We start from the raw sequence: 56,775 nt of genomic DNA on the forward strand, positions 1-56,775 counted from the left end.
CTGCAGACCCGCAAACCAGCGATCTGCTTCACGTCCGGTTGTTTTCCACGACCACGACATCGTTAACCGAGATCTTTCTTCGCGAATTACGAGACAAACACGATGTCGAAACTGCTGTCTTTCTCGTTGATGGCGCTCAACACCTCCAAACTGCGCTTTCCCGAGCCGGACTCCGATTTCAGATGTGTCGCCACGGAAATCGGAACGCTGTCGAACGGATCTTTCGAGAGCTGAAGCGCCGAACGTCGTCGTTCTCAAATTGTTTCAGCCACGTTGAACCGGAAACAGCAGAATCCTGGATCTTAGCCTTCGCTCGCTGGCACAATGCCACTAACTAAACACCACCGGTGAAACGTACCTCGACCCGACCGACGCCGATCGACGCTCGGTCGTCGACCAATGGCTGAATATAACACTATCGTTAGCAGCAAAACAATTATATATTCGAACGTGATATGGTGGCTTATGCCAGATACTGGCACACATACGTCGAACGACGAGACGGACGACCCGAGCGATGGCGGATCGAGAACGCCGTCGAAGCGGCGGACGTTTTTGAAGGCGACCGGGATCGGTGCCACGGCGGCGCTCGCGGGATGCCTCGGCGGCAACGGCGGGGGTAACGGCAACGGCGGCGGCAACGGCAACGGCGGTGGAAACGGGAACGGCGGCGGCAACGGCAACGGTGGCGGCAACGGCGGCGGCAACGGCAACGGCGGCAGCCAGGAGACGTTCACCGTGGGCGCGATCTACCCGCTGTCCGGGGGACTGGCCGAGCTCGGCCAGTCGATGCAGCTGCTCTGTGAGAACGCCGTCGACATCGTGAACAACTCCTATAGCGACCTCGGACCGCTCACGATGGCCGAGGGCGAGGGGCTGACCAACCACGGGAACATGGAGGTCGAACTCCTCGTCGCCGACCACCGCGCCGACCCCGGGCAGGGACGAGCGGAGGCCGAGCGGCTCATCCAGGAGGAGGGCGCCGACATGCTGTACGGCTCCTACAACAGCTCGGTGACCTCCACGGTCAGCCAGGTCGCCGAACGGGAGGGGGTCCCGCACGTGAACGGGGAGTCCTCCAGTCCGGACCTCACCGAGCGAGGACTCAACTGGTTCTGGCGGACGGGACCGCACGACAGAACGTACACGCAGAACATGTTCGAGATGATCAACGGGTTGAACGAGCGGGTCGATCAACCCATCGAGACGGCGGCGATCATCCACGAGGACACCGAATACGGCAGCGTCAGTGCGGAAGTCCAACAGAACCTCTGTGAGGAGAACAACATCGAGATCGTCGCGGGGCCGATCTCCTACACCGCCGAGAGCGTGAGCTCGCTCACGAGCGAGATCCAGCGGATCCAGGACGCCGACCCGGACGTGCTGTTCCCGACGTCGTACGTCCAGGACGCGCTGTTGATGGCCGAGGACATGCAGACGCAGAACTTCATGCCGCCGCTGGTCCTCGCGCAGAACTCCGGGCACACCTCGAGTTCGTTCATCAACGAAACCGAACTGTCGAACTACTTCTGTAGCCGGACCGACTTCACGACGGACACGCCCCAGGCGGTCCCGGAGATGGGTACCTATCGGGAGTTCGTCACCTCGAACACGGACGTGCCGCCGAACGACTTCGCGGCGCTGGTGCGAACCTGGGGCGGCCTCCTGTGCGGCCTCACCGCGGTCAACCGCGCCGAGAGCCTCGAACCCGAGGCGATCCAGACGTCGCTCAACGAGCTCCAGGTCGACCGGCTCGAGTCCGGCCTCCTGTTCGGCGTGGAGTTCGCCGAGAACGGACAGAACGAACTGGCGTCGGGCGTCATCGGCCAGTTCGAGGGCGGGGAATCGAACCTCGTGTGGCCGTTCGATCTGGCCGGCGAGGACGCGCTGACCTACCCCGCACCCGGCTGGGACGAACGGTAGACACGGATCGCTCGATGAACACCGTCCACTACGAGGATTTATGGTAGGATCACTGCCGTTACAGTTCGGATGGATAGAATACCTCAATCTGGTCCCGCAGGCGTTCTTCAGCGGGCTGCTGATGGGGCTCGTCTACGCGCTCGTGGCGGTCGGGCTGGCGCTCATCTGGGGCGTCGCCGACATCGTCAACTTCGCGTACGGGGAATACATGCTGATCGCGATGTACGTGACCCTGATCGGCGCGAACAACTACGGGATCGACCCGCTGTTCATGATCCCGGTGAACGTCGTCCTGCTGTTCGTCGCGGGCTACGTGACGTACAAGCTCGTCATCAAGCGGGTGATGGACGCGCCGATGCTGTCGCAGATCTTCGTCACGTTCGGGATCCTGCTCATCCTCCGGTTCGGGATGTTGTTCGTGATGGGACCGGACACGCAGTCGGTCGAGACGTTCATGTTCGACGGCGCGGTGGTCATCGCCGGGCTGAACTTCAGCCTCCCGAAGATCGTCACCGGCGTGGTGAGCCTCGTGACGCTCGTCGTGTTCTTCCTGTTCCTCAACCGGACGAAGACCGGAAAGGGGATCCGCGCGACCGCACAGGACCCGGAGGCCGCCCAGGTGATGGGCATCGATCCGGACTACATGAACGGCCTCGCGTGGGGGATCGGGTCGGCGACCGTCGGGGTCGCCGGCACGATGGTCGCCACGTTCTTCTCGATGCAGCCGGAGCTGACGCCGACGACGTGGACGCTGTTCGCGTTCGCGTCGGTCGCGCTGGGCGGTTTCGGGAACATCCTCGGAGCCGTCGCCGGCGGGATGGTCATCAGCATGGTCGAGCATCTCGGCGGCGTGCTGTTGAATCCATCCTACAAGGAGCTGTACATCTTCCTGGTGTTCATCCTCGTGTTGATCTACAAGCCGGAAGGCATCCTCAACTGGGGTGAAGGGGAATGATCGGGACGATCCGCGACCGCCTCAACGACCTTCCGACGCGGCAGCGCTGGGCGCTCGCCGGCGTCGTGCTGCTCGGCCTGCTGGCCGTCCCGCAGGTCTCGACCAACTTCTTCGTGATGAACGTCTTCATCTACGCGTTCATCTTCATCGGGCTCGGCCAGAGCTGGAACGTCATCGGCGGCTACGCCGGACAGTTCTCGCTCGGCCACGCCGTGATGTTCGCCGTCGGAGGCTACACCACGGCCATCCTGTTCATCCGGCACGGGGTGACGCCGTACGTCGGGATCTTCGCCGGCGGCTTCGTCGCGGCCGCAGTCGGACTCTTCCTCGGAGCCGCGACGTTCCGGCTGCGATACCACTACTTCGCGATGGCGACGCTGGCGGCCGCGCTCATCGGGAAGACAGTCGGGTTCCGCTGGGAGTACATCAACGGCGCCAGCGGGATCGAGTACCCGTTCGCGCAGCTGGGCACCCCGTGGTCGATGATGTTCCGGGACAAGCTCCCGTACTTCTACCTCATCGGCGTGATGGCGCTGGCGACGACGCTCGTGATCTACCGGATGGACCGGTCGAAGCTCGGGATGTACCTGCGGTCGATCGACATGGACCAGGGGCTCGCCCGGAACTCCGGCCTGAACGTGTTCAACTACAAGATGTACGCGATGGGGGTCAGTTCCTACATCGCCGGCGTCTTCGGCGGCCTCTACGCCCAGTACGTGCTGTACATCGACCCGATGTCCACGCTCCGGGTGCTCCGGAACATCGACATCATCATCGTCCCGATCATCGGGGGCGTCGGGACCGTTCTCGGCCCCGTCGTCGGCGCGTTCATCTTCATCCCGATCCGGGAGTACACGCGTACCGGGCTCAGCGGCGGCTACACCGGGCTCGGCTGGGTGGTCGTCGGGGTCGTCATCGTGCTGATCTCGATCTACCGGCCGGGCGGCGTGTTGAACCAGTACTTCGGGAGGTGGGACTGAATGGTGCCGCCGACGACCGACGGAGGCGAGTACGTCAGGCCGGACGCGGAGACGGTCCTCCGGGTCGAGGGGGTCGAGAAGACCTTCGGCGGCGTGACCGCGCTCGACGGCGTCGACCTCGAGGTTCGCGACGGGGAGATCGTCGGACTCGTGGGACCGAACGGCGCCGGGAAGACGACGCTGTTCAACTGCATCATGGGCGAACACGACGTCGACGCGGGCAGCGTTCACCTCGGCGACACGGAGCTGACGGGCATGAACACCCCCGACATCGTCCAGGCGGGACTCTCCCGGATGTTCCAGCTGGCGCGGGTGTTCCCCGAGCTGACCGTCCGCGAGAACGTCCTTATCAACCAGGACCACAGCGGGGAGACCATGTTGACGACGCTGTTCCGCGAGACCGACGAGGAGGTCGTCCGCCGCGCCGAGGAGCTGATCGAGTTCGTCGACCTCACGCACCTGATCGACGAGCAGGCCGGCAACCTCTCGGGCGGGCAGAAGAAGCTGCTCAACCTGGCGTGCACGCTGTTGAGCGAGCCGGACGTCGTGCTGCTCGACGAGCCGACCGCGGGGGTGAACCCGAACCTCGTCGACGACATCACCGAGTCGATCACCGAGTTGAACCGCGACCGCGGGACGACGTTCCTCGTCATCGAACACGACATGGACGTCGTCCACGAGATCAGCGACCACGTGTACGTGTTCGCGACGGCGACGAACCTCACCGACGGCGAACCGAACGCCGCGTTGAACGATCCGCGTGTGCTCGAAGCGTACTTCGGGGAGTAAATAGTATGGCTATCCTTGACATAGAGAACCTGCACGCGGGGTACGGACAACACCTCGTTCTCAAGGGCGTCGACGCACAGGCGGAGGAGGGCGACATCACGCTCGTGATGGGGCCGAACGGCGCGGGCAAGTCCACGCTGTTCAAGACGATCTTCGGGCTGTTGGACCCCTCGGAGGGATCGGTCACGTTCCACGGGGAGGACATCACCGGCTGCACCCAGGAGGAGCTTCTGGATCGCGGCATGGCGTACGTCCTCCAGCGGAGCGCGCTGTTCGAGGACATGACGATCCGGGAGAACCTCGAGATGGGGGCGTACGTCGCGGACCGCGACTACGACGTCGACGGGAAGATCGAGGAGATCTACGACCTGTTCCCGATCCTCGAGGAGCGGTCGAACGCGAAGGCCGGCACGCTCTCGGGCGGCCAGCGACAGATGGTCGAGTTCGGCCGCGGGCTGATGCTCGACCCCGAGTTCATGCTCATCGACGAGCCGACCGCCGGGCTCGCGCCGAAGATCATCGACCAGGTCTTCGAACGGGTCCAACAGATCAACGAGACCGGGGTGACGATCTTCATGATCGAGCAGAACATCAAGACCGGCCTGGAGTACTCCGATTACGCCTACGTGCTCGACAACGGGGCGACCCGGTTCCACGGGCCGGCTGACACGATCCTCGACAACCCCGAGATCCGGGACGCGTACCTGAGCGAGAACGTGTCCTACGAGGGGTCGGAGTAACCGGACGCGATCCCTCGATTCATCGCCGGACCCGAATTTCGACCGACCTCGGTTCATCACCGGCCCCGATTCCTGACTGGCCGATCCGTCGCCGATCGCCGGAAGAAACAGAGTTAACCCGGTCGGTGGTCTGACGGGAGGTACGAACCCCCGATGAACGGCAACGACCGGGCGATCGTCGGCTTCGCGACGATCGGCCACTCGATGTTCCACCTGTACGAGCTGGCGATCCCGCTGTTCATCGTCTACTGGCTCGACGACTTCGCCGTCTCCGCGGCCGTCATCGGCACGCTCGTCGGCGGCGGCCTGGCGCTGATCGGCCTCGGCGCGATCGTCAGCGGCGTGCTCGCCGACGAGTACGGGTCGAAGCGGCTGATGCTGGCCGCGATCGTCGGAATGGGCGGGTCCTTCCTCCTGATCGGGATCTCGCCGCGCCTGGAGGTGCTCGCGATCGCGCTGCTGGTGTGGGGAGCCGCCTCCAGCCTCTATCACCCCGCGGCGCTGTCGCTGCTGACGCGCGGAACCGCCGAGCGGGGCACCGCGCTCGCGTACCACGGCGCGGCCGGGAACGTCGGGACCGCGCTCGGTCCCTTCGCGGCGGCGGTGCTGCTGACCGTCGCTCCCTGGGAGTGGGTTGCGGTCGCGTTCGCGGCGCCCGCGGTCCTGGCGGTGGCGATCGCCGTCCGGTTCGAGTTCGACGAGACCGCCGGCGTCGAGGCCGAACCGGACGGAACCGAATCGGGATCGAACGCGGGCGGGACGGTCCCGTCAACCGATGACGCGGACGAGGCGCCCCCGACCACCGACGACGCGGACGAAACGGCCCCATCCACCGATGGCGTGACCGACCTCCGGGGCTTCCTGGCGCAGTCGCGGCACCTCTTCACCGGCGGGTTCCTCGTGGCGTTCGCGATCATGATGGTCCACGGGGTGTACTCCCGAGGCGTCCTCTCGTTTCTCCCGGAGATCCTCGCCGGCCTCCCGCTGTTCGCGCCGGTTCGGATCGGCGGGGCGGCGGTGGAGCCGAGCCAGTACGTCTTCGCGGGGCTGCTGTTGCTCGGCGCGGGCGGGCAGTACGTCGGCGGCAAGCTGACCGACCGGACCCGGACCGAGTACGCGCTCATCGCGACGTACGCCGTCATCGTCGGCGTCTCCGTGGCGTTCCTCCCGGCAGCCGCCGCGGGGATCGCGCCGATGCTCGTCGTCTGCGGGGCGCTCGGGACGTTCATTTATATGTCCGCGCCGATCCGACAGGCGCTGCTGGCGGAGTACTCCGCGGCCGACGTGCGCGGCCTCTCGTTCGGCTACTTCTATCTCGGCGTCTACGGCGTCGGCGCCGTCGGCACCTCGCTGGCCGGCGTCGTCCTGACCTACGGGACGACCGGCACGTTCTTCCTCGTCTTCGCCGCGATCGCGGCGCTGGCGGCCGGACTGGGCGGGCTGCTCCTCGTCCGGTTCGGCGAGGAGTAAGGGTGCTGCGGCCGTCGCCCCGGTCCCCTCACATGAAGTCCGCGATGCCCGACTGCTTGTTGGTGTCGTCCTCGAAGACCGACTCCAGCGAGCGCTCCAGCACCTCGAGGCGCTGTTTGGTGTAGGGCCGGCAGTCGAAGCGGTCGGCGACCGCGATCGCGGTGTCCATGTACTTGTTCACCGACCCCTCGTGGACGGTGAGGTTGACCCGGCCGCCGCACTCGCGACACTCGCCGGACAGCGGCATCCGGCGATACTTCTCGCCGCAGTCGAGACACCGCGTCTCCTGTCTGGAGAACGCCCGGAGGTTGCCGATCAGGTCCGGCAGGAAGTGGTACTCGATGACGCGCTCGGCGACGTCGGTCTCGTCGACCGCCCGGAGCGTCCGGGCCAGCTCCAGCTGGGCGTCCATCTTGTCCATCATCGAGCCGAGCGTCTTGTACGCCGACAGGTCCGGGCCGAGCGCGATGTCGGAGGTGTCGTGGGTGTGGTCGAACCCGCGGTACTGGTCGGGCGTCCCGAGGGTGTCCTCGCCGATCGTGATCGCGTCCTCGAGCGCCTCGGGGTCCGCCATCTCCAGGGTCGCCTCGTAGAACGCCCGGGGATACTGCCGGACGATGTCCATGTTGTGCGCCTCGTCGTCGATCTCCGCTGGATCGATCCGCGAGGACATCACGAGGGGCGCGTCCATACTGCCGCCTCGTTTATCAGGAAGGAATGACTTCGAGAAGTTCAACAGCCCATCCATCAACAGCATTACACAATCCTCGTCGCCATCACATTGCCCGCTATAGAGCCCATTTGCGACGACTGAATGGTTTTCGGAGACTGTGAGGCAGTAGACGTATTTACTTTCAAATACTTCATAAGAAATTGATGAAACACTTATATATTCATCCGACACGCGTCGATCCGACCCGTCGATCCTCGTGCTGTCGATCCCCGAGCCGTCGATCTCCGAGCCGTCGACCCCCGAACCGTTGATCCCCGAGCCGTCGACCCTCGAGTCGGCGGCGACGCCGCCGTCGGGAGCGAGCGAGCCACCGGTCGTGGCGGCGTCCGGGCGGCCTCGATCCGTCGACCCCCGAGTCGACGGCGACGCCGCCGGGATCTCGTCGCCGGGAGCCAGGTCGGCAGCGGGAACCCGCTCGATCGCGTCGGTGCGTTCACCGCCAGCGCCGTCCCCGGCTTCATCGTCCCCGGCTTCGTCGTCCGCCCGGCGGAGCATCGTGTGGTCGGGCGTGATGCGAAGCGACCGGCCGTCCTCGGTTTCCACCCGGATCAGGTGGTCGGGAGCGGGGTGTTTCGAGACCGATTCCACCGGCCGCATCGTTCGCGTCCCGTCGGCGGCGATCGAGGGGACCGAGACGGGCTCGTCGAGATCCTGGCTGAGCGTTCCGACGTCGTCCGTCTCGGCGGTCTCGGGGTCGAGACGGTCCTCGACGAACGACGCGATCGACGCGTCGTTGAGCTCGTCGTCGAGAGCGTCGCCCCCGACGTACTCGCCGTCGGCAGCGTCACCCTCGACGTACCGGATCGTGGTCTTCGGATGGAAGCAGTTCCGGCGCTTCGCCGCGTGGAAGTACGGGTGCGCGTAGCCGACCGCCGCGGAGGTGAAGCCGATCACGCGGCCGACGGTCGCGGCGCTCGTGTGCGGGGCCATCCCGAAGACGAGCTCGCCGACGAGGTCGTCGCGCTCGTTGAGCTCGTAGAACCGCGGCAGGTCGTAGAACTCCTCGAGCAGGTCGTCGACGAAGTCGGCCGTCTTCATCATGTGCTCGGCGGCCCCGTCCGAGAGGACGACGTCCTGCACCTTCAGCTCGACCAACTGGTCGTCGTGTCGGAGCGGCTCGCCGTCGACGTCCTCCTCGTAGCCCAGCTCCCGGAAGTGACCGACGGTCACGTCGAGCTCCGCGGGCCTGACCGCGGTCACCGGCAGGTCGGTCATGTCGTACCGGACCGTCCCGTCCTTGAACGCCGTCACGCCGTTTTTCGCCCGGAGCACGCCCTTCTCGATCGGTTCGGGCGTCTTGTTCGTGGAGGTGAGCCCCTTGACCCCCTTCAAGATCTCGAAGGCGGCCTCCCGCTCGCCGACCGACTCGAGGGCCGACCGATAGGCGTCGTTGAGGTCGATCTCCCGCCGGGAGACGGCCGTCACCGTGCGGTCACACCGCGGACACTCGACGCGGCCGGCCTCGTCGGGTGCACACTCGGTTCCGCACTCGCGACACTCGTAGTACGGCTCGGTGTGGGTTCCACAGTCCGGACACTCGTTGTGGAAGGTGTGCGTGCCGCAGTCGGGACACTCGCGGTCGGCGACGTCCAGCTCGACGACGCCCCGCCGGCCGGAGTCGTCCATCCCGCCGGCGGCGTCGGCGACGTTCCGCTGTGAGCCGCCGGCCTCGCCGATCGGGAACAGCGTGTGGACGGCCGGCGAGAGATCGCGGCTCTCCGACTTCTCCGGGCGTCCCATCCGGTTGCCGATCCGGGTCGGCGCGCGCTCGCGGATCGCGAACGGCGCGACCTCGTTGACGGCCCGAACCGCGTTCTCCCCGTCGGCCCAGTTTCGGGCCGCGGGCGACAGCGCCTCCCAAGTGCGCCGGAGCCCGTCGTCGACCCCGAGCGAGCGCGCCAGCGGCCGCCACTCGGGGATCCGCAGCGAGTCGGGGGTCCGGGAGTGCTCCACGAGCAGCGACTCGAGGGCGTCCGTCGTCGCCTCGGTGCGCTCGATCGTCAGGACGCCCTCGACGACCTCGCCGTCGGCGACCGCGCGAGCGAGGGTCTCGAACCGCTCGACCGAGACGTCGTGCCAGAGGTACGTGTAGGCGGGATGCAGGGGACAGTCGTAGTCGGTGGCCCACGCGAACGCCTCCTCGACGGTCGGGTGCTCGAGGTCGACGTGCGGGTCGTCCGACAGCGCCTGCACGTCCGCGCCCGACGCCTCGAACTCCTGGATCCACCACTCGTAGACGTAGGAGGCCGGCGCCAGGGGGTGGTTGTTCTCGATGAACTCCCCGAAGTTGACGAGGTACTCCCCGAGGTCGAGGACCTTCTCGACGCCGTTGCGGACCGCAAGCGCCTCCTCGACGTCGTCGATCCGGCGGACGTCCCCGTTCGCGAGCCGGACCGTCGGTCCCTCGATCGAGTCGACCGGCACGACGCCCGCGGCCTTGCCCGGGCGCTCGGTCTTGATCTGGGTGCCGGTCGCGAGGAAGTCGTCGACGAGGTGCATCGTCGCCGGGTGGACGCCGGCGGTCGCGAACCCGTGGTTCCGCGAGCGACCGTACCGGAGCCGGAACCCGCCGGCCTCGGAGGGGTGCGAGAAGACCGGCCGCCCCGCGATCAGGTCGCGCAGGTACTTGGTGGCGGGGTCGACGCGTTCGGGTCCGGCGTCGGCGGGATCGCCAGCAGCGTCAGTCACCGCGTCGGCGTTACTCGCCTCACCGGCGGCTTCGTCGGCGACGTCCGAGCCGGCAGTCGCGGCGTCGGCGGACGAACCGTCCGCGTCGTCCACACTCCCATCCCGCCCACCGTCCGCGGCATCGGCGTCCGAATCGTCGGTCGCCGCCTCGTCCGCATCGCCGTCCTCCTCCGTCCCGATCGTCCCGTCGATCAGGTCCTGGAGCCAGGGCCAGTCGACCTCCTCGAGCTCGCGGGTGTACCGCTGGATCTTCGGGGCCTTCAGCGCGATCCCCTCGGCGAGCACCAGACACATCCCGCCCCGCGAGGAGTTGGTGTCGATGCGCTCGAGGTCCCGGAAGCCGGAGACCTCCTCGTCGCCGGTGGCCTCGCCGTCGAGCATGATCGGCATGTTCCGGGCGATGAACTTCGTCTCCGCGTCCTTCGGCGAGTACTGGAGACCGGTCTCGGAGTCGTAGAGGGCGACCTCCTCGGCGTAGCGTTCGACCTCGTCGTCGCGGGGCCGGAACTCCTCGATCCCCAGCAGGGACCGCGCGTAGTCGGCCACGAGCACCGACAGCGCCTGCGCGGTCCCGCCCGCGGACCGGATCGGGCCGGCGTAGTAGACGTTGACGAACTCGGTGCCGTCGTCGTTCGCGAGCAGCTCGACCCGGTCGATCCCCTCGATCGGGGCCGCGACCACGCCCTCGGTCAGCAGCGCGACGGCGGTCCGGACCGCCCCCTCGATCTTCCCCTCGCGGGAGTCGTAGTCGCCGACGGTCCCCTCCACGAAGTCGGTGACGAGCTCGAGGGCCGCCTCCTCGCGGGACATCTCCCCCTCGAGCTCGCGGACGCGCTCGGCGACGCCGTCGATCCCGAGGATGTTCTCCACGCGGTCGGCCATGTCGCGGGCGACCGGGATCTCGATCGCCGGTTTCGGGTCCTTCCCCCGTCCCTTGGCCGCCTCGGCCACCTCGAAGGCCTCGTCCAGCCGGTCCTCGATGCGCGCGAAGTACCGCTCGTCCTCGGGACGCATCTCCGTCTCCGTCATCGCGACCGTCCCCCCGTCCTCACAGCCACAGGTCCAGGTCGGTGGTCGCGTCGTGTTCGCGGACCAGGGGCTCCGCGAAGGTGCGGAGGTAGACCTCGCCGGCGAAGACGGTGGCCGAATCGAGGTGCCCCGCGAGCGCCTGCCCGCTCTCCCGCGAGAACACCGCGTGCGTGTGCGCGAAGACGTCGTCGTCGAGCCGCGCGACGTTGCCCACGCAGGCGGCGACCTCGAGCGGCTCGTCGAAGGTGACCGACCGATACTCGGTGTCGTCCTGGTCGTAGAACCAGATCTCGGCGTCCTGGACCGCGCCCATCGCGTTGAACCAGCCCGCCTCGGCGTCGACCTCGCGCGCCAGGTCCTCGATCTCCGTCCGCCAGTCGGCGCCCGTCTCCAGCCGGGCGAGGTACTCCCCCGTCGACTCGACCGCTCGGTAGTCCATACGCGTCGATGACGGGGGTGACGAGGAAAAACCTTCCCCGTCCCGGTTCCCGATGCCGGGGGAACACCCCGGCGACCGTCGGCGGGAACGGCGAACGTGTAGCGGGAAGTCCGGATTATATATCGCGAAATATAGTTTATTGTATGGCGGGAGGAACTCATCGCAGAAGAGGACCGATCGACGGAACGAGGCAAGAGCGGACAGGAGACCGCGATGGGATCGACGACGGACGGGCTACCGAGCCGTCACCGGCTCCCCGACGGGCTCACACGTGCGGTCAGGCCTCGATCGGAATCTCGGTCCCGCTGACGGCGGCGCCCGCACGCACCGGCAGCCGGACCTCGAGGATCCCGTTGGCGTACTCGGCGCTGATCGACTCGTCGTCGACGTCCTTCGGGAAGCGGAAGCGGCGATGGTAGGTCCGACGGTGCTCGCGGTGGGCGTCCTCGTGTTCGGCCGCGACGTTGAGCACGCCCTCGTTCCACGAGACGGTGATCTCCTCGGGGTCGAAGCCCGGCAACTCGACGCTGAGGACGAACTCGTCGTCCTCCTCGTACAGTTCGTAGTCGTTACTTCCGGTCTCGAACAGTCGGCTCGGAAGGTCGAAGGGCTGCATCCAGGATCCGGTTGGACCAGTCGGCAACGCCATAGCTGATCACCGTGATTCCACTAGAACATTGTCTGCGGTTCGTAATAAATATTTCGCCATTCGGGACGAAGTCGGCGTTCGACGGTCGCCGCCGAAAGGTGGTTAGAAAGCGTCCATAAATCATATACCGCAATACTAATTCATTCCGGACCACCCACCATTTCAAGAGGTTGCCGGACCGACCGGCACGCGTGAGCGAGGACACGGAGCGGTCGGCGGAGGGAACCGACTACGGGGAGGCGATCCTGACCGCCGACGGGATCGAGTTCGGCCAGCGCGACGTCGCCCTCCTGCGGGCGATCGACCGGACGGGGTCGGTCGCGACCGCGAGTGCCGAGCTCGAGCGGTCTCGGGCGCGCGCACTCACGCGGATCGAGACGCTCGAGGAGGCCTTCGGGACCCTCGTGGAACGGACGCGGGGCGGCAGCGGCGGCGGCGGCAGTCGACTGACCGCGGCGGCCGAGACGCTGTTGACGCGATACGACCGGCTCCAGGCCGCGTTGACCGCGGCGGCGCGGGTCCCCGAAACGGTCCTTGAGGGGACGGTGACCGACGTCGACGGGGAACTGGCGACGGCGGAAACGCCGGTCGGCGAGGTGTGGGCGCTCCGGGGACGGGCCGGCGTTGGGGACCCAGTCCAGCTCCGGATCGGCGCGGACGCGGTGACGCTGTCGGCAACCGGCGAGGCGTCGGACCCGAACTCGACGAGCGCCAGAAACCGGGTCCGGGGAACGGTGACCGGCGTCGATCCGGGAGAGACGGTCCGAACCGTGACGGTCGACGTCGAGGGAACGACGGTCACCGCGCTCGTGACCGCCGAGAGCGCGTCGCGGCTGTCGCTGGCGTCGGGCCGGGAGGTCGTCGTGACCTGGAAGGCGACCGCGACGCGGATGGTGCCGCTTCGATCGGCGACGGACGATTGAAAAGCAGCGGCAGCGAACCGCTAAAAAGCAGCGGCAGCGAGCGCTAGACCCAGAGTAGCTGTGCGTGGCGCGTCCCGTCGAACTCGAGGACGGCGTCCTCGTCGACGAGGCCGGCCTCGACGGCGACCCCGACGGCCGTCTCGCCGACGATGTTCGCGATCTGTGCGCGCCGGAGCCCGGCGAGAACCTCCTCGCGGGTCGCCTCGACCGCGTCGGGACCGCCGTAGAACTCCTCGGTGACCGCGAGCGTGGCCGCCTCGTTCTCGAAGGTCTCCCCGAGACAGTCGGGGTCGCAGACCGAGACGAGGACGCCCTTTTGGGTGTCCCGCTCGCGCAGGAGCATCTACCGGCCTCCGTCCTCCGACTCGGAGTCGTCCCCGAGACCGCCTCCGAGATCGCCGCCAAGTCCCGTTCCGCCGCCGAGGTCCGATCCGCCGCCGAGGTCCGATCCGCCGCCGCCGAGACCGCCTCCGATCCCCGCGCCACCGGTTCCGCCGCCGGCCTGCTCTCCCGGCGCGCGTTCGTTCACCGGCCCGCCGCCGCCGTGCTCCTCGACGAGCTCGCGTTCGCGCTCCTGCCGGAGCTGTTCGGCCTCCTCGGCGACCTCCTCGGCCTCCTCGTGCTCGCCGGTCTCCTCGAGGGCACGGGCCTTCTCCTCGAGGACGTCGGCGTTCCGATGACCGAGGCGGATCGCGTTGTTGAACGCGGTGACGGCGTCCTCGGCGAGGCCGCGCTCGAGCAGGAAGAACCCGCGATTGTACCACGCCTGCGCGAACCGCGGGTCGATCTCGACGGCTCGTTCGGCGTGTTCGAGCGCCTCCTCGTGGCGCCCGAACTCCCAGAGTGCGTACGCGAGGTTCGTCTCGGCGGTCGCGGCGTGCTCGGAGTCGTCGTCGATCCGGAGCGCCTCCTCGTAGGCGCCGATCGCCTCGTCGTACTCCTCGAGCTCGGCGTGGGCGACGCCCTTGTTCACCCACGCCTCCTGGGCCTCGAGGGAGTCCTCATCGGCGTACATCGCCGCGCGCTCGAAGGTGCCCGTGGCCTCCTCGAAGCGGTTGATCCCCATGTACGAGAGGCCGACGTCGAGCAGCTGTTCGACGTCCACCTGGTCGTCCGCGATGTTCCGGCGGTCGAGCGCGTCCGTGATGACGCGCGTGTCGACCGGGTCGACGGCGCTCGGGTCGGCGTTCAGCTCGGGCGGATCGAGGGTGAACTCCTCGTAGTCCTCGTCGAGCCCCTGCCCGGCCGAGAACTCGTGGTCGTCCGGCTCGTCGGTCATATGACTCGAATTGGCGGTCGCGGCGGGTAAGGGTTACGTCACGGGGGTTCAGGATCGGCAACGGGTCGCGGGCGGCGCGCTTTTGTCCCTCCGGCGCCGATCGACCGGCGAGATGCGCGCGTTCTTCGCCGTCGACCTGCCGACCGACCTGGCCGACCGGATCGCCGAGGTCCAGGAGACGCTTCGGGGGGCCGAGGGACTGCGGTTCACCGACCCCGAGCAGGCGCACGTCACGCTCGAGTTCCTCGGCGACGTCCCCGAGCAGCCGGAAGACGGGAGCGAAACCGACGTCGACGCGGTGAACGAAGCTAACGTCGACGCGGTGATCGAGGCCGGTCGCGAGGCGGTTCAGGAGGCGGACGTCGAGCCGTTCACGGCGTCCGTCCGGGGACTCGGCGCGTTTCCGTCGACCGAGTACATCCGCGTGGTCTGGGCGGGGATCGGCGACGGAACGGCCGAACTGACCCGGCTCCAGGCCGCGATCGAGTCCCGGACGACCGCCCTCGGCTACGAGCCCGACGACCACGAGTTCACGCCGCACGTGACGCTGGCTCGGATGGACGACGCACGCGGGAAGGGGATCGTTCAGGAGGCGATCCGGGACGCCGCGGCCGACGTCGGCTCGTTCACGGTCGAGGCGGTGCGGCTGAAGCGGTCGACGCCGACCGACTCGGGGCCGGTCTACGAGACCGTCGAGTCGTTCCCGCTATCATCGTGAACGGTGACCCGCACGCGGTCGATCCGGGTCGCGGTCGCGGAGAGCACCTCGAGCGTGACGCCCCCGAGCTCGACGCGGTCGCCCTCCGCGGCCACCCGGCCGAGGTGGTGGTGGACGAGGCCGGCCACGGTCTCGAAGGTCTCGGTCGTCGGGAGGGCGGTGTCGAGCGTCTCGTTGAGGTACGCGACCGTCGTCCGGCCGTGGACGACCGCGACGCCCTCCTCGAGGACCCGGACCGGATCGACCTCGCCGCGCCCGACGATCTCGCCGACCACCTCCTCGATCACGTCCTCCATCGTCGCCAGTCCCGTGACCGCGCCGTACTCGTCGACGACCAGGACCATCCGGGCTCCCTCGAGCTGCATCTCGCCGAGGAGTTCATCGAGGGGCTTGGTCTCGGGGACGAACGTCGGCTCGGCGAGGAGGTCCTCCAGATCACCGATCCGGGCGTCGGACGGTTCCGACCGCGTCAGCGCGTCGCGAACGTCGAGGACGCCAACGACGTCGTCGCGGTTCTCGCGGTACATCGGCAGGCGGGTGATCCCCTCGCGGGCGCCGGTCTCGATCGCCTCGGCGAGCGTCGCCGTGACCGGCAGCGAGACGACGTCGGTTCGCGGGACCATCACGGCGCGAACGGCGGTGCCCTCGAGGTCGAGGACGCGGCGGATCATCGCGCTCTCGTCGGACTCGAGGACGCCGGCCTCCTCCCCGGAGAGGACGATCGTCTCGATCTCCTCCCGGGAGAGGTACGTCTCGAAGCCGGCATCGCCGCCGGTGACGCGGTTGACGACGTTGACGGCCGCCTCGAAGAGCACGATGACCGGCCAGAGGACGCGCTGAACGACGACCACGATCCGGGAGACGCGCAACGCGTGGCGTTCCGCGTTGGTGACGGCATAGGACTTCGGCGCGATCTCGCCGAAGATGATGACGAACACCGAGGTGAAGACGGTCGCGCCGGTGGCCGCCTGGCTCGGCGGAACTATCTGGACGAGGACCGCGGTCGCGACCGCGGCGGCGGCGATGTTGGCGACGTTGTTGCTCACGAGCACGGTGACCAGAAAGCGATGCGGGTCGTCCCGGAGCCTGGCGAGCGCGGCCGACCCGGGAACGCCGGTCGCGACGAGGGAATCGACGCGGTGGCGGCCGACCGAGAAGACGGCGAGTTCGCTGCTCGAGAAGAAGGCGCTGATGGCGGTCAACGCCAGGATGGCCAGGGCTCCCGCCCCGATCGCGGACACGTTCATACGGGCCGTACGTGCGAGGCCCCCATAAGCCTCGGCCGCGACGGTCGATCCCACAAGCCTCGGCCGCGACGGTCGATCCCGGCCGATGCTAGACAGTGTGACATACACCCAAAACCCGTGATACCACCCGACACAGTCGCCGTGGCCGATGAAAAAGGATTAACCACCCGCCCCGAATCCTTTCGAGTATGAACGTACTCGTGACGGATCCGATCGCGGATGCGGGCCTCGATCGGCTCCGGGACGCGGGCCATACCGTGGAGACGGCCTACGACATCGAGGGCGGCGACGCGCTCGTCGAGGCGATCGAGGGAGTCAACGCCCTGATCGTCCGGTCGGGGACCGAGGTCTCCCGGGAGGTCTTCGAGGCGGCCGACGATCTGGTCATCGTCGGCCGGGCGGGGATCGGCGTCGACAACATCGACATCGACGCCGCGACCGACCACGGCGTCATCGTGGCGAACGCGCCGGAGGGCAACGTCCGCGCCGCCGCCGAGCACACGGTCGCGATGACCTTCGCGGTCGCGCGCTCGATCCCGCAGGCGCACGGCCGCCTGAAGGACGGCGAGTGGGCGAAAGGCGAGTTCCTCGGGTCCGAGGTGAACAACAAGACGCTCACGATCGTCGGCCTCGGCCGCGTCGGCCAGGAGGTCGCCAAGCGGCTCGACTCGCTCGGGATGGATCTGGTCGTCTACGACCCCTACATCTCCGAGGAGCGCGCCGAGCGAATGGGCGCCGAGCTCGTGGAGGACCTCCACGACGCGCTGGCGGCCGGCGACTTCGCGACGATCCACACCCCGCTGTTGCCCGAGACCGAGGGAATGATCGGCGAGGAGGAGCTCGCCCAGCTCGAGGGGGGCTACCTCATCAACTGCGCCCGCGGCGGGATCGTCGACGAGGACGCCCTCGCGGCGGCCGTCGACGACGGCACGCTCGCCGGGGCGGCGCTCGACTCGTTCGCGACCGAGCCGCTCCCGGCCGACTCGCCGCTGCTCGACGTCGAGGACGTCGTCGTGACCCCGCATCTCGGCGCCGCGACCGAGGCTGCCCAGGAGAACGTCGCGACCGACACCGCCGACGCGGTGATCGCGGCGTTCAACGACGAGCCGGTCATCAACGCGCTCAACGCGCCCTCGGTCGACGAGAGCGCGTTCCCGCGCATCGAGCCGTACATCGACCTCGCCGAGACGGCCGGGAAGGTCGCCGCCCAGCTGCTCGAGGGGCGCATCACTGAGATCGAGGTGACCTACGAGGGCGACATCGCCGCCGAGGAGGTGGACCTGGTCACCGCCTCCGCGCTCAAGGGCGTCTTCGAGCCGCTGGAGTGGCAGGTCAACGCGGTGAACGCCCCGCAGCTGGCCGAGGACCGCGGGATCGACGTCGTCGAATCGAAGAGCCGCCAGAGCGAGGACTTCCAGAGCATCGTCCGGGTCACCGTCCACAACGGCGACGAGGCGCTCGCGGTCGAGGGGACGCTGTTCGCCGGCGACGACCCGCGGATCGTCCGGATCGACGGGTTCCGCGTCGACGCGGTCCCCTACGGCCACATGCTCGTCGCCCGGAACGCGGACACGCCGGGCGTCATCGGCCTCATCGGGACCGTCCTGGGCGACCACGACGTGAACATCGCCGGGATGTTCAACGCCCGCGAGGTCCACGGCGGCGAGGCGATCACGGTGTACAACCTCGACCAGGAGGTCCCGGACGCGGCGGTCGAGGAGCTGCTTGCCGACGACCGGATCATCTCGGTGACGGAGATCACCCTCGACGCGGCGAACGGGCGCGAGGAGTAGGCGACGAGCCCGGGAAATGGGCGGCGACGAACCCGTCGTGAATCGCCGGGACCCGTCGCGAGAAAGAGGCTGCGACGGTGCAGTCGGGTCCTTTTAACCGTCAGTCCGCGAGCAGCTCGAGCACGGCGTCGACGTCGTTGGCGACCGGCTCGGGGTCGTTGCCGGCCTCGTAGGCGGCGTCGGGGTCCTTCAAGAGGTGGCCGGTCGTCAGGCAGACGACGCGCTCGTCGGCGTCGACGACGCCCTCGCGGCGGAGCTTTCGCAGGCCGGCGACGCTGGCCGCGGATGCGGGTTCGACGCCGATGCCCTCGTTGGCGAGCGCGCGCTGTGCGTCGGTGATCGCCTCGTCGGAGACGGCGACGGCGGTGCCGCCGGTGTTCCGAATGCCGGGCAACGCCTTCGGCGCGTTGACCGGGTTGCCGATCCGGATCGCGGTCGCGCGCGTCTCGACGTCCTCCCACCGGCGGATCTCGTCGGCATCCTCCTCGACCGCCTCGACCATCGGGGCGGCGCCGGCGGCCTGGACGCCGGTGAGCTTCGGGACGTCGTCGACGTCGAGCGCGCCCGACCGGACGAGCTCCCGAAACGCCTTATAAAGCGCCGCGGTGTTGCCGGCGTTGCCGACCGGCAGGACGATCCGGTCCGGGTACGTGCCGTGGTCGGCGTGGAAGGCCTCGAGGATCTCGAAGCCGATCGTCTTCTGACCCTCGAGCCGGAACGGGTTCAGCGAGTTGAGCAGGTAGGCCTCGCCGCGGGCGGCAAGCTCCTGGACGATGTCGAGGCAGGCGTCGAAGTTGCCGTCGACCTCGAGGATCCGCGCGCCGTGGAGGCTGGCCTGCGCGACCTTCCCGGCCGCGACCTTGCCTGCCGGCAGGAGGACCAGCGTCTCGAGGTCCGCCCGGCCGCCGTAGGCGGCGAGCGCGGCGGAGGTGTTGCCCGTGGAGGCGCACGCGAGCGCGCCGACGCCGAGCTCCTCGGCGACGCGGACGCCGACGGTCATCCCGCGGTCCTTGAACGAGCCCGTGGGGTTCATCCCCTCGTGTTTGATCCGGAGCGTCTCGACGCCGACGTCGGCCTCGAGCCGCGGCGCCTCGTGGAGCGGGGTATCCCCCTCCGGCAGGGTGACGCCGAGGTCGAACGGGAGCGCCTCCCGGTAGCGCCAGACGCCGCGGTCGGGCCCGTCCGTGGACGCGCCGTCGCCGAAGTCCTCGAAGGTCGGCGGGGTCTCGTACCGAGCCTCCAGCAGGCTCTCGCAGTCGTCGCAGGTGTAGCGGACGTCCTCGAAGGGGGCGAACGTGGAGCCGCACGCGATGCAGGCGAGCCACACCCCGTCGTCGGCGCACTCCGGGGCGTCCGGCGCGGACGTGTCGAGATCGAGCGTCATCGTTTCAGGGTTACCCCGCCGAGGTAAAAGGTGGACGGTCCGGGCGGCCGGCGGTGACCCCGGACCGCGGCGCAGGGGTCCTCGAGGGCAGCGACGCTGCGGGGATCCTCGAGGGCAGCGATGCCGCGGGGGTCCTCGAGGACAGCGACGCCGCGGGCGGCTCAGGTCGTGGTCGACTTCGACTCGTCCTCGGTCTCGGGGAGATCGACGCCCTCGGCCGCCTCCAGGTTGGCGGTCTCCTTCTCGGCGGCGACGTGCCACCGGTCGACCGTGGACTCGTACTCGGCGAGGATCTCCGAGACCTCCGCCTTCAGGTCGTCGTCGTTGACGTTCACCTCGAAGACGAACTCCTCGTCGGCCTCGCCGCGCCCGACGCGCTGGATGTTGGCGCTGATCAGCTCGTTGTCGAAGTAGTAGGGCGCGAGCTGGGTCATCACGTTCCGGTAGACGGTGTCCTCGACCTTCCGGATCGCCTTCCGGCCGGCGGAGTCGGCGGCGCGCGCGACGTGTTCGATCGACTCGCCCCACCGGTCGATCGCCCCCTCGTTGTCCCCCGCCTCGACCTTCTCGTAGGACTCCGAGAGCTTCTCGCCGGCGGTCTTCATGTCCTCGCTCGCGGTCTTGCCTGCCTTCTCCCCCTCGCCCTTACTCACGGACGCCTGCTCGGCCGTCTTCGCGGAGACGTCCTCGTCGATCCGCTCGTGGGTTCGCGGGCGCCACTCGTCCCACTCGTGGAAGGCGTCGTCGTTGACGCCCGCCTCCCGGAGCGCCTGCGTGATCTTCTCGCCGTGTTCGACCATATCCCCCCAGTCCCCGCGGACCTTGAACCCGGAGATGCTCTCTTCCATCGGTTGGCCGAGGCGTACGTAACGGAGGCGTAAAGCCTCTCCGACGCCGCGGGACCGGATCCGCCGGCGGGTTTTTGGTGGTCGCCACGGAGGAAGGTCGTATGGGCTATCGCGTCGTCGATCCCGATTCGGTCGAACCGGCCCCGGACCGACCGTGCGAGATGCGCGGGCTGACGGAGCCGGCGGGGCTCTCGGAGTTCGCGATGAACCGCTATCGCGCGGCGCCGGGCGAGCAGATCCCGCTGGCGTATCACTACCACGAGGAGCAGGAGGAGGCGTTCTACGTGCTCTCCGGCGAGCTGGCCGTCGAGACGCCGGGTGAAACCTACGAGGTGCCAGCCGGGCAGGTGTTCGCCGTCGATCCGGGCGACCCCCAGCGCGCGTACAATCCCGCGGACGCCGAGGAGGCGGTCGAGGTGCTCGCGATCGGGGCGCCGCAAACGACGGGCGACGCCAAGCCGTACGAGTCGGCCGAATCCGACGGGGTTGAGAGGCTGACCGAGTGACTCGGGACCGACGAACGGGGCGGATCGACGCCGCGTCGTTGGACGCCGGACCGGACGTCAGGCGGCGTCGTCGTCGCCGTTCCCGGGAGCGTGCGCCTCGTCGTGTCTGGAGTCCCACACGAACCAGAGCATCACGAGCGTCATCCCCGCGATGGCGACGCCGGACACGATCGTCGCGGCCGTAATGAGCGTCTGCATACCTCCGGATCCGCCGGCGATATAAATCAACGTGTCGGCTTCGGTCGATCGGAATCGCGAACCGATCGGGGAGTCGAACCGTGTCGATTTTGCCCCGCCGGGGCGAGGATCGACGGGATTCTTGACCGTCGAGCGCGACCGCTTCGACGATGAATCTCTACGACGCGTGCAAGCCGGCGCTGTTCGCGCTCCCGCCGGAGACGGCACACCGGGCGACCCACCGGCTGTTGCGGACGGTCCAGGGAACCCCGGTGACGGAGCTCCTCCGGCGGCGGTACGTCGTCGCGGACGACCGGCTCCGGACCACGGCGTTCGGCTGCTCGTTCCCGAATCCGGTCGGCGTCGCGGCGGGGTTCGACAAGAACGCCGAGATCCCGCGCGCCCTGGCCGCGCTCGGGTTCGGTCACGTCGAGGTCGGCGGCGTCACCGCGGAGCGGCAGCCGGGGAATCCCCGGCCACGGATGTTCCGACTCCGGGCGGACGAGGCGCTCATCAATCGGATGGGATTCAACAACCAGGGCGCCGACCGCGTCGGCGAGCGGCTCGCGACCGAACCGCTGCCGGACGTCCCGGTCGGGATCAACATCGGGAAGTCGAAGTCGACGCCGCTGGCGGAGGCCCCGGCCGACTACCGGTACACCTACGAGCGCGTCGCCGACGCCGGCGACTACTTCGTGGTCAACGTCTCGAGCCCGAACACGCCGGGACTCCGGTCGCTGCAGAACCGGGACGCCCTCGAGTCGATCCTCGGAGAGCTGGTCGACGCGGGCGCCGATCCCCTGCTCGTGAAGCTCTCGCCGGACCTGCCGCGGCCCGCCGTCGAGGAGGCGTTGGCCGTCGTCGACGACCTCGACCTGGACGGCGTGATCGCGACCAACACGACGACGGAGCGGCCCGACTCCCTACGAAGCCCGCAGCGCGCCGAACGCGGCGGTCTCTCCGGGAAGCCGATCGAGGAAACCGCGACCGACCTGATCCGGTTCATCGCCGAGCGGACCGACGCGCCGATCGTCGGCGTGGGCGGGGTCGACGATGCGGCCGGCGCCTACGGGAAGATCCGCGCCGGCGCGTCGGTCGTCCAGCTGTACACCGGGTTGATTTATAAGGGTCCGAGCATCGCCCGCGACATCAACGCGGGACTCCTCGAGCTGCTCGAGCGCGACGGGTTCGAGTCGATCGAGGCGGCGGTTGGTGCGGACCTGCGTAAATAAGTAAGTATGTTAGATATACGACTATAAATCTATTAAACCAGATTTAATATATTTTCAAAGGGGCATACTGACCGATCCTGGGAAGTCATCGGATCCCGATCTGTGATCGCATCAACCTCCAGCCGTCCTCGATAAAAATCAAGGTTAGGGGATGCGTACCGGTAGTCGATCGGCCTCGAAGCGGATCTCGATCCGCCTCCGAATCCACGATGGTGAACTGGATCGCCCATCCACGATCGTACATCCGTATGTTTTGAATATGTTCGAGTAATACCAATATAAATGAACGTGCTGTTTTGGAAACAGTGGAAAACGGATCATTCAATGAGAACGTGATTAGATCCACCGTCTCGTACCGAATTCCCATTAAACATCAATTAAACATATTACTTTGTATATTTATATGAATGAATCAGGACGGGCCCGCGTGCTCGGATCGGTCCGGGACCGCCGACCGGTCCTCGAACCGGTCGGCCGAACGGCGAATTCCTCCGAATGAGGGTGCAACCGACGCACAGACGGTCGCTCGCCGTGAATCCGCTCAATCGCCCCGAACGAAGGTGACGGGGCTGGGTGCGTTCAGGATGACCTCCTGGGCCGTGGAGCCGAAGACCGCCTTCCCGGTCGGGGAGCGCTTGCGGCCGCCCACGACGATGAGGTCGGCGTCCGCGTCCTCCGCGAGCTCGACGATGCGTTCGCCGTGGCTGCCGACCGACCCGCGGACGTCGGTCGAGACGCCGGCGTCCGCGAGCCGTTGGTCCAGCTTGCGAACGATCGTCGACCGGCGAGCCACGTCGTCGGGGTTCGGAACGCCGGGAATGTCGAGCCGGTCGAGGATGGTGTCGTACTCGTCCTCGGTGAACACGTGGGCGATCGTGACCGTCGCGTCCGCGGGGCCGGCGATGTCGGTCGCGGTCGACACGAGCTCGTCGACGCGGTCGTCGTCCGACGGTCCGACGGCCAACAGAAGCGTCTCGAGTGCCATACCGGACGTGGCGGTGGACGGCGCGTAAACGTTTCGGTCCGACCGATCAGACTTTCGCCGCGAGCCGGTCCGCGACGTGTTCGCCGTACGGAAGCGAACAGGTCAGCCCGGGGGAGACGGCGTTGAGGACGTGGACCGCGTCGTCCGTCTCGATCGAGAGCGGGTCCTTGACCAGCTCGCCGTCGGCGCTGACCAGCTGGGCGCGGATCCCCGCGTAGCTTTTCTGCAGATCCTCGCCGCGAACCTCCGGGACGAGGCGTTGCGACGCCTTCGTGAACGCGCGCTTCCGGTAGGACTTGTTCAGCTCCGCGGCCGCGACCGACAGCATCGTCCGGGACGCGATGAGCTTTCGGAACCCCTCGTAGGAGAGCGTCTCGTACAGCTCCCCGGGATCGACGTCGGTGTTCTCGTAGGCCTCGCGGCCGAACGCGAGGACAGCGTTCGGCCCCACGATCACCTTCCCGTCGGTCCGGCGGGTGTAGTGGACGCCGAGGAAGGGCAGCTCCGGATCCGGGGTCGGGTAGATCATCGTTTGACACAGGTCCGTCTTCTCGGGCACGAGCTCGTAGTACTCGCCGCGGAACGGGATCACCTGGTAGTCCTCCCCGACGCCGACCTGGTGGGCCAGCGTGTCCGCGTGGAGCCCCGCCGCGTTGACGAGGTAGTCGGCCTCGACGTCGCTGTTGCTCGTCCGGATGCGGTAGCCCGTCCCCGAGCGATGGATCGCCGAGACCTCGTGTCCCAGATACAGCTCGACCCCCGCCTGCTGGATCTCACGGCCCAGCGTGTAGACGTACTGCTGGGAGTCGACGGAGGCGGCCTCGGGCGCGTACAGCGCCGCCTGGCCGGCGGCGTGCGGCTCGTGGTCGCGGATCGCCGCCTGCGAGCCGAGCAGCTCGTATTCGACGCCGTTCGCCTCCGCCTGGGCGGCCAGCTCGTCGAGATAGGCCTCCTCGCGGTCGGTGGTCGCGACCACGAGCACCCCGCACTCCTCACACGGGATGTCGTGTTCCGCGCAGTACTCCTTCATCCGGCGCGTGCCCGCGGTGGCGAACTCCGCCTTCACCGAGTCGGGCGGATAGTTGAACCCGGGGTGTAACACGCCGGAGTTGCGCCCGCTCTGGTGTTCCGCGAGGTGATACTCCTTCTCCAGAACGCAGACGTCGAGGTCGGTGCCCTCGGCGAGATGTTTCGCCGTGGAGAGCCCCACGCAACCGCCGCCGACGATCGCCACATCGTGATGTACCATCGGTGACCGGGTATGGGGGGCGGGTAGAAAAACCCACGCACCGACGGCGAGTGGACGACCGGTCAATAGCCCAGCGACCACGGATGGACGACCGGTCAATAGCCGAGATCGAGGACGTAGTTGACCACCAGCGCCGCCAGCACGACCCCGAGGAACGCTGCGAGGATCATAAACGCCGCAGCCCACCCGACCGTATCGGCGAGGAATCCGGTGGTGACGGAGCCGAACGAACTGCCCACGAGGTAGACGGTGCGAACGAGCCCAAAGCCCATCCCTTGCTCGCGCTCGGACAGCTCGTCGACGAGCCGGGGTTCGACCGTGACCGCCATCCCGAGCCCGATGCCGATCAGCACGACCGCGACCGCGATCCCGACGATCCCGGGCGCGAGGACGAACGACGCCATCCCGAGCACGCTCGTCAAGAGGCTGACGCCGACGCCGAGATCGCGGTCGTAGGCGTCCGAGAGCGCGCCGAGCGCGGGCTTGACCGCGGCCTGGACGACGAAGTACGACGAGAAGACGAGGCCGGCCGTCGTCGCCGACAGGCCGCGCTCGGCGATGAGGAAGGTGGGCAGAAACGACGCCGCCCCCTGCCAGACGAACGCGCCGGCCGCCGCGATCACGGCGGTGAAGGCGACCGTCGGCCGCGAGAGCAGGTCGATCGCCGGGGCGATCCTGATACGGTCACGCATCGGTTGGTCGGGACGCTCCGGCTCGGTCTCACGCACGAACAGCGCGAACGCGGCGAATGCAGGGATGGCGATCACGGCGCCGATCGCGACCGCCGGTCGCCAGCCGTATCGGGCGCCGACCCAGGCGGCCACGGCGGGCGCGACGAGCCCGCCGGCGGGTGCGCCGATCGTGTGGACCCCGATCGCCGTCCCGATGTCGTCGTAGGTTCGGGAAAGCAGCGTCGTCGCGGTGCTGTAGTGGAGTCCCGCGACGGCGCCCAGCAGGATCACGGCGGCGATGAAGACGACGTAGATCGGCGCGGTGGCGACGAGCAGGCTCAACAGGCCCGTCCCGCCGACCGCCACGAGGATGACGCGGCGTTCACCGTAGCGGTCGCCGAGGATCCCGCTGGGGTACTGCGAGAGCGCGTAGGCCATCCACATCCCCGTCAGCGCGCCGCCGATGACGGTGTTCGAGACCCCGAAGGACGCGGTGATCCGCGGGACGACCGGACTGATCGCGAGCCGGCCGACCATCGTGGCGAAGAACGCGACGGTGCACAACGAGAGGACGGTGTGTCGATAGTGCCAACGCATAGCGAAGGGGATCAGCGGACGCCGCGGTCGATCGTGGCGGTCTCTCGGCGCACGGTCGCGTTAGCCGACCGCTGTCACTTCAAGCTACGTGTACCGGACGACCGTGCTGCGTGTGGCCGTCGATCCGACGGTCCGACGTGCTGCGTGTCCCTTTCGATCTCGACGGTTCGGTCGTGACCGCGACTCACGAAACGGTGATCTGGTCGTCGGTGGCGGCGACGATCGCCTCGTAGTACTCCGCGGCCCGTTCGGCGTCGGCCTCGGAGAGCTCGACGAGGGGTTCACGAACCGGTCCGCCGTAGAGCCCGGCGAGCTCCATTCCGCGTTTGACCGCCGGCACGTTGTTGGCGGCGGACAGCTCGTTGTCGGCACCCGCCTCCGCGCGGAGGGTCTCGTAGGGACGAAGCAGGTCGCGGAGCTCCCGGGCGCGGTCCCACCGTTCGGCCTCCAGCGCGTCCATCAGTGCGAGCACCTGCTCGGGGACGAAGTTCCCGATCCCGGTGGTGAACCCCTCGGCGCCCTCGACCGCGAAGGCGGGCGCGAAGCGCTCCGCGATGCCGTTCGACCAGACGACGTCGGCGTCGATCGTCGCAACCGCCTCGGAGAACCCCTCCACGTCGTTGACCGCGTACTTGACCCCGACGACGTTCTCATACTGGGCGATCTCGGCGAGCAGATCGCGCGTGAGCTCGGGTCCGCGTTTATAAATGACGACGCCGAGGTCCGTCGCTTCGACTATCTTCCGGTAGTATTCGACCAGCCCGACCTGGTGCTGGTAGGTGTGGTCGGGATGCATCACCAGGATCGCGTCGGCGCCGGCGTCGGCGTAGGCGTCGGCGAGGTCGATCGCCGTTTTGGTGCTGCCGCCGACGCCGCCGATCACCGTCGCCTCCTCGCCGACCGCGTCGACCACGGTCTCCACGACCGCGACCCGCTCGGCGTCGGTCAGCGAGTAGTACTCCCCGGTGTTGCCACACGGAATCAGCACGCGCCCGCCGGCGTCGACGACGTGCCGCACGTTGGCCGCGAGCGCGTCGTGGCGGATCGATTCACCGTGCTCGTCGAACGGCGTCGGGTTGGTGAACGCTACGCCTCGAAGGTCGGATCGAATGCGCTGATGCTGCACGAGTGTGGTACACTCAGTCCCATATGATAAACGTTCTGACCTGGGTGGCACACGGCCCGATCCCGTGGGGTCGCCGCTTCGGCGCCGATTTTCGCCTGTGGGGAACTCGACCGTCGAACGGGGGCCAACCGGTGGATGCGTCGCGTCGTCGCTCGAACCCCGGCGCCGTGCCGCGACCGACGGGGGGAATGGGAGACCGCCGCCGGTCGAGATCGGCGATGCAGGCGATCGGATTACAAACCTATAACTGTCATTGGTGATTCCCGAGAGCGGAACGAAACGAGGACGTCCGCGACCGCCGCGCGAGTCGCGGACGGCGTGACCGGAGTGATCCCGGCGCGGTTCCTCGATCATTTCCGTTCCCGCCTCAGGAACGTTCGGGAAGACGGAACGCGATCGAGCGGGCGGACGGCGACTCGACCCGGCGAACGCGGCGCAGCGCCGAGCGGAGCGGTATCGTTAAGACCGACCGCTCGTATGGCCGGACGAATGCGCACCGTTGATCCGGATTCGCTCGAGGCGTTCGCACAGGTCGCGATCGAGGAGTGTGGAGCACCCGCCGAGACCGCCGCAACCGTCGCCCGGTCCCTCGTCTCGTCCGATCTCGTCGGGCACTCCTCCCACGGCGTCGTCAGGTTGCCCTACTACGCGTCCCAGATCGAGGAGGGGTCGCTCGACCCGGCCGCGCTGCCGACGGTCGAGGAAGCCGGGCTCATCCACCGGATCGACGGCGGCGGCGCCTTCGGCCAGGTGACCGGCCGGCGGGCGGTCGAGCTGCTGACCGAGACGACGGCGGAGCACGGCGTCGGCGTCGTCGGGATCCGGAACTCGGGCCATCTGGGCCGGATCGGCGAGTGGGCCGAGCAGGTCGCCGAGGAGGGGTATCTCTTCGCCTCGTGGGTCAACCTCCAGGGCGGCGCTCAGCGGATCGCGCCCCCGGGAACCGCCGACAGGCGGCTCGGGACGAACCCGATCACGTTCGCCGTGCCGAGCTACGGCGCGCTGCCGTTCGATCTGCTTTACGACGGAGCGACCAGCCAGGTGGCACACGGCAAGATCATCGAGCGGGACGGGTCGGGGGAGCAACTCCCGCCGGAGTGGACGATCACCGAGACGGGCGAGCCGGTCACGCACGCGGCAGAGTTCGAGGACCACATCGGTGCACTGCTGCCGCTGGGCGGGACCGAAACCGGTCACAAGGGGTTCGGGCTGGCGACGATGGCGGAGCTGTTCGCCTCCCTGGTCGGCGGTGGCCCCGTCTCCACCGAGGAGGAGCAGGGATGGGCCGGCAACGGCGCCGCCTTCGTCGCCATCGATCCGACGGCCCTCTCGAGCCGCGAGGAGATGGCACGAAAGGTCTCTGACCTGGTCCGGTTCCTGCGGTCGGCCGAACCGATCGAGCCGGACGACGAGGTCCTGCTGCCGGGCGAGCCCGAACACCGGATCGCGCGGGAACGGCGGGCCGAAGGGATCCCGGTCGAGGAGGCCGTGATCGAGAACCTCCGCAAGGTCGCCGCGGATCACGACGTGCAGGGCGCGCTTCCCGAGGCGCTGCGGTGAGGTTTCGGGGTCGCCGGTCGGTCGCGCGGTGAGCCATCCGGTGGCCCGTTTCGCGTCGGCCTAACGGGTTCCGCGAACAGGTGGGTTTATATACTCCCCGTCGATCGTTTCGGTATGCGGATCACCGACGTGGGAGGGTATGCCCTCTCATCGCCGATCGAACCGGTACAGACGCGATCGTTCTACGGCGGCCGTCGCCGGCTGTTGAAACGCGACGTGGTGCTCGTGGTCGTCGAGACGGCGGCCGGCGAGATCGGGTTCGCCCCCGCGGGCGCCAGCAGCTCCGCGATGCGGGAGTACTTCGAGGGCGACTCGCAGGCCACCTTCGCCGACCTCGTGGAGGGGGAGGTCGCCGACGCCCTCGAGGGCGAGACGCTGGACGAGGTCACCGACGCGCACGACCTGATCGACGCGACCGACCTCCCGGAGCGAGTCAAAACGGAGGCCGTCTCGGCGGTCGACGTCGCGCTCTACGACCTGAAAGGCAAGCGGCAGGGCGCGCCGATCCACGAGCTGCTGTGTGCGGAGTACGACACGGAGCCGACGACCGAACTCCCGATGTACGCCAGCGCCGGGATGTACATGGAGCCGGCGGGCTACGCCGACCAGGCGCGGATCATCGACGACCTCGGCTTCTTCGGGTATAAATACCGGCCGGGGATCGGTCCGGACGGGGACGTCGAGACCATCGACCGGCTCGCGGAGGCGGTCACCGAGACCGAGGTGATGGTCGACGCCCACACCTGGTGGAAGCTCGACGACGACGTCTACGACGCCGCGACCCGGGCCGAGATCGTCGAACACGCCGGCGACCGCGACGTCTACTGGGTCGAGGAGCCCGTCGAGCCGGACGACTACGACGGCTACCGCGACCTGGCCGGGCGGGGCGTCAAGTTGGCCGGCGGCGAGAGCGAGGAGTCGCCGGCCGGGCTGATCGAGCTCGCCGAGACGGACGCCGTCGGGTTCCTCCAGGGCGACGTCCGCCATCACCGCGGCTACACCGGCTGTGCGGCGGCCATCGAGCACTGTCGGGGACGCGACGTCGAGTTCGTGCCCCACAACTTCGGCACGTGGCTCGGGCTGGTCGCGAACGCCCACCTGGTCGCGGCGGCGCCGGAGGTCCGGCTGCTCGAGTACCCCGTCTTCGAGGACGATCCCGCGCTGGATCACCCCGAGGACCCCGGCATGTACCCCTTCGAACTGGCCTTCGATATCATCGAGGAGACGGTCGACGTCGATGACGGCCAGCTCACCGTCCCCGACGGTCCCGGGCTGGGCGTGACCGTCGATATGGACGTCATCGAGGAGTATCCGCCCACGGAGGGCGCCTGGACGGAGTTCATCTACGACTAGGCGACAGCGAGTCGTCCGGCGATATCGTTGAGCGGGACCGTATCATCGAGTCGGGCGATGCCGGCAAGTCGAATCGTGTCATCGAGGCGGGCGATGCCGTCGAGGTGGACGATTTTTGCGGCGTCGATCGACGATCGAGCCGAAGAATATCCGCGTTTCCATTTAAATGCTGTCGCGCGGGCGTGATCGTGAATTACGGCGCCGGCCGCGACCCGCCGAGCCTCAGTCGTCGGCGACCCGCGTGAGGCCGCGGAGGTACCCCGCCGTGAAGCCGCGACCGCGGTGGCCCCAGTCGGTGTCGTCCCGCACCGTCGGCACGTGGTCGGGGATCACGATCCCCTCGAAGCCGCCGTCGACGAGGGACCGCATCACCTCGAGCTCGTCGTAGTTGCCGCAGTCGACGAACGTCTCGTTGAACGACTCCGCGAGCCCCTCGACGTCCCGGAAGTGGACGAAGGTGATGTCGCCCGCCTCGCCGAACTCGCGGACGACGTCGACGACGTCGGCGCCCATCTCGGAGAAGCAGCCGAGACAGAGCTTGAGCCCGTGGTTGTCGCTCGGGACCGTCCGCATCGCGCGGCGGAAGCTCTCCACGTTCCGGAAGAGCCGCGGAATGCCGCCGATCTCCTCGATGCTCGGCGGGTCGATCGGATGGAGCGCGAGCGTGACGCCCGCCGCCTCGGCGACCGGCAGGATCTCCTCGAGGAACCGCTCGTAGTTCTCCCACAGCTCGTCCTCGGTGTACTCGCGGTCGAGCGCCGGGTCGCCGGCGTTCTCGACGTCGTCGAGGTCGAAGCTGGTGGCCTCCGCGTCGCCGCGGATCGGGACCGTCCCGGTCCGCATCGGCACGACCCCTCGCGGGTTCCACTGGTAGCCGAGTATCGGCAACCCGGCCTCGCCCATGTTCCGAAGCAGCTGCTTGATCGCCGCGATCTGTTCGTCGCGTCCCTCGCGGTCGAACTTGATGTCGCCGTAGCAGTTGTAACCCAGCGTGTGGATCCCGGCGAGGTCGACGCCGTACTCCGCGCAGGCGTCACCGAGCTCCTCGAGGTACGCGACCGACGGAACGTCCTCGGGGCCGAGCGGGAGCCGGCGGTCCGTCTCCGTGCGGTCGCTCTCGTCGACGAAGACGTCGCCGCCCGTCCCCCCGCCCGGTTCGGTCGGGTTGATGAAGACGTCGGTCACGCCGAGCTGGCGGATGTACTGGAGCCGTTCGTCCGAGAGGGTGTTGGTCCGGAAGCCGACGCGCACACCGTCGTCTCGATCGCTCATATTCAGGCGTGCTTCGAGGACGCATATCAAACTACCGATCAGTGACGGTCCGAATCGGGCGACCGGACGACGACGGGAGGATCCAGCCGATCGGCGATGATGAACCGACCCAACCAAGCGATGACGGGACGAGGAGGCCGACCGAATGCGGCCCATCGCCGGCTCCCGAGCGTTAATGTATGGGCGGATCCAACACGGCGCACGCGATATGTACGAGGAGTTCGCGAGCACGCTCGCCGCCACGATGTGGGGCGATTACGACGAGACGCCGAGCCGGACGACCGACACGCCGACGATCACGGACGTCGACACGCTGGTGATCGACGGCAACTTCCCGTGGACGATCGTCACGATCGAGACCGACGCCGGAATACGGGGGATCGGGGAGGCGTATCCGGCGCCGGGCGTCCACGAGATCATCACCGACTATCTCCGGCCGGTTCTCGTCGGTGAAACCCCGCTCGACGTCGAGCGTCTCTACCATCTGATGCGCGAGAGCCTCTCCGGGCGAGGGTCCCAGCAGGGGATCGGAACCACGGCGATAAGCGGCGTCGAGCTCGCGCTGTGGGACGCGGCAGGCAAAGCTCTCGAGCAGCCCGTCTATCAGCTCCTCGGCGGCAAGATGCGGGAACAGGTCCGGATCTACGCCGACTGCCACGCCGGGGATTCGATGGTCGAGGCGGCCGACGAGGGGCAGCCAACCGACGTCTACCGTCCCGAAGCCTACGCCGAGGCGGCGCGGGAGGCGGTCGATGAGGGTTACGACCTGATCAAATTCGATCTCGACGTGCCGTCCGGCGGGGAGATCCAGCGGAAATCGCGGCACCTCACCGAGGCGGAGATCGACCACAAACGGGCGCTCGTCGCGGCGGTCGCGGAGGCGGTCGGCGACGAGGCGGAGTACGCCTTCGACCTCCACTGGAACTTCGCCCCGGAGTCGGCGCGGCGACTCTGTGCCGCGGTCGCCGAGTACGACCCGATCTGGATCGAGGACCCGGTGCCGCCCGAGAACACCGAGGCGATGGCGGCGCTGGCCGAGCGCGTCGACGTGCCGATCCTCACGGGCGAGAATCGATACGGCCGGCACGGCTTCCGCGACCTCCTCGAATCGGGCGCGGTCGACTTCGCCGCGCCGGACGTCCCGAAGACCGGCGGGATCGCCGAGTCGAAGCGGATCGCAGAGCTGGCGGACACGCGGTACTGCGCGCTGACGCCGCACAACATCGGCAGCCCGGTCGCGACGATGGCCGGCGTGCACGTCGGCGCCGCGGTCCCGAACTTCCTGGCGCTTGAGTTCCACGCCCGCGAGGTGCCCTGGTGGGACGACCTGATCGAGCGCGAGAAGCCCCTCATTCGAAACGGCCGGATCACCGTTCCGGACGATCCCGGGCTCGGGATCGAGCTGGATTGGGACGTCGTCGAGGCGCACCGGAAGCGGTGACTCGGGGCGGGAGCCAGGACCGATCGGGCCGTCGGACCGGGACCGATCGGGTCGTCGAACCGGGACCGACACCGAAACGCTTTATCGGGGCTCGGCCGAGGATAGACGATATGCGAAACGATCACGCGATAATCGACCGCCTCACGGAACGCGACATCACGACGGTCTTCGGCATTCCGGGGAAACAGACGCTCCCGTTGAACGACGTGATCAGCGGCCGGGACGACGTCCGGTTCGTGATGGCGCGCCACGAGACGAACGTCACCCACCAGGCGTGGGGCTACGCGGAATCGAGCGGCGAGACGGCCGCCACGGTCGTCATCCCCGGCCCGGGCGATATGAACGCGATGAACGGGCTGAAGAACGCGCTGAACGACTGTACGCCGCTGGTCCACATCGCGGTCGAGACCGAACCCGAGGTCCGCGGCGGCGACGGGATCCACGAGACGCCGCCGGACACCTACGACAACGTCGTCAAGGAGAACGTCACGGTGGAGACGCCCCAGAGCGTGGTCGCGGAGCTGGACCGGGCGATCACGATCGCCGAAACGCCGCCGATGGGGCCGGTTCGGGTGGGGATCCCGAAGAACTTCATCCCGGTGGAGACCGAGCCGGCGGCCGTGGAACCGGCCGAGCCGGCTGCCCCGCCGGAACCGCCGACGGAGGCGGTCGAGCGCGCGGCCGACCTGCTGGCCGGGGCCGAGGCGCCGGCGATCGTCGCGGGCGGCGGCGTGCGGGCGGCGAACGCCAGCGAGCGGCTTCGGTCGCTCGCGGAGGCGATCGGCGCCCCGGTGGCGACGACCTACAAGGGGAAGGCGACGATGCCCGAGGACCACCCGCTGTTCGCGGGAACGCTGTGCGGCGGGACGAGTCCGGAGCTGCGGGCGTGTCTGGAGTCGTCGGACGCGCTGCTGGCGGTCGGCAGCGACTTCGACGCGGTCTGGACCCAACACTGGTCCTACGAGTTCCCGGCCGACCTGATCCACGTCACCCTCCATCCCTCGGACGTCGGAACCGGCTACGACCCGCGGGTCGCGGTCGTCGCCGACGCGGACCGAACGCTCGCGGCGATCGAGACCGCGCTGGCGAACCGGTCGGTGACGGAGCCGAGCGAGGCCGGGGCGAACCGCGCCGCGGCGGTGCGGAGGGCGGACGCCGAACGAACCGCCGAGCTCCGAACCGCCACGGACGCGCCGCTACCGAGCGTGAGCGCGCTCGCGGCGTTGCGCGAGGCGTTGCCTCGGGAGACGATCGTCACCGCGGACGCCGGCGGGTCGCGCGTCTGGGCGGTCGTGACGTTCCCGGCGTACGACCCGCGCGATTACGTCAATCCCGGCTCCTGGGCGTCGATGGGGCTCGCGGTCCCGGCGGCGGTCGGGGCCGCGGTCGCCAACCCGGACCAGCCGGTCGCGGTCCTCATCGGCGAGGGTGGGCTGTTGATGTGCCTCGAGGAGCTGCACACGATCGCCGCGGAGGACCTCGACGTGACGGTGTTCGTGTTCAACAACGACGACTACGGGATCATCAGCGAGGAGGCCGAGCGAAGCTACGACCTCGAGTCGAGCGCGTACGGCTGGTCGGACGCGCCGCTCGACTGCGCCCGGATCGCCGAGGGGATGGGCCTGGACGTCGACCGCGCCGAGACGCCGGACGGGATCCGCGAGGCGGCCAGCGCGGCGGTCGGAAGCGGGCCGACGCTCGTGGAGATCCCCACCGATCCCGACGAGCCACAGGCGGGCGAGTTCATGACGCGGTGAGAAGCCACGTCGGGGATCCACCTCACGGAGGTCCACCTCCCGGATCGCGGCGGAGCGACGTGTCGGCCGACGTGGCCGACACCAGTACGTATTTGTGGGAGAGTCGACCACGGTAGCTCGTATGTCGACCCCACCGACGGTGCTCGTGATGCACGAGGCGCCGCACGACCGGTCCGTCGAGGAGCTGTGGACGGCGATCGAGTCACACGACGAGAGGATAGATCTGCGGCGGGCGCGCAGCTACGCCGAGACGGAACGGCAGATCCCGGAGGCGGAGATCGTGGTCACGCGGGCGCTCGACGACGACCTCCTGGAGGCGGCGACCGAGCTGGAGTGGGTGCAGGCGCTCAACGCGGGCGTCGACCACTACAACCTCGACCGAATGCGCGACCGGGACATCATCCTGACCAACGCCTCGGGGGTGCACACGATCCCGGCCGCCGAGCAGGTCCTCGGAACGATGCTCCTGTTCGAGCGGAACCTCCTGGAGGGGATCCGCCGCCACCAGCGGCGTGAGTGGCGCCACTTCAGCGGCGGCGAGCTCCACGGCTCGACCGTCGGGGTGATCGGCGTCGGGGAGATCGGCGGCGGGATCGCCGACCGGGCCTCGGCGTTCGGGATGGAGACCCTGGGACTGCGCCGCAACCCGGAGCGGGGACACGACTCGGTCGACGAGATGTTCGGCCCGGACGAGCTCGACGCGCTGCTCGCACGGTCGAAGTACGTGGTCCTCAGCTGCCCGCTGACCGAGGACACGCGTGGACTCCTGGACGCGAGGGCGTTCGAGTCGATGCGCTCGGACGCGGTCGTGGTCAACGTCGCGCGCGGCGAGGTGGTCGACGAGGACGCGCTGGTGACCGCGCTGCGCGGCGGCGAGATCGGCGGCGCCGCGCTCGACGTCCAGGCGACCGAGCCGCTGCCGGAGGACTCGCCGCTGTGGACGCTCTCGAACGTGCTGGTCACGCCACACATGGCCGGTTCCTCGCCGAAGTACCTCGACCGATGTGCCGACATCTTCCTGTCGAACTACGAGCGCTACCGGCACGGCGAGTACGACGCGTTCGAGAACAGGGTGTTGTAGGCGTCGAGAACGGGCGCGCTTACGCAAGAGATCGACTCCGACGCGCCCTAGCGGGCGTTCGTACAGTCCGTAAACTGCGATTCGGCGTCTCGTCCCGACTATCGATCCGACGGGTAGACCAGCGAGTCGCCCGTGTCGTCATCGAACAGGTGACACTTCTGCAGGTCGAACTGGAGGCTGATCCGGTCGCCGCGCTGGAGGTTCGTGTTCGGTTCGACGATGGCCTGGTACTCGACGCCGTCGTTCTCGAGGGTGAGGAAGAAGTCCGACCCCATCTCCTCGACGACCACGACCTCGGCGGTGGCGTGGTCCTCGGCGGTCGCGTCCTCGTCGAGCCCCTCGACGCTGATGTCCTCGGGGCGGATGCCGAACTCGGCCGCGAAGGTGCCGCCGCGGCCGATCCGGTCGTGCATCCACTCGGGGTACGGGAGCGTGAACGCGTCGGTCCGGATCTCGCCCGCGTCGACGTCCACCTCCGCATCGAAGAAGTTCATCTGCGGGCTGCCGATGAAGCCGCCGACGAAGGAGTTCACCGGCTGGTCGTACACCTGCTGTGGCGGCGCGACCTGCTGAACCTCGCCCTCGTCCATCACGACGATGCGGTCGCCGAGGGTCATCGCCTCGGCCTGGTCGTGGGTGACGTAGATGGACGTCTTGCCGATCTGGTTGTGGAGCCTGTTCAGCTCGGTCCGCATATGGACGCGCAGCTTGGCGTCCAGGTTCGAGAGCGGCTCGTCGAACAGGAAGACGCGCGGCTCGCGAACGATCGCGCGCCCGAGCGCGACGCGCTGCTGTTGGCCGCCCGAGAGGTCCTTCGGCTGCCGGTCGAGGAGCTCGGTGATCTCAAGCAGCTCCGCGCTCTCGCGAACCCGGCGGTCGCGCTCGTCCTTCGGCATCCCGCGGACCTTCAGCGGGTACTCCATGTTCTCCGAGACGCTCATGTGCGGATAGAGCGCGTACGTCTGGAACACCATCGCGACGTCCCGCTCGCGGGGGGCCTGTCCCTCGACGTTCTCGCCGTCGATGACGATCTGGCCCTCGGTTATCTCCTCGAGGCCGGCGATCGAGCGGAGCGTGGTCGTCTTGCCACAGCCGCTCGGGCCGACGAACACGAGGAACTCGCCGTCGGCGATGTCGATGTTCATGTCGTCGACCGCGACGACCGAATCGTCGCCGTCGTCGTACACCTTGGTCAGGCCGTCGATCTCCAGGTACGCGTCGTCCGTGGCGTCGGGTGCTGTCGTGGTCATGTGTTGGGTGTCATCGGTCGTCGTGTCCTCGTCGGCGGGTGGGGCTTGTTGCTTGCTCATTGGTGGATCGTGTCGGTGAATCTGTGACTTCGTTTGGTATCAGTACACATAATGGTTCGGGCTTTCGCTCGAGCTATCCCTTCACGGCGCCGGCGGTGAGGCCGCTGACGATGTATCGCTGGAAGAGGACGACGAACAGCAGCGCGGGCAGCATCGCGATGAAGCCGCCGGCCGCCAGGTAGTTCCACAGCACGACGACGTCCTCGATCATCATCATCGCGCCGACGGGGATCGTCTTCGCGCTGGTGGTGAACGTCAACGCGAACGCGAAGAGGAACTCCCGCCAGGAGAACAGGAACGTCAGGATCGCGACCGCGGCGACGCCGGGCTTCGCCAGCGGCAGGATGACGTCCTTGAACGTCTGGAACCGGGTGGCGCCGTCGATGTAGGACGCCTCGTCCAGGTCGGCCGGGATCGAGATGAAGTAGTTCCGCATCAGCCAGATCGCCAGCGGGAGGTTCATGTAGGTGTAAACCACCACGAGCGCGATCCGGGTGTCGATCAGGTTCAGCTGACCGAAGAGCCGGTAGAACGGCACGAGCATCCCGATCGGCGGGAGAAGTCGCGCTCCGAGAATGCCGATGAAGACGTAGTCGTCGTAGGGAAACCGGAACCGCGAGAACCCGTAGCCGGCCAGGGTCCCGAAGGTGACGACGATCGCCGTCGTCACGAGGGCGACGATGAGGCTGTTGAACGTGAACATGTCGAAGGACCGCTGGGTCAACAGATGCACGTAGTTCAGCCAGATCGGGTCGACCAGTTCCGACGCGTCGGGAACGAGGGACGGCGGGAACGCGTGGATCCCGTCCAGAGTCTTGAGGCTGGAGATGAACGTCCAGTAGATCGGGAAGGTAAAGTACAGCACCATCGTCGAGAGGATGGCGACGACGGTGTACTTGCTCGTCAGGAACTCCCCGATCGATTGATTGATCCGGTACCAGCGATCCGTGTCGATGAGTTTGTCTGAGGTAGCCATTGTCTTATGCGGTATCGAGTGCGTCTTCCTGGACCTGGAGCACGTAGAACGTGATGAACACCATCGTCATGGCGATCATCAACACCGAGAGTGCGGCGGCGTAGCCGACGTCACCCTGGTTGATCCCGGCCTGGTAGATGTACGTCGCCAGGACGCGCGTGGAGTTCGCCGGGCCGCCGCCGGTCAACGCGAAGACGACCGAGAACGTCCGGAACGCGAACATACACATAATGACCAGCGCGATCGCGGCCTGCGGCTTGAGGTGCGGGATGGTGATGTCGCGGAACTTCTGGAAGAAGTTCGCGCCGTCGACCCGTGCCGCCTCGTAGAGGTCCTCCGGGATCGTCTGGAGCCCGGCCAACAGCAGGATCGTCGCGAACGGGGCGCGCGCCCACGCGTCGACGACGACGACGGAGAGGAACGCCAGCGTCGGGTCAGTCACGAAGCCGATCTGTTCGGTGACGATCCCGAGCTGGACGAGCAACGCGTTGACGATGCCGTAATCGGAGTGGAGCATGAACCGCCAGATGAGGCCGGTCACGACCAGCGGCACCGCCCACGCCAGAAGGATGAGGACGGTGAACGTGCTCCGGATGCGCTTGGAGGCGACCTGGTTGATCGCCAGCGCCGCGGTGAGTCCCAAGACGAACGCCAGGGAAACGGACCCGATCACGTACATCACCGAGTGGCGCAACGAGAGGTAGAACATCGGATCCTGGAAGATCGCGATGTAGTTTTCGAGACCGACGAAGACGTCGGGCCCCCACGTGCGGGCCTCGTGGACGCTCGACCACAGCAGGTAGCTTGACGGGAGCAACACCAGCGTGCCCAACACCAGAAGCGGCGGCGTGAGCACGAAGAACATGAAGTGATCGTTGATGAACTCTCTGATCGGACCGATCTCGCCGTCCTCCCGACTGGAGGAGCGGCCGAAACCGGCGCGGACGGAGTCTAGCAGGTTTTCTGAAGCCATACGAGTGTGTCAATCATTGGTTTGCATTTAGTTGTTTATGATCGATGGCTGCCGAGTCGCTCGCGACGCGAACGACGGCAGAATCGTGTTCCGACGGGCGCAGGCGGTCCGGCGGCCCGACGGAACGGTCGGACGTGGCGGTGCAACGAGACTGGTGATCACGATGCCGGCCGTTCTACTGTCCCATGATCTCGTCGATGTCCGATTGCGCCGAGTCGAGCGCCTCCTGAGCGGACAGCTGCCCGAGCCACGCCTCCTGGAGGTGCGTCACGAGGACGTCGAACGTCTCGATCTGGTTGGGCCACAGCTCGACGCGCGCGGTCTCGCCGATCTCGCGGGCCGTTTCCTTGAAGTTCGCGTCGGCCAGCAGTTCGTGGTCCCACGCGGCCGTGTTCGACGGGTAGTTCCCCTCCTGGTCGTACTCCTGGGCGCTCGCGATCGCGCTGCGACCGCCGTCCATGTATATCATTCCGGCGCGCTTCTTTGCCGGCGGCGCGAACCGGTTGATGGCGAGGAAGTCGGTGTTCATATAGCTCACGTGCTCGCCGTTCTCCCCGCGCGGCAGGAGCGCGGCGTCGTACTGGTCGGTATCCTCGCCCCACTCCTCGAGCGCCAGCGCCATAATGCCGAGTCCGCCGCCGAACCCGGCGAGGTTGCCGCCGAGGAAGAGGTCGGCGGGACCACCCTCGCCGTACTGCATCACGTCGGGCAGGAGGCCGTCGGCGATCATCTGGCTCTGCCACTCGAGGGTGGCGACGCCGGCGTCGGTGTTGAACTTGACCGACCCGTCGTCCTGAACCACGCTGCCGCCGCGTGACCACATCTGTCGGAGCCAGGGGTAAATGGGGTACCGGTTGCCGCTGCCGTACCAGACCCAGCCGTGGTAGTCGCCGCTTGCGGAGGTCGCCTCCTCACACACCTCGCGGACGTCGGCCCACGTCGCGCCGTCGTAGAAGTCGGCGGGGAAGCCGAGCTCCTCGAGCACCGTGGGGTTGTAGTTGAGTCCGTGGGCCTCGGAGATGGCGGTGCTCATATACGTGTGGTCGCCGTCCAGCGACCGGTCGACGTCCGTCGTCATCGCGCTCTGGAAGTACGGCGGGAACGTTTCGTACGCCTCCTCCGGCCAAAGCTCGTCGACGGGTTCGAGCCACCCCTCGGTGAGGAAGTCCATAAAGAACTCCTGGGAGATCTGCATCAGCGCCGGACTCTCCGACTGCGAGGAGAGCAGGGTGCGCATCTGCGAGACGGCGTCGGACGACGGCACCGTGACCGGCGTCGAGGTGATCCCCGTCTTCTCCTGGAAGAGGTCCTCGTACCAGCCGGTCGCGGGGTCGTTCTCCATCCCGCCCAGGTTCATCCGCTCGATCTCGCTTGCGACCTCGCCGTCGTCGTACTCCGGCGGGACCCAGTCCTCGCCGTTAATGCGGTCGAGCACCGGGTCGGGCGCGTTGACGTCGAGGCTCCAGTCGCCGAGCGTTCCCGACGGGCCGCTCGCTCCGCCGCCGTTTCCGTTCCCGCCGCCGTTCCCATTGCCGCCACCGTTCCCGTTGCCGCCGCCGTTTCCGTTCCCGCCGCCGTTCCCGTTGCCGCCGCCGTTTCCGCCGAGGCAGCCGGACAGCGTGACTGCGCCGCCAGCGGTCGCGATCTTGATGACGTTACGCCGTGTTAGTCTGCGATCTGATGGCATACACCCAGGCAATCATATTCCTACATTATTAAACTTTCTATACACCAGTCGTTATTGACACTTCCACCCGGCCGATCGAGGACGGGAATGGGCGGCGATATCGCAACCGAAATTTACCTATACGAGGCCGCGGATCGTCTCCACGGATGCCACCGACCTACGAGAACTACGTTGACGGAGCGTGGACCGGTTCAAGCACGGGCGAGACGTTCGCGGTCCGGAATCCCGCCGATACCGACGAGGTAGTCGCGCGGTTCCAGGCCTCGGGACGCGCGGACCTCGACGCGGCAGTCGAGGCTGCCGTGGACGCGCAAGCGGAGTGGGCGAACACGCCCGGTCCGGAGCGGGGGGCCGTGCTGAAACGTGCCGGCGAGGTGCTCGAGCGCCGCCGGGACGAGGCCACCGAGACCCTCGTCCGCGAGGAGGGGAAGACACGCAGCGAGGCCGGCGGCGAGGTCGGGCGCGCGATCGACATCTTCCACTACTACGCCGAGAAGGCCCGCGAACTCGGCGGGATCGAGAAGGCGGCCAGCGGGCCGAACACGGACCTGTCCACGAAGCGGGAGCCGCTTGGGACGGTCGGGCTCATCACGCCCTGGAACTACCCGATCGCGATCCCGGCCTGGAAGCTCGCGCCCGCGCTGGCGACCGGGAACACGGTCGTCCACAAGCCGGCGTCGGCGGCGCCGAACGTCTCGCGGATCATCTACGAGTGTCTCGCGGAGGCCGGCCTCCCCGACGGCGTCGCGAACATGGTCACCGGATCCGGCAGCGAGATCGGCGCCCCGCTGGCCGACCACGAGGCGGTCGACGCGGTCTCGTTCACCGGGAGCACGGCGGTCGGAACCGCGGTGGCGCAGTCGGCGGCGGACGACCTGAAGCGCGTCCAGTGTGAGATGGGCGGCAAGAATCCCACCGTCGTGATGCCCAGCGCGGACGTCGACGAGGCCACCGAGATCGTCGGCGTCGGCGCCTTCGGCACCACGGGCCAGTCCTGTACCGCATGCTCGCGGGCGATCGTTCACGAGGACGTCTACGACGAGTTCCTCGAGTCGATCGTCGCGTACGCGGAGGACCTCACGGTCGCGGACGGGTTCGAGGATCCGGACATGGGCCCGCACGTCTCCGAGAGCGAGCTCGAGTCGACGCTTGAGTACGTCGCGGTGGGGAAGGAGGACGGCGCGACCCTCGAGACGGGCGGCAGCGAGCTCACCGGCGAGGGATACGACGACGGCCACTTCGTCGAGCCGACCGTCTTCTCCGGGGTGACCTCGGACATGCGGATCGCCCAGGAGGAGATCTTCGGCCCGGTCCTCTCCGTGATGAAGGTCAGCAGCTTCGAGGAGGCGGTCGCGGTCGCCAACGACGTCGACTACGGCCTCTCCGCGAGCGTCGTGACGCAGGACCTCTCGGAGGCCCACGAGTTCGTCGACGCCGTCGAAGCCGGCGTCGTCAAGGTGAACGAGAAGACGACCGGGGTCGAGCTCCACGTCCCGTTCGGGGGGTACAAGGACTCCTCGACGAACACCTACCGCGAGCAGGGCGACGCGGGGATCGACTTCTTCACCGCGACGAAGACCGTCTACCTGAACTACTGACGTCGCGGCGGGACAATAGTTTTATATCAGTCGGTCCTCGAACCGATGCTATGGGATCAGCAGCCGAGCAGGTGCAGGACCGCCTCCGCGGGGTGGCGGTCGGGCTCCTGACGCCGTTCGACGAGACGAATCAGATCGTACACGACGGGATCCGCGAGAACGCGACGCGAATATACGACGCCGGGATCCGGACGTTCCTGGCGGCGGCCAACATCAGCGAGTACCACTCCCTCTCGCGGGACGAGCGGGTCGCCGTCGTCGAGACCGCCGTCGACGCGCTGCCCGACGACGCCTGCGTGCTGGCGGGGGTCGGCGGGAGCACGTCGAACGCCCGGGATCTGATCCGCGCGTACGACGACGTCGGCGCCGACGCGATGATGATCATGCCGCCGGACCACACGTATCTCCACGAACGCGGCCTGCTGGAGTATTACGAGAAGCTGGACGAGACCAGCGACCGACCGCTCGTGCCGTACGTTCGCGGGTTCGACCCGTCGGTGGAGTACCTCCGGGATCTCACGCGGATCGACGGCGTGGCCGGGATCAAGTACGCGCTGCCGGACCCGATCAAGCTGGGCGCGGGCGTGGCCGCGGGCGCGGACGACGTCGTTTGGGTCGACGGGCTGGCCGAGCCGTACGCCGTCTCGTTCTGGGCGGAAGGCGCCGAGGGCTTCTCGGCGGGCGTCAGCAACTTCCGGCCGGAGGTCGGGCTCGAGCTCTTCGAGGCCCTCTCGGCCGGCGACTGGGAGCGTGCCCGCGCACTCCGGAACGCCTGTCTCCCGTATCAGGACTTCCGTGACGAGACGGGGGAGGACAACCAGATCGACGGCGCGATCAGCATCGCGGCGGTCAAGAAGGGGCTGGACCTGGCCGGATTGCACGGCGGCTCGGTCCGGGAACCGATCCGCCCGCTCACGGCGGCGGACGAGCGACGGGCCGAGGAGCTCTACGAGCAGCTCGACCGCGACATCGACCGGCTTCTCGAACGCGAACCGCCGGCAGCGAGCGAGCAGTAAACGACCACGACGGAACGGCAACCGGGACGCGGAGACGGGGATGCGGCACGAACCGCGACCGAAACCACGGACGGGAAGCGCTCAGGAGAACTTCGTGTTGAGCTCGATGATGTTCGCGGCGCGTTGGACGCTGTCGGCGAGCTCGCCGTGAAGCCGCTCGTCGGTGACCCGGCTCGACGGCCCGGAAACGCTGATCGCGCCGAGGACCGTCTCGTCGCTCGTGACCGGCGCGGCGACGCATCGGAGCCCCTCGATGTTCTCCTCGTCGTCGGTGGCGTATCCGCGTTCGGCGACCCGGTCGAGCTCCTCGCGGAGCTCCTCCGGAGAGGTGATCGTGTTCGGCGTCTTTGGGGTGAACTCGATCGACTGCACGATCTCGTCGGTTCGATCGTTCGGGAGGTGCGTGAGGATCGATTTGCCGAGTGCCGTGGAGTACATCGGCTGCTGCATACCGACGTGTGAGACGGTCTCGACGGCCTGCTCGCCGGTCGCCTTGTACAGGTAGGACACCATTCCGTGTTCCTCAATGCCGAACTGGCTGATCTCGCTGGTCTCGGCCGCGAGACTATCGGCCTCGCTTTTGATGACCTCGTAGTTGCCGATCTGGCTGCGGACCGTCTCGGCCATATCGAGAACCTTGAGGCTGAGCCGATAGCCGTCGTCCTCCTTGACCAGCAGTTTGCGGTCCTCGAGCGTCCGGAGATGGCTATGGACGGTGCTCTTCGAGTGGCCGAGCTCCTCGGCGATCTCCGTGACGGTCGTGTGGTCCTGCCGCTGGAGGACCTCGATGATGCTGAACGCTATTTCGACCGACTGTATCCGGCGACCGTGTGGCTCCTCCGATGGGGCATCCATATCGGGACCCTGCCTCTCCAGACCCATAAATATGTTCCCGCATCGGGAACCAAAATCGGGACGCCGGAGATCGGCTGAAACCGGCCGCAAGTCGGTATTTGAGGGATCCGCGGAGCGAACCGGACGCGGCGTGCGCCGAGGTGCGGACCGATTCAGCGGCGGAACGAATCGCGTTTCCGGTTCTAACGTTCCCTGCTCGCGAACGAATCGGATAAAACGGCTGAGGGAACGTTTCAGTCAACTTGAGCCCGTCTCCAGCCGTATCATCGACCCTGATCGAAGCGGAATCGGGAGCACATAACCGAAACTCGGGGGTGGTGTTACATATCTACTTTTGTAAGCCAAACGGACGGAACGCGCCGACGATCGGCCGTGGTTCGCGACGGGGGAATCCAAGTTCGGCGTCCAAAGGGAAACGACGAGCGGATCGAACGGCGGTCACGCTCGATCGGAGGCGATCGGGTCGAGGAGCGAGAACGACCGTCCCTCGGAAACGCCGACGAGTGAATATGTGTTTTGGTTATCTATTCGGATAAATATAAAATTTCCGTTATTAATATATCGTATAAAGATCGAGCCGAGTTCGTGCGTAACGTCGGTATAACCGATTTAAATGGCGATCTCCGGAATCCGTTCCGATCCGGAGACAACATCAGCTACTGCCGTGTATACCGTTATACTACGGTTTAAGGGTGGATACTTCCCTCACTCTACTTTTATATAATATTAAAAATATATAAGTATGATTTATATATTCAATATTTATCAATCGGGGGATTCGCCGAGGGACGTCACACGTATCTAACGAGGACCGACCGGACCGGAGCGACCGGGGCGAAGCGACCGAAAAAGAAGCGTGCCGCCGTCGCGTTTTCACTCGGCGTCGACGCGGACGATCACGGCGGCATCGTCTGCCTCGAGCAGCTCGCCGTCGCCCCGATACCGGCGGTCGGTCTCGACCGTGAACTCCTCGGGCGCCAGCTCGTGGCCGGCGGCGTGGAGCTCGCCGTCGACGAGCTCGTACTCGCCGGCCTCGATGGCGGCCTCGATGTCCGGCACGTCGCCGCCGTAGGCCGGGCCGACCGTCGCGTACTCCAGATCGATCCCGGTCGTGACGGTCTCGACGGGCGCCTCGGCGTCGGGGTGGACGCGGAGGTCCTCGACGTGCATCACGCCGGTGACGTCGTCCTCGAAGCCGCGGACGTCGCCGTAGACCTCGACGACGTCGAGGGCGGCGTTGAGCGGGAGCTGCCGGTCGCTTTTGAACTTCCGGAGCGCGCCGACGACCGCCATCGCGAGCTCGCCGGCGTCGTGGTCCGCCTCGAGCCCGAGCGGGTCGGGCCAGTCGGCGAGGTGGATCGACTCGGCGGCCGCGGGCGTCTCGCCGGACGCGCCGTCGGCCGCGCCGTCCGCGTACTCGTCGTGCCAGATCTCCTCGGTCACGTGGGCAAGCAGCGGCGCGAACAGCTTCAGGAACCGGCGGTGTGCCGTCCGGAGGGTGTACCGGGCCGAGGCGTCCTCCCGCTGTTTGGCGATCTCGAGGTAGTCGTCACAGAAGGTGCCCCAGAAGAACGTCCGGAGGCCGTCGCGGGCCTTCGAGAACTCCCGCCTCTCGAGGCGCTCCGTGAGCCGCTCGAGCTCCCGGTCGAGCTCCGCGAGCAGCCACCGGTCGAGCTCCGCGAGCTCGTCGGGCTGCTCCGGGTACGGCTCGGGGGCCAGCGACTCGACCAGCTTCGAGGCGTTCCAGAGCTTGCGGATGAGCTTCTCGCCCGCGCGCAGGCCCTTCTCCTGGTAGGGCAGGTCGTCGCCGATCGACGATCCGGCGGCCCAGAAGCGGGCGGCGTCGACGGGGAACTGCTCCATCACGGCGTCGGGATCGACGACGTTGCCCTTCGATTTCGACATCTTCTCGCGGTTCTCGTCGAGGACCATCCCGTTGATCATCGTCGACTCGAAGGGCACCTCGCCGGTGTGTTCGTAACACTTGATCACCGTGTGGAACAGCCAGAAGGAGATGATGTCGTGGCCCTGCGGGCGGACGTCCATCGGGTAGATCTCCGGTCGGTCCATCGTGAACTCGCCGGCGGCCTCGTCCCAGTCCCAGCCGGCGTTGATGAGCGGCGTGAGCGAGGAGGTGGCCCAGGTGTCGAGCACGTCGTCCTCGGGAACGAACTCCTCGTGGCCGCACTCCGGGCAGGCGTCGACCGGCGGGTCGTCCGAGAGCGGATCGACCGGAAGGTCGTCCTTCGCGGCGATGATCTCCCGATCGCAGTCCGCGCAGTACCAGACCGGGAACGGGATGCCCGAGGAGCGCTGTCGGGAGATGAGCCAGTCCCACTGGAGCCCCTCGACCCAGTGTTCGTACCGGGTGAACATCTTCTCGGGGAACCAGTCCATCTCGCGGCCGGCCTGAAGGTACTCCTCGCGCTTGTCGAGGACCCGGATGTACCACTGCTCGGTGACGAGGAACTCCACGCCGACGCCGCAGCGCTCGTGGACGTTCACGGTGTGGGTGATCGCCCGGCGGTCCAGCAGCGCGCCCTCGTCCTCGAGGTCGCTCACGATCGCCTCGCGAGCCTCCGACGAGTGCATCCCCTCGTAGGGGCCGGCGACGTCGGTGAGGTGGCCGGACTCGTCGATGGCGACGCGCAGGTCCAGGTCGTGGGCCTGGTACCACTCGATGTCGGTCTGGTCGCCGAAGGTACAACACATCACGATCCCGGATCCGGTCTCCATGTCGACCCGGTCGTCGGCGATGATCGGCACGTCGTGGCCGAACAGCGGGATCGTCGCCTCCCCGCCGACGAGGTGTTGGTTCTCGTCGTCGTCGGGGTGGACGAAGACGGCGACGCAGGCCGGCAGCAGCTCCGGTCGCGTCGTGGAGACGGTGAACCCCTCCCCGGAGCCGGCGACGGTGAACTCGATATCGTGGAAGTGGGAGTCCTGCTCGTCGTCCTCGGTCTCGACCTGCGAGATGGCGGTCTCGCACTCGGGACACCAGATGGCGGGCGCCTGCTCGCGGTACTCGCGGCCCTCGTCGTAGAGGTCGACGAACGAGAGCTGGGAGACGCGCTGGACCTCGGGGGAGATGGTGCGGTAGGTGTTGTTCCAGTCGATCGACAGGCCCATCCCCTGCATCTTCTCGGTGAAGTCGGCCTCGTACTCCCGACAGACCTCCCGACACTTCCGCTGGAACTCGCGTCGCTCGAAGTCCTGATGGCGGATATCGAGCTCGCGCTCGGTCAGCCGCTCGGAGGCGATCCCGTTGTCGTCGTAGCCGAACGGGTAGAGGACGTCCCGGCCGTTCATTCGGTGGAACCGGGCGACGACGTCCTGGAGGATCGAGCCGTAGACGTGGCCCCAGTGGAGGTTGCCCGAGACGGTCGGCGGGGGCGTGTCGATCGCGAAGGCGGTGTCCGGGTCGGCGGTCTCCTCCGGATAGGCGAACGTCTCGTCGTCGACCCACCGGCGCTGCCAGCGCGCCTCGGCGGCGTCGGGGTCATACTCTCCGCTGGGCATTCTTGGGTGTCGATACCGCCGGTTGCCTGTTAAGCGCCTCGATCGGTACGGGGCGGCGGGCGTGTTCGGTCCGGCCTCCTCAAGCCCTCCTCGAACCCTACTCGAGCGCGTCCAGCCGGAACTCGAAGGCCGCCACCGGCAGCTCCAGATCGTGCTCGACGAGCACGGCGGGATGAACCTCGCCGATCACGCCGACCCGCTCGCCGTCGATCTCGACCGCGGCGGTGCGGCCGTCGATGAAGGTCGGGTGGTCGGTCGGCGGCGTCGCGAGGTCGACGTCGAAGTCGCGACAGACCGCCTGCAGCCGGGCCTTCGCGTCCTCGTAGCTCGCGTCGGTCCGGGCGAGGACGGCCGCGACCGTCCGGCGCTCGGCGACCCGGGTGTTCTCCGCGTCGTCGCGCTCGGCTGCCAGCCCGATCTCGGCCAAGTCCTGCGGGTACGCCCGATGGGTGTTCCGCTCGAGGACCATCAGCAGCGAGGGGAGCGCCCACGTGCGCAGCTGCGTGTAGTCCTCGCTGTAGGGCTCGGTGATCGTGACCGGGTCGCCGCCGCCGAGGACCTCGGTCCCGGGATCGACGCGCAGCCGGTCGTAGTTCTCCGGGCCGCTTATCATGTGGAAGTTGAGCAGGTCCTCGAACCCGAGCCCGACGAGGCTCGCGCGGGCGGCGTCCTCGAGCCGCGACCGGTCGTGGCGGCCGCCGACGGTTCCGACGTCGGGGTAGCGCGGCTCCAGGTCGTTGAACCCGTACGCGCGCCCGACGTCGTCCACGAGGTCGTAGGGGTGGAGCACGTCGACGCGATACGGCGGGATCTCGACGTCGTAGACGACCTCCTCGCCGAGCGTGTAGGTCGCGTCGAGCCCGGAGCGCTCGAAGAGGTCGACGACCTCGTCGGGGTCGAACGCGACGCCGATCGTCGACTCGATGCGCTCGTGGGAGACCGACTTCTCGGTCACCTCGAGGTCGGGCCGGACGAGCGTCCGCCCGGCGCTGGGGTGGGGCGTGTCGGCGTCGGGGTCGTCGGCGCCGGCGTCTGGCGACGCCGAAGTGGCGCCAGCGGCGTCCGGATAGGCAACCTCGACGTCCTCGATCGTGGCGCCGCGGGCCGACAGCGCGTAACAGACGATCGCGAGCATTCGGTCGATCGTCCACTGGTCGGTTCCCGTCATTTCCACCAGCAGCTCGCGGCTGCCCGCGGTCACCTCGGTCCGGCGGCCGTTGATGACCGGCGGGAACGAGAAGAGCCCGAGGTCGTCGTAGATCGCCGGGTAGCGATCGTACTCCGCGACGAGGTCCGCATAGGTGCGGCCGGTGTCGTGGTCCGCGAGCACGTCGGCGGGCGACATCTCGGCGTCGGAATCGAGCGGGACGAACGTGTCGCCGTCGGGCGCGACCCCGCGGTAGGTGACGGTGTTTGCCTCGCCGTCGGTGCCGGCGCTGCCCTTGATCATCGCCAGGTCGTGGATGCCGATCGCGCCCTTGGCGCGCTTGCGGCCCATCGTCGCGTGGAGCTTCTCCTGGAGCTGGATGAGCGAGTCGAGCGCGTCGTCGTCGAGGTCCACGCCGCGAACGATCGCGCCGGTGACGTACGGTCGCTCGTCGGGAACCGAGTCCGCGACCTCGATCGTCCAGTCGGCGTCGTTGGTGTCGGGAACGTGTACGCCGCGGGCGTCGCCGTAGTGGTACCGCAGCGACCTGGCGATCCCCTCGACCGAGAGCCGGTCGAGGCGGTCGGGAGCGAACTCGAGTTGCAGTTCCCCCTCCTCGGTCTCGCCCTCGAACTCCAGCCCGAGGGCGAACAGGTCGTCGATGAACTCCTCGTCGGTCTTCTCGTGGCCGGTCAGCTCGCGCAGCTCGTCGGGGTCGACGTCGACGACGGGCATTACCGCACCACCTCCGTCTCCCGCAGCAGTTCCAGGTCACACAGCGTCCCGTGCACGTCGCGGATGTCGTCGAAGCCGTACATCAACATCAACAGTCGCTCCAGGGCGAGCCCCCAGGCCATCACGTCGCACTCGACGCCGAGCGGACCCAGCACCTCCTCGCGGAACATCCCCGAGTTGCCGATCTCGATGAGCTCGCCCGTCTCGGGGTGGCGGCCGAACAGCTCGAAGGAGGGTTCGGTGTAGGGGTTGTAGTGCGGTTTGAACTGCACGTCGGTGATCCCGAACTGCCGGTAGAACTCCTCGAAGGTGCCCATCAGGTCGCGCACCGAGAGGTCCTCGGCCATCACCCACCCCTCGATCTGGAAGAACTCCAGCAGGTGGGTCGGGTCGAGGGTGTCGTTGCGGTAGACCTTCTCGACCGAGAAGAACCGCTGGGGCGGCTCGAGGTCGCCGAGCGCGAACCCGGAGAGGTGCCGCATCGACAGCGAGGTGGTGTGGCCGCGCAGGTCGATCGCCCGCGCGACGTCCTCGGTCCACGGCGAGTGGTAGCCGTCGCCGTCCTCGCCCCAGCCCTCGCGGTGGGCACGCTCGACGCGGTCGAGCAGCCCCGGCGGGATCTCCTCCATCGGCGGGAGATCCAGCGCGAACTGGTCCCAGTGGGTCCGCGCGGGGTGGTCCTGTGGCATGAACAGGCAGTCGTTGATCCAGAACTCCGCGTCGGCGTGGGGACCCTCCATCTCCCGGAAGCCCATCCCGACGAGGACGTCCTTCACGCGGTCGGCGGTCTGCCGGAGGATGTGCTTCCGGCCGCCGGCGGCGGTCTCGGCGTCCGCCTCGACGTTGTACTCGGCGAACTCGACGTCCCGCCACTCGCCGCTCGTGAGCAGCTCCGGCGTGAGCCGGTCGACCGTCTCGGCCGTCTCGATCCCCTCCATCAGGGCGGTCACGCCGTCCTCCGAGAGGGCGACCGAGCGGACGGTCGACTCGCTGCGTTCGACGAGCCCGCGGCGTTCCAGGCTCTCGAGGACGTCGGCATCGACCGACTCGGGCGGTTGGACGGTGGTTTGCCGGTCGGCAGGCGTCCCGTCGGCGCCTTCCCGGTCGGCCGCCGCCGAGACGATCGCCTCGAGCGCGAGGGACTCGGGATCCTCGGCGGGGTCCATATCCGGGTCGGCAGTTATCTCGCCCGACTCGATGGTGCCGTAGCCCTTGCGGGCGTAGTTCGACAGGGCGATGTCGACCGCCGGTCCCTCGAGGTCGGCCCGGCCGATGACCTCGCCCATCGACCGGGGAGCGTCGGCGGCGCCGGCGTCGAGGGCCGCCCGGTAGAGGCGGATCTCCGGCAGATCCGTTTCGACGTACTCGTGACCCTCGTCGGTGATTCTCACCGAGACCCGGTCGGTCTCGCTGACCGCGAGCAGCCCCTCGTCCTCGAGCTGGAAGGCGGCCCGCGTGACGGTCTCGGGTTTCTCGTCGATCTCGGCCGCGAGATCGTCGATCGGTCGGTCGTCGGTCGCGCTCGCGGCCTCGAGGACCGCGAGTTGGGCTTCCGTGAGTCGCATATGGTGAGTATATCTCGTGTGGTCGGCGTCGTCTCTCGTGCGTACGTTCGGCATCGTGAGGGTCGTAAGCGTTCCGTGTTCGGTCCGTGACCGGACACGAGCGGACACGAACGGACACGGGCGAGCCACGAACACGGTGCGCGCGGTTTCACCGCCTCGCTGCGGGACGTCCCACAGCAGGGCGGGTCCGCCACGCGCGGGTCAACGAAAGCCGAACTCGAACCCGAAGCCGGCGCGGTCACGGGCGGTCCGAACGGTGGCGGGTTCGAGTGCCATATCCGGGAGTGCGGTCGGCGACGATATAGGCGTTGTGCGTCGTCTCGGACGCGACGTCGCTTCCCCTCCCGGAACCGACCCGCTTAATCCCGGGCCGTCCAACGCGGAGGTATGAGCGAGCGCGACGACGAGATCGACCGCGGGACCGAATCCGGAGCCGAAGCCGGCACCGAATCCGGATCTGAACCCGGAGCCGAATCCGAGACCGGGACGTTCGCGGACGGGTTCGCCGTGATCCCGGCAGTTGACGTCCAGGACGGCGAGGTGGTCCAGCTCGTGCAGGGCGAGCGCGGAACCGGCAAGCGATACGGCGACCCGGTCGCGGCGGCCGAGCGATGGATCGACGAGGGCGCGGAGGCGCTGCACCTGGTTGACCTGGACGGCGCCTTCGAAGGGGAGCGCGTCAACGCGCCGGCGTTCGAGGCGATCGTCGACGCGGTGGGCGACGAGGTCGACCTCCAGCTCGGCGGCGGCATTCGCACCGCCGCGGACGCCCGCTCGCTGCTCGATCTCGGGATCGATCGCGTCATCCTCGGCACCGCGGCCGTGGAGAACCCGCCGATCGTGGAGACGATCGCCGAGACGCATCCCGGAACGGTCGTGGTGAGCCTCGACGCGAAGGACGGCGAGGTCGTCGTCTCGGGATGGACCGAGTCGACCGGCCTCGACCCGGCCGCGGCGGCGGCGCGCTACGAGTCGCTAGGCGCGGGCGCGATCCTCTTCACGAACGTCGACGTCGAGGGGCAGCTCGAGGGGATCGACCGCGCGGCCGTCGAGGCGGTCGTGGACGCGGTCGACGTTCCGGTGATCGCCTCCGGCGGGGTGGCAAGCCTCGACGACGTGGTCGCGCTGCGGGAGGCCGGCGCGGCCGCGGTCGTGATCGGCACGGCGTTGTACGAGGGGACGTTCACGCTCCGGGAGGCGCAGCGAGCCGCCGCCGGCGACGGCGCGGAATGAGCGGACACGTGGAGTGAACCGCGAAAGCCGCGCGATCATCCCTCGCCGGACTGGTCTCCGTCGGGGTGATCCGCGGCGGACTGCTCCTCGCCGGGCCGTTCGCGTTGGACGACGAACACCGGTCCGAGGAACCGCTCGGCGATCTGTTCGGCGGGCATCCCGAAGACGAACGTCGTGACCGACGGGTCCGTCTCGCCCATCACGACCGCGTCGTGGTCCGCGGCGTGGCGCGCGATCGCGTCGAACGGCGCGTCGGGCCGGTCGAGGATCGTGTCGATCGCCTCGGGGCGGACCCCGCGGTCGACGAGCGCGGTCACGGTCGAATCGAGCAGCGATTCGCCCTCGGCTTCGGTCTCGTCGCCGCCGATCGCGTGATACAGCGTGAGGGTCGCGTCGGTGGACGCGAACAGGCCGGCGGCGAGGCGCGCGTTGCGTTCGAGCCCGACCTCCCCGCGAACAGCGAGCAGCACCGACTCGAGGGCGTCGGCGCCGTTGGGAACGAGCACGGCGAGGCTCCCGTGTTCGTAGATCAGCCGGTCGATCGTCGTCTGCGCCTCGTGGGTGAACACGAGGTGGACGTCGACCGTCGCGCCCGCGTCGGCCAGCGTCGCCGCGAACTCCTCGAGTTTGGCCATCGCGCGCTCGCCGAACTGCTCGCGGGCCTGATCGGCGGCGGTCTGTTCGGGGATGACGTGGTAGCCGGCGAGCACGACGTGCGCGTTCGCGAGGACGTCCGCGATGCCTACGGGAAGCGACTCGCCCTCGAGGACCTGAATCGGATAGAGGACGGTCGGCCGATCCGGCTGGTCGGCTGACGGATCACCGTCGACATCGGCTGCCGTGTCGGCCGGCGTATCGGCTGCCGTGTCGGTCGCTGTGTCGGCTTCCGTGCCGGTCGGCGCGTCGGTTGCGGATGTGGGGTCAGTGTCGGTCATGGATCAGAACGCTCCCTTGAGCTCGACGTCGGTGGCGTAGTATCGGTACCAGGCGTATGCGGCGATCATCACGGCGGCGCCGACGCCGATCGACGCCGGCTGCATAAACGCGATGAGCGAGAGGCTCGTGAGCGCGCCGAGGCCGGCGACGAGGAACCCCGCCGGACAGCGGAACGAGGGGGAGTACCACTCGGGCGACTCGCGTCGAAGCCGGATCAGGGCGATGCAGACGAGCCCGTACATCACGAGATGGAGAACGGAGGCGACCTCCGCGAGCAGCTCCACCTGGCCGGTCGCCGCGAGGACGACGATCGGGCCTCCGGCCATCCCCAACGCGACGTGCGGCGTGCCGTACCGGAGGTTGAGACGGCCGGCGGACTCGGGAAGGAGGTCGTCGCGACTCACGGCGTAGACCGCCCGGGAGGCGCTGAGAATGGAGGCGTTCGCGCTCGAGAACGTGGCGAGCAGCCCGGCGACCACGATCGCGATCGCGCCCGGAAGGCCCACGAAGGCGCGGGCGACCTCGACCATCGCGGTCTCGCCGAACTCCCCGAGCCGGGCGCTGCCGAACGCACTGGTCGCCACGAAGATGGTGACGACGTAGAAGGCGCCGACGACGAGCACCGACCCGACCATCGCCAGCGGCAGGTTTCGGCTCGGGTTCGTGATGTCGCCGGCCACGGTCGCCACCTGCGCGAAGCCGAGGTACGAGGTGAACACGAGCGCGGCGGTCTGCAACACCGGCATCGTGCCGCCGGGCGGGAGGAACCGCTCCGGAGTCGATTCCGTGCCGAACACGCCGAGCGCGTCGAGGCTCCCGTAGCTCAGAAACAGCGTGAGGATGACGAGCAACACGATCACGATCGCGTTCTGCAGCGACGCCGTGTTCTCGGTCCCGAAGACGCTGAGGACGGTGAGCGCGACGCCGAAGGCGACCCCCAACGGCACTGCCGGGTTCACCGGCAGGGCGATCCCCGCCTCGGCGAACACCTGGCCGGCGTAGCTGCCGAGCCCGACGAGATAGAACGCGGCCGCGAACACGAGCCCGAGCCAGAGGCCGATGCCGATGACGGCGCCCGGACCGGTGCCGAGTCCCCGGGAGATGAAGAAGTAACCGCCGCCGCTGCGGGGCATCGCGGTCGCCAGCTCCGACAGGGGGAGCGCGACCAACAGCGCGACGACCGCGCCGATCGCGAACGAGAGCGATGCTGCAGGCCCGGCGTTCTGCGCCGCAAGTCCCGGAAACACGAAGATCCCTGCCCCGATCATCGTCCCGATGCCGATCGCGAGCCCGCCGACGAGCCCGATGGTCCGTTCGAGCTCGCCCGCGCCTTCGTCACGGTCGTGGTCGGCGGGCGTCGGCTCCGGCGATTCCGGCGACTCCGTCGGCGGCCCACCTTCGAGGACGTCATCGCGTCCCATACGCGTGGATCGTGGGGGTGTCGGAAATAGCCCCCGCCAAAGTGGCCGAATCGAACGGCTCACAAGCGGCTCGCCCGCAATCCCCTTAAGAGTCGCCCGCGAGTGGCCGGTATGAACGGATCGAGCGGCGCCGACCGTAGCGCGGCCGTCTCGCGCGCGACCGCGGAGACGGAGATCGACCTGACGCTGACGATCGACGGGGACGGCGAAAGCGAGATCGACACCGGGATCGGCTTCTTCGACCACATGTTGACGGCCTTCGCCACGCACGGGCTGTTCGATCTGACCGTCCGCTGTGACGGGGACACGCACATCGACGACCACCACACCGTCGAGGACGTGGCGATCTGTCTGGGCGAGGCGTTCGCGGAGGCGCTCGACGACAAACGCGGGATCCGCCGGTACGCCGACCGACGCGTCCCGCTCGACGAGGCGGTCGCGTCGGTGGTCGTGGACGTCTCGGGGCGACCCTACTACGAGTTCGCGGGCGAGTTCTCCCAGGAATCGATCGGGGAGTTCACGAGCGTGATGGCCGACCACTTCGCGATGTCGCTCGCGCACAACGCCGGCCTGACGCTGCACGTCGAGGTCGTCCGCGGCGAGAACGCCCACCACGAGGTGGAGGCGCTGTTCAAGGCGCTCGCGCGCACGCTCGACGACGCGACGCGGATCGACGAGCGGCGCTCGGACACCCCGAGCACGAAGGGCGATCTCTAAGCGATGTTCGACGAGATCCTGGGCAAGTTCGAGGGGTCGCCGAGCCAGCAGGCGGTGATCCGCCTGCTCTTAGAGCGCGGGTTCTCCGTCAACGAGGACGGGCGCGTGGTCTCGGGCGGGATCGAGATCCCCTACACCGGGATCGCGCGCGAGCTGGACGTGGACCGCCGCGTCGTCGACTCCACGACCGACGCGATCCGGGAGGACCCGGAGCTGCGGCGCATCTTCGCCAACATCTCCTCGATACCGAGCCTGATGGATCTCGCGCCGGTGCTCGAGCTGACCGTTCTCACGATCGAGGTGGCCGCCGCCGACGAGTCCGGGATCGTCGCGGAGGTGTCCGGACTCATCGCCGACCACGGACTCACGATCCGGCAGATCATCAGCGACGACCCGGAGTTCGCCGCCGACCCGAAGCTCTACGTGATCCTCGACGACGACGTGCCTGGCGAGCTGCTCGTGGCGATCCGGGAGCTGCCCTACGTGCGCCGCGTCGAGTTCTGAGCCGGCCGCCGGGCCGGGACTCCCATCCTCAAAAGCCACATATTTTGGCGGGAGTAAAAAATATATGAGTTCACTTCGTAAAGAGGATATGATTGATACCTCTCATCGCGAGGGTCAACCTCCCTTCGATAGACCGTTCGAAGAGGAAGACACGAAACAACGTGTGTACGGGGCAGTACTGCACACCCGAGCGCCGAAAACGGCTGCCGAGATCGCTGACCAAGCGGATTGTTCGACGGAATCGGCGCGGACGCACCTGTCATTCTACACCGACCTTGGAATCGTCATCCAGCACGAGGGTCGACCAGTGATGTATGAACGCAACGATGATTACTTCGAATGGCGTCGGGTGAATACGCTCGCGCGAGAGAACACCATCGACGAGCTGCAGGCTCGCGTGTCGGATCTCACCGATCGGATCGAAGCGTACCGTGACGAATACGGCGCAGACGCACCCGCTTCCGTCGACGTTCTCGAGTTCGATGCAGAACGGATCGACGACGTGTATGCGGACCTCGGTGACTGGGCCACCGCGCTTGAGGAGCGTCGTCTGCACGAACGTGCACGGAGAAAGGTCGCCGGATCGACGGCTCCATCCCACAGCTGAGGATGGTACCAGCAGACGATGGCGCGAGTCCCGCACCAATAGACCGGGCGGTACTTGAACGAATGCGTTCTCGGTTCATCGGAAGTCGTCAGATCGAGTCCGCCGAGATCGTCGATGAGCAAAAGGTGTACCTTCGAGTCACATTGTCCGACGAGTACTATCCGAACGAGGTACTGGCTCGGCTCGAAATACGCTGGTACCGCAACGACGATTTCACGATGCACTATCAGGAGAACCGGAAGGACGAGGCGTGGAAATGTCGATGGGATCGACACCCAAACGCGCACAATACGCGCGATCACTTTCATCCGCCCCCGATGGCTAGCCAATCCGATGCGGATGATGCGCAGTGGCCCGCCGACCATCGCGATATGTGCCGCCT

Annotated in this window: 47 protein-coding genes and 1 pseudogene (1 of these 48 only partly in view); 24 read left to right on the plus strand and 24 right to left on the minus strand. The window is 67.8% G+C overall.

What is annotated here, in order from left to right; all coding sequences use genetic code 11:
* From BLV25_RS12565 to BLV25_RS12595, 7 genes and pseudogenes are all read left to right on the plus strand, one after another.
* Nucleotides 1–338: pseudogene (locus tag BLV25_RS12565) on the plus strand (IS6 family transposase); the annotation flags it as partial.
* 127 nt (nt 339–465) lie between these two features.
* Entirely contained in the window at nt 466–1,923 is a 1,458-nt protein-coding gene (locus BLV25_RS12570; protein WP_021074018.1) for an ABC transporter substrate-binding protein, read from the plus strand.
* A 40-nt stretch (nt 1,924–1,963) separates the two neighbouring features.
* Nucleotides 1,964–2,878, plus strand: a complete 915-nt coding sequence (locus tag BLV25_RS12575; RefSeq protein WP_081758089.1) for a branched-chain amino acid ABC transporter permease — start codon at nt 1,964–1,966, stop codon at nt 2,876–2,878.
* On the plus strand, nt 2,875–3,858 hold the full coding sequence (locus BLV25_RS12580; protein ID WP_021074016.1) for a branched-chain amino acid ABC transporter permease: 984 nt from the start codon (nt 2,875–2,877) through the stop codon (nt 3,856–3,858). The genes BLV25_RS12575 and BLV25_RS12580 overlap by 4 nt, the downstream gene beginning before the upstream one ends.
* Nucleotides 3,859–4,647: an ABC transporter ATP-binding protein gene (locus BLV25_RS12585; protein ID WP_092733862.1), complete on the plus strand. Its 789-nt coding sequence runs from the start codon at nt 3,859–3,861 to the stop codon at nt 4,645–4,647.
* 5 nt (nt 4,648–4,652) lie between these two features.
* Nucleotides 4,653–5,387, plus strand: coding sequence for an ABC transporter ATP-binding protein (locus BLV25_RS12590; RefSeq protein ID WP_021074014.1), 735 nt, complete (start codon nt 4,653–4,655; stop codon nt 5,385–5,387).
* A gap of 153 nt (nt 5,388–5,540) precedes the next feature.
* On the plus strand, nt 5,541–6,857 hold the full coding sequence (locus tag BLV25_RS12595; protein WP_092733866.1) for an MFS transporter: 1,317 nt from the start codon (nt 5,541–5,543) through the stop codon (nt 6,855–6,857).
* Between the two features lie 28 nt (nt 6,858–6,885).
* Here the strand turns inward: BLV25_RS12595 and BLV25_RS12600 are convergent, their stop codons facing one another.
* The 3 genes from BLV25_RS12600 to BLV25_RS12610 form a co-directional block, all read right to left on the minus strand.
* Entirely contained in the window at nt 6,886–11,292 is a 4,407-nt protein-coding gene (locus BLV25_RS12600; RefSeq protein WP_092734101.1) for a DNA-directed DNA polymerase II large subunit, read from the minus strand.
* A gap of 34 nt (nt 11,293–11,326) precedes the next feature.
* The gene (locus BLV25_RS12605; RefSeq protein ID WP_092733869.1) at nt 11,327–11,746 is read right to left on the minus strand and encodes a PPC domain-containing DNA-binding protein; all 420 of its coding nucleotides are present in this window, start codon (nt 11,744–11,746) and stop codon (nt 11,327–11,329) included.
* Nucleotides 11,747–12,023: 277 nt separating this feature from the next.
* On the minus strand, nt 12,024–12,395 hold the full coding sequence (locus BLV25_RS12610) for an Hsp20/alpha crystallin family protein (RefSeq protein ID WP_039401167.1): 372 nt from the start codon (nt 12,393–12,395) through the stop codon (nt 12,024–12,026).
* 191 nt (nt 12,396–12,586) lie between these two features.
* Between BLV25_RS12610 and BLV25_RS12615 the strand changes: the two genes are divergently transcribed.
* On the plus strand, nt 12,587–13,318 hold the full coding sequence (locus BLV25_RS12615; RefSeq protein ID WP_092733872.1) for a TOBE domain-containing protein: 732 nt from the start codon (nt 12,587–12,589) through the stop codon (nt 13,316–13,318).
* Nucleotides 13,319–13,361: 43 nt separating this feature from the next.
* Here BLV25_RS12615 and BLV25_RS12620 read toward each other — a convergent pair whose 3' ends face one another.
* Nucleotides 13,362–13,661, minus strand: coding sequence for a DUF424 domain-containing protein (locus BLV25_RS12620; protein WP_021074007.1), 300 nt, complete (start codon nt 13,659–13,661; stop codon nt 13,362–13,364).
* The gene (locus tag BLV25_RS12625) at nt 13,662–14,597 is read right to left on the minus strand and encodes a tetratricopeptide repeat protein (RefSeq protein WP_092733875.1); all 936 of its coding nucleotides are present in this window, start codon (nt 14,595–14,597) and stop codon (nt 13,662–13,664) included.
* Nucleotides 14,598–14,709: 112 nt separating this feature from the next.
* Here BLV25_RS12625 and thpR point away from each other — a divergent pair, with 112 nt between their 5' ends.
* On the plus strand, nt 14,710–15,315 hold the full coding sequence (gene thpR, locus BLV25_RS12630; RefSeq protein WP_021074005.1) for an RNA 2',3'-cyclic phosphodiesterase: 606 nt from the start codon (nt 14,710–14,712) through the stop codon (nt 15,313–15,315).
* On the opposite strand, the gene BLV25_RS12635 is transcribed toward thpR, so the two are convergent.
* Nucleotides 15,279–16,562: a hemolysin family protein gene (locus tag BLV25_RS12635; protein WP_092733878.1), complete on the minus strand. Its 1,284-nt coding sequence runs from the start codon at nt 16,560–16,562 to the stop codon at nt 15,279–15,281. The genes thpR and BLV25_RS12635 overlap by 37 nt on opposite strands.
* A gap of 188 nt (nt 16,563–16,750) precedes the next feature.
* Between BLV25_RS12635 and serA the strand changes: the two genes are divergently transcribed.
* The gene (gene serA, locus BLV25_RS12640) at nt 16,751–18,355 is read left to right on the plus strand and encodes a phosphoglycerate dehydrogenase (protein WP_039401172.1); all 1,605 of its coding nucleotides are present in this window, start codon (nt 16,751–16,753) and stop codon (nt 18,353–18,355) included.
* 100 nt (nt 18,356–18,455) lie between these two features.
* On the opposite strand, the gene thrC is transcribed toward serA, so the two are convergent.
* Together thrC and BLV25_RS12650 are read right to left on the minus strand one after the other, a co-directional pair.
* Nucleotides 18,456–19,739, minus strand: coding sequence for a threonine synthase (gene thrC, locus BLV25_RS12645; protein ID WP_092733881.1), 1,284 nt, complete (start codon nt 19,737–19,739; stop codon nt 18,456–18,458).
* A 161-nt stretch (nt 19,740–19,900) separates the two neighbouring features.
* Complete coding sequence (locus tag BLV25_RS12650) at nt 19,901–20,587, minus strand: DUF5828 family protein (RefSeq protein WP_021074484.1); 687 nt, start codon at nt 20,585–20,587, stop codon at nt 19,901–19,903.
* A gap of 101 nt (nt 20,588–20,688) precedes the next feature.
* On the opposite strand from BLV25_RS12650, the gene BLV25_RS12655 reads away from it, so the two are divergent.
* Nucleotides 20,689–21,093, plus strand: coding sequence for a cupin domain-containing protein (locus BLV25_RS12655; RefSeq protein WP_092733884.1), 405 nt, complete (start codon nt 20,689–20,691; stop codon nt 21,091–21,093).
* A 57-nt stretch (nt 21,094–21,150) separates the two neighbouring features.
* On the opposite strand, the gene BLV25_RS17490 is transcribed toward BLV25_RS12655, so the two are convergent.
* The gene (locus tag BLV25_RS17490) at nt 21,151–21,291 is read right to left on the minus strand and encodes a hypothetical protein (RefSeq protein WP_021074486.1); all 141 of its coding nucleotides are present in this window, start codon (nt 21,289–21,291) and stop codon (nt 21,151–21,153) included.
* A 149-nt stretch (nt 21,292–21,440) separates the two neighbouring features.
* Between BLV25_RS17490 and BLV25_RS12660 the strand changes: the two genes are divergently transcribed.
* Complete coding sequence (locus tag BLV25_RS12660) at nt 21,441–22,502, plus strand: quinone-dependent dihydroorotate dehydrogenase (protein WP_092733887.1); 1,062 nt, start codon at nt 21,441–21,443, stop codon at nt 22,500–22,502.
* 541 nt (nt 22,503–23,043) lie between these two features.
* On the opposite strand, the gene BLV25_RS12665 is transcribed toward BLV25_RS12660, so the two are convergent.
* The 4 genes from BLV25_RS12665 to BLV25_RS12680 all read right to left on the minus strand — a co-directional run bounded on the left by BLV25_RS12665 (nt 23,044) and on the right by BLV25_RS12680 (nt 27,130).
* On the minus strand, nt 23,044–23,487 hold the full coding sequence (locus BLV25_RS12665; protein WP_092733890.1) for a universal stress protein: 444 nt from the start codon (nt 23,485–23,487) through the stop codon (nt 23,044–23,046).
* 46 nt (nt 23,488–23,533) lie between these two features.
* Nucleotides 23,534–24,736, minus strand: coding sequence for an L-2-hydroxyglutarate oxidase (lhgO, locus tag BLV25_RS12670; RefSeq protein WP_092733893.1), 1,203 nt, complete (start codon nt 24,734–24,736; stop codon nt 23,534–23,536).
* Between the two features lie 95 nt (nt 24,737–24,831).
* Nucleotides 24,832–26,004, minus strand: coding sequence for an MFS transporter (locus BLV25_RS12675; RefSeq protein WP_092733896.1), 1,173 nt, complete (start codon nt 26,002–26,004; stop codon nt 24,832–24,834).
* A 184-nt stretch (nt 26,005–26,188) separates the two neighbouring features.
* Entirely contained in the window at nt 26,189–27,130 is a 942-nt protein-coding gene (locus BLV25_RS12680) for a dihydrodipicolinate synthase family protein (protein ID WP_256335727.1), read from the minus strand.
* A gap of 489 nt (nt 27,131–27,619) precedes the next feature.
* On the opposite strand from BLV25_RS12680, the gene BLV25_RS12685 reads away from it, so the two are divergent.
* Together BLV25_RS12685 and BLV25_RS12690 are read left to right on the plus strand one after the other, a co-directional pair.
* Nucleotides 27,620–28,690, plus strand: coding sequence for an Ldh family oxidoreductase (locus BLV25_RS12685; protein WP_176819496.1), 1,071 nt, complete (start codon nt 27,620–27,622; stop codon nt 28,688–28,690).
* Nucleotides 28,691–28,804: 114 nt separating this feature from the next.
* Nucleotides 28,805–30,043: a mandelate racemase/muconate lactonizing enzyme family protein gene (locus BLV25_RS12690; protein ID WP_092733903.1), complete on the plus strand. Its 1,239-nt coding sequence runs from the start codon at nt 28,805–28,807 to the stop codon at nt 30,041–30,043.
* A 222-nt stretch (nt 30,044–30,265) separates the two neighbouring features.
* Here the strand turns inward: BLV25_RS12690 and BLV25_RS12695 are convergent, their stop codons facing one another.
* Complete coding sequence (locus tag BLV25_RS12695) at nt 30,266–31,315, minus strand: mannonate dehydratase (RefSeq protein WP_092733906.1); 1,050 nt, start codon at nt 31,313–31,315, stop codon at nt 30,266–30,268.
* A 208-nt stretch (nt 31,316–31,523) separates the two neighbouring features.
* On the opposite strand from BLV25_RS12695, the gene BLV25_RS12700 reads away from it, so the two are divergent.
* The 3 genes from BLV25_RS12700 to BLV25_RS12710 all read left to right on the plus strand — a co-directional run bounded on the left by BLV25_RS12700 (nt 31,524) and on the right by BLV25_RS12710 (nt 35,594).
* Complete coding sequence (locus BLV25_RS12700) at nt 31,524–32,756, plus strand: mandelate racemase/muconate lactonizing enzyme family protein (RefSeq protein ID WP_092733909.1); 1,233 nt, start codon at nt 31,524–31,526, stop codon at nt 32,754–32,756.
* Between the two features lie 110 nt (nt 32,757–32,866).
* Nucleotides 32,867–34,513 carry a thiamine pyrophosphate-binding protein gene (locus BLV25_RS12705; protein WP_092733912.1) on the plus strand — a complete coding sequence of 549 codons (1,647 nt, stop codon included), beginning with the start codon at nt 32,867–32,869 and terminating at the stop codon, nt 34,511–34,513.
* A gap of 121 nt (nt 34,514–34,634) precedes the next feature.
* On the plus strand, nt 34,635–35,594 hold the full coding sequence (locus tag BLV25_RS12710) for a D-2-hydroxyacid dehydrogenase (protein ID WP_092733915.1): 960 nt from the start codon (nt 34,635–34,637) through the stop codon (nt 35,592–35,594).
* Between the two features lie 98 nt (nt 35,595–35,692).
* Here BLV25_RS12710 and BLV25_RS12715 read toward each other — a convergent pair whose 3' ends face one another.
* The 4 genes from BLV25_RS12715 to BLV25_RS12730 form a co-directional block, all read right to left on the minus strand.
* Nucleotides 35,693–36,844 (minus strand): ABC transporter ATP-binding protein, encoded by a 1,152-nt coding sequence (locus tag BLV25_RS12715; RefSeq protein ID WP_092734108.1) that lies wholly within the window; start codon nt 36,842–36,844, stop codon nt 35,693–35,695.
* Between the two features lie 133 nt (nt 36,845–36,977).
* Complete coding sequence (locus BLV25_RS12720; protein WP_092733919.1) at nt 36,978–37,880, minus strand: carbohydrate ABC transporter permease; 903 nt, start codon at nt 37,878–37,880, stop codon at nt 36,978–36,980.
* Nucleotides 37,881–37,884: 4 nt separating this feature from the next.
* On the minus strand, nt 37,885–38,853 hold the full coding sequence (locus BLV25_RS12725) for a carbohydrate ABC transporter permease (protein ID WP_092733922.1): 969 nt from the start codon (nt 38,851–38,853) through the stop codon (nt 37,885–37,887).
* 175 nt (nt 38,854–39,028) lie between these two features.
* Nucleotides 39,029–40,540, minus strand: coding sequence for an ABC transporter substrate-binding protein (locus tag BLV25_RS12730; protein WP_092733925.1), 1,512 nt, complete (start codon nt 40,538–40,540; stop codon nt 39,029–39,031).
* A gap of 146 nt (nt 40,541–40,686) precedes the next feature.
* Between BLV25_RS12730 and xacF the strand changes: the two genes are divergently transcribed.
* Nucleotides 40,687–42,138, plus strand: a complete 1,452-nt coding sequence (gene xacF, locus BLV25_RS12735; RefSeq protein ID WP_092733928.1) for a 2,5-dioxovalerate dehydrogenase — start codon at nt 40,687–40,689, stop codon at nt 42,136–42,138.
* A gap of 50 nt (nt 42,139–42,188) precedes the next feature.
* A complete protein-coding gene (locus BLV25_RS12740) occupies nt 42,189–43,154 on the plus strand; it encodes a dihydrodipicolinate synthase family protein (protein WP_092733931.1) in 966 nt (321 codons plus the stop codon).
* An 81-nt stretch (nt 43,155–43,235) separates the two neighbouring features.
* Here BLV25_RS12740 and BLV25_RS12745 read toward each other — a convergent pair whose 3' ends face one another.
* The 4 genes from BLV25_RS12745 to pheS form a co-directional block, all read right to left on the minus strand.
* Nucleotides 43,236–44,009 (minus strand): IclR family transcriptional regulator, encoded by a 774-nt coding sequence (locus BLV25_RS12745; protein WP_092733934.1) that lies wholly within the window; start codon nt 44,007–44,009, stop codon nt 43,236–43,238.
* Between the two features lie 873 nt (nt 44,010–44,882).
* Nucleotides 44,883–47,528, minus strand: a complete 2,646-nt coding sequence (locus tag BLV25_RS12750) for a valine--tRNA ligase (RefSeq protein WP_021074943.1) — start codon at nt 47,526–47,528, stop codon at nt 44,883–44,885.
* Nucleotides 47,529–47,625: 97 nt separating this feature from the next.
* Nucleotides 47,626–49,410, minus strand: coding sequence for a phenylalanine--tRNA ligase subunit beta (pheT, locus tag BLV25_RS12755; RefSeq protein ID WP_092733937.1), 1,785 nt, complete (start codon nt 49,408–49,410; stop codon nt 47,626–47,628).
* Nucleotides 49,410–50,975 carry a phenylalanine--tRNA ligase subunit alpha gene (pheS, locus tag BLV25_RS12760; RefSeq protein ID WP_092733940.1) on the minus strand — a complete coding sequence of 522 codons (1,566 nt, stop codon included), beginning with the start codon at nt 50,973–50,975 and terminating at the stop codon, nt 49,410–49,412. The genes pheT and pheS overlap by 1 nt, the downstream gene beginning before the upstream one ends.
* Before the next feature lie 387 nt (nt 50,976–51,362).
* Between pheS and hisA the strand changes: the two genes are divergently transcribed.
* Nucleotides 51,363–52,208: a 1-(5-phosphoribosyl)-5-[(5-phosphoribosylamino)methylideneamino]imidazole-4-carboxamide isomerase gene (gene hisA, locus BLV25_RS12765; RefSeq protein ID WP_092733943.1), complete on the plus strand. Its 846-nt coding sequence runs from the start codon at nt 51,363–51,365 to the stop codon at nt 52,206–52,208.
* A gap of 35 nt (nt 52,209–52,243) precedes the next feature.
* Here hisA and BLV25_RS17960 read toward each other — a convergent pair whose 3' ends face one another.
* Nucleotides 52,244–53,143 carry a universal stress protein gene (locus BLV25_RS17960; protein WP_256335728.1) on the minus strand — a complete coding sequence of 300 codons (900 nt, stop codon included), beginning with the start codon at nt 53,141–53,143 and terminating at the stop codon, nt 52,244–52,246.
* A 3-nt stretch (nt 53,144–53,146) separates the two neighbouring features.
* Nucleotides 53,147–54,565 carry an APC family permease gene (locus BLV25_RS12775; protein WP_092733946.1) on the minus strand — a complete coding sequence of 473 codons (1,419 nt, stop codon included), beginning with the start codon at nt 54,563–54,565 and terminating at the stop codon, nt 53,147–53,149.
* Nucleotides 54,566–54,676: 111 nt separating this feature from the next.
* Here BLV25_RS12775 and hisB point away from each other — a divergent pair, with 111 nt between their 5' ends.
* The 4 genes from hisB to BLV25_RS12795 form a co-directional block, all read left to right on the plus strand.
* A complete protein-coding gene (gene hisB, locus BLV25_RS12780) occupies nt 54,677–55,282 on the plus strand; it encodes an imidazoleglycerol-phosphate dehydratase HisB (RefSeq protein WP_092733949.1) in 606 nt (201 codons plus the stop codon).
* Between the two features lie 3 nt (nt 55,283–55,285).
* Nucleotides 55,286–55,786, plus strand: coding sequence for an amino acid-binding protein (locus tag BLV25_RS12785; protein WP_021074949.1), 501 nt, complete (start codon nt 55,286–55,288; stop codon nt 55,784–55,786).
* Between the two features lie 88 nt (nt 55,787–55,874).
* Nucleotides 55,875–56,393, plus strand: a complete 519-nt coding sequence (locus BLV25_RS12790; protein ID WP_092733952.1) for a DUF7342 family protein — start codon at nt 55,875–55,877, stop codon at nt 56,391–56,393.
* A 62-nt stretch (nt 56,394–56,455) separates the two neighbouring features.
* A protein-coding gene (locus BLV25_RS12795; RefSeq protein ID WP_176819499.1) for a hypothetical protein crosses the window boundary here: on the plus strand, nt 56,456–56,775 show its 5' portion. The gene runs 43 nt beyond the window's last position; only the first 320 of its 363 coding nucleotides appear in the window; its start codon is at nt 56,456–56,458; the stop codon falls past the right edge of the window.

The organism is Halopenitus persicus (genome assembly GCF_900107205.1).
In the GTDB taxonomy this organism is placed as follows: domain Archaea; phylum Halobacteriota; class Halobacteria; order Halobacteriales; family Haloferacaceae; genus Halopenitus; species Halopenitus persicus.

What these genes read in the sequence shown, in the direction of transcription:
- BLV25_RS12570 (WP_021074018.1), top strand. Translation starts at nt 466, where the DNA reads ATGCCAGATACTGGCACACATACGTCGAACGACGAGACGGACGACCCG.
- BLV25_RS12575 (WP_081758089.1), top strand. Translation starts at nt 1,964, where the DNA reads ATGGTAGGATCACTGCCGTTACAGTTCGGATGGATAGAATACCTCAAT.
- BLV25_RS12580 (WP_021074016.1), top strand. Translation starts at nt 2,875, where the DNA reads ATGATCGGGACGATCCGCGACCGCCTCAACGACCTTCCGACGCGGCAG.
- BLV25_RS12585 (WP_092733862.1), top strand. Translation starts at nt 3,859, where the DNA reads ATGGTGCCGCCGACGACCGACGGAGGCGAGTACGTCAGGCCGGACGCG.
- BLV25_RS12590 (WP_021074014.1), top strand. Translation starts at nt 4,653, where the DNA reads ATGGCTATCCTTGACATAGAGAACCTGCACGCGGGGTACGGACAACAC.
- BLV25_RS12595 (WP_092733866.1), top strand. Translation starts at nt 5,541, where the DNA reads ATGAACGGCAACGACCGGGCGATCGTCGGCTTCGCGACGATCGGCCAC.
- BLV25_RS12600 (WP_092734101.1), bottom strand. Translation starts at nt 11,292, where the DNA reads ATGCGTCCCGAGGACGAGCGGTACTTCGCGCGCATCGAGGACCGGCTG.
- BLV25_RS12605 (WP_092733869.1), bottom strand. Translation starts at nt 11,746, where the DNA reads ATGGACTACCGAGCGGTCGAGTCGACGGGGGAGTACCTCGCCCGGCTG.
- BLV25_RS12610 (WP_039401167.1), bottom strand. Translation starts at nt 12,395, where the DNA reads ATGGCGTTGCCGACTGGTCCAACCGGATCCTGGATGCAGCCCTTCGAC.
- BLV25_RS12620 (WP_021074007.1), bottom strand. Translation starts at nt 13,661, where the DNA reads ATGCTCCTGCGCGAGCGGGACACCCAAAAGGGCGTCCTCGTCTCGGTC.
- BLV25_RS12625 (WP_092733875.1), bottom strand. Translation starts at nt 14,597, where the DNA reads ATGACCGACGAGCCGGACGACCACGAGTTCTCGGCCGGGCAGGGGCTC.
- thpR (WP_021074005.1), top strand. Translation starts at nt 14,710, where the DNA reads ATGCGCGCGTTCTTCGCCGTCGACCTGCCGACCGACCTGGCCGACCGG.
- BLV25_RS12635 (WP_092733878.1), bottom strand. Translation starts at nt 16,562, where the DNA reads ATGAACGTGTCCGCGATCGGGGCGGGAGCCCTGGCCATCCTGGCGTTG.
- serA (WP_039401172.1), top strand. Translation starts at nt 16,751, where the DNA reads ATGAACGTACTCGTGACGGATCCGATCGCGGATGCGGGCCTCGATCGG.
- thrC (WP_092733881.1), bottom strand. Translation starts at nt 19,739, where the DNA reads ATGACGCTCGATCTCGACACGTCCGCGCCGGACGCCCCGGAGTGCGCC.
- BLV25_RS12650 (WP_021074484.1), bottom strand. Translation starts at nt 20,587, where the DNA reads ATGGAAGAGAGCATCTCCGGGTTCAAGGTCCGCGGGGACTGGGGGGAT.
- BLV25_RS12655 (WP_092733884.1), top strand. Translation starts at nt 20,689, where the DNA reads ATGGGCTATCGCGTCGTCGATCCCGATTCGGTCGAACCGGCCCCGGAC.
- BLV25_RS17490 (WP_021074486.1), bottom strand. Translation starts at nt 21,291, where the DNA reads ATGCAGACGCTCATTACGGCCGCGACGATCGTGTCCGGCGTCGCCATC.
- BLV25_RS12660 (WP_092733887.1), top strand. Translation starts at nt 21,441, where the DNA reads ATGAATCTCTACGACGCGTGCAAGCCGGCGCTGTTCGCGCTCCCGCCG.
- BLV25_RS12665 (WP_092733890.1), bottom strand. Translation starts at nt 23,487, where the DNA reads ATGGCACTCGAGACGCTTCTGTTGGCCGTCGGACCGTCGGACGACGAC.
- lhgO (WP_092733893.1), bottom strand. Translation starts at nt 24,736, where the DNA reads ATGGTACATCACGATGTGGCGATCGTCGGCGGCGGTTGCGTGGGGCTC.
- BLV25_RS12675 (WP_092733896.1), bottom strand. Translation starts at nt 26,004, where the DNA reads ATGCGTTGGCACTATCGACACACCGTCCTCTCGTTGTGCACCGTCGCG.
- BLV25_RS12685 (WP_176819496.1), top strand. Translation starts at nt 27,620, where the DNA reads ATGCGCACCGTTGATCCGGATTCGCTCGAGGCGTTCGCACAGGTCGCG.
- BLV25_RS12690 (WP_092733903.1), top strand. Translation starts at nt 28,805, where the DNA reads ATGCGGATCACCGACGTGGGAGGGTATGCCCTCTCATCGCCGATCGAA.
- BLV25_RS12695 (WP_092733906.1), bottom strand. Translation starts at nt 31,315, where the DNA reads ATGAGCGATCGAGACGACGGTGTGCGCGTCGGCTTCCGGACCAACACC.
- BLV25_RS12700 (WP_092733909.1), top strand. Translation starts at nt 31,524, where the DNA reads ATGTACGAGGAGTTCGCGAGCACGCTCGCCGCCACGATGTGGGGCGAT.
- BLV25_RS12705 (WP_092733912.1), top strand. Translation starts at nt 32,867, where the DNA reads ATGCGAAACGATCACGCGATAATCGACCGCCTCACGGAACGCGACATC.
- BLV25_RS12710 (WP_092733915.1), top strand. Translation starts at nt 34,635, where the DNA reads ATGTCGACCCCACCGACGGTGCTCGTGATGCACGAGGCGCCGCACGAC.
- BLV25_RS12715 (WP_092734108.1), bottom strand. Translation starts at nt 36,844, where the DNA reads ATGACCACGACAGCACCCGACGCCACGGACGACGCGTACCTGGAGATC.
- BLV25_RS12720 (WP_092733919.1), bottom strand. Translation starts at nt 37,880, where the DNA reads ATGGCTACCTCAGACAAACTCATCGACACGGATCGCTGGTACCGGATC.
- BLV25_RS12725 (WP_092733922.1), bottom strand. Translation starts at nt 38,853, where the DNA reads ATGGCTTCAGAAAACCTGCTAGACTCCGTCCGCGCCGGTTTCGGCCGC.
- BLV25_RS12730 (WP_092733925.1), bottom strand. Translation starts at nt 40,540, where the DNA reads ATGCCATCAGATCGCAGACTAACACGGCGTAACGTCATCAAGATCGCG.
- xacF (WP_092733928.1), top strand. Translation starts at nt 40,687, where the DNA reads ATGCCACCGACCTACGAGAACTACGTTGACGGAGCGTGGACCGGTTCA.
- BLV25_RS12740 (WP_092733931.1), top strand. Translation starts at nt 42,189, where the DNA reads ATGGGATCAGCAGCCGAGCAGGTGCAGGACCGCCTCCGCGGGGTGGCG.
- BLV25_RS12745 (WP_092733934.1), bottom strand. Translation starts at nt 44,009, where the DNA reads ATGGATGCCCCATCGGAGGAGCCACACGGTCGCCGGATACAGTCGGTC.
- BLV25_RS12750 (WP_021074943.1), bottom strand. Translation starts at nt 47,528, where the DNA reads ATGCCCAGCGGAGAGTATGACCCCGACGCCGCCGAGGCGCGCTGGCAG.
- pheT (WP_092733937.1), bottom strand. Translation starts at nt 49,410, where the DNA reads ATGCCCGTCGTCGACGTCGACCCCGACGAGCTGCGCGAGCTGACCGGC.
- pheS (WP_092733940.1), bottom strand. Translation starts at nt 50,975, where the DNA reads ATGCGACTCACGGAAGCCCAACTCGCGGTCCTCGAGGCCGCGAGCGCG.
- hisA (WP_092733943.1), top strand. Translation starts at nt 51,363, where the DNA reads ATGAGCGAGCGCGACGACGAGATCGACCGCGGGACCGAATCCGGAGCC.
- BLV25_RS17960 (WP_256335728.1), bottom strand. Translation starts at nt 53,143, where the DNA reads ATGACCGACACTGACCCCACATCCGCAACCGACGCGCCGACCGGCACG.
- BLV25_RS12775 (WP_092733946.1), bottom strand. Translation starts at nt 54,565, where the DNA reads ATGGGACGCGATGACGTCCTCGAAGGTGGGCCGCCGACGGAGTCGCCG.
- hisB (WP_092733949.1), top strand. Translation starts at nt 54,677, where the DNA reads ATGAACGGATCGAGCGGCGCCGACCGTAGCGCGGCCGTCTCGCGCGCG.
- BLV25_RS12785 (WP_021074949.1), top strand. Translation starts at nt 55,286, where the DNA reads ATGTTCGACGAGATCCTGGGCAAGTTCGAGGGGTCGCCGAGCCAGCAG.
- BLV25_RS12790 (WP_092733952.1), top strand. Translation starts at nt 55,875, where the DNA reads ATGATTGATACCTCTCATCGCGAGGGTCAACCTCCCTTCGATAGACCG.